The following is a 57,671-nucleotide window of genomic DNA, read 5'->3' as shown; positions in this document are numbered from 1 at the left end:
TCACCTAAACCAGTCTGTCCCACATGTTTCAGAATAGCATCGTCAGCCGAATTGTCATTCGATCGGTCATCACCCACGTCAGGAACGGTAAACGATGGATGCCATTGCCCATCATCAAACCGGTACTCATACACTCCTCCCGGCCCTAACGGGCCAAAACTCGTAAAGCGACGGGTAAATGCTGCAGCAAACACACGTCGCACCCCACTGATTGCCCCATCATCGTAGGCGAGACCATACACCGATCCGATCCCACTATTGACAGCTATCCGATGCTTTGTTCCGCCGGTCGTTGTCCCAATTGGCGCTAGCGCTTGTTTTACCCCGCTCAAGGTAACGCGCACGAGCGCCGGATCATTGGCGGAAACGGGTGCAAAGATGGTATCGGCAAAACAGGTGGTCGCCAACGAGAGATCGCCGTCTAAACAGGCTACCGCGCTAGCAAAATCAGCGTTGCCACTCTGGGCGCGCACTGGCGCCAACGGTGAAGGAGGTAAGAGAGAGCATAGCATAGCCATGATCAGCACGACTAACCAATGCCTATCCTGTGATGTATGGCTGGTAGGATGCATAACACCTCCGGCATTCGTTCTGAGCGCGCACTCACCCATGGCGACGCTCAAAGAGCGTCACCACGTGAGTGCTTGGCGAGGTACGAGAGAAAACTGCTTAACGCACGGCGAGGGGGATATAGACGGTATACGTTATGTCGGGTACGGTAAATGCTACCGGCTCAAGCTCCTGACCGTTGCCGGCGCGGTCAAAGAGCTTCAGATGAATCGCCGCTGCATCATTTGGGATAACACCCAATGATACGTTGAGTTGGAATGGCGAACTATTGGTTGCCAGCGCCCCATCATCTTCACCCTGCACCTCTTGCGCACCTAGCACGTGGTACACCGGCTGACCGATGGGAACGCCATACCGGTTAACGAATCGCCATTCAATCGCCCACGGTAACGGCGCATGCGCATCCATAAACTGACCCGAGATGGTAAGCTGGCTGCTCTGATCACCTCTTTCCACCCGAGTGATCGTCTGCGTCACCAGAGGCGGTGTTACATCACGTACAAACGGCAACTCTAGGTATCCTATATTGGATAACCCATCGTATGCGATGAAATAGAGCATCATTTCACCCTCTTTGGCGAGCAGTTGGTACGCATCATAGCGCGCTGACTGCTCAATTGAAATGATGGGGAGATCATACAACACCTCATCATCAATCGAGAACACGCCGAGACGTAGACCGGTGCAATCATTATTGTTAATCATTTGCACCATAATCGTATCTTGATTTGTGTAGCCAGTCATTGCATATTCCGGCCAGCGCACGTTGATAATCATATCCACGGCGCGATCGATCGTTAGCGGCGCGCTCAACAACGTGGTATTGCCATCGACATCACGCAGCTCAGCGTAGAATGTATGATGCTGGCACAACAAATTGCCCGTCTCAGGCGGACCCGGCACATACGCAAAGGCAAACCCTTGAAAAACCTCGAGTGGTTCCCACGCATTATCATCAACCGGTGGTTGATTCCAACTCCAGCGCAATTCGCGGGTGGTAAGCGGCAGTTGCCAGAAATCAACCAGCACTTGACCGATCCGATCAATGTAATTGCTCAATTGCAGTTGGGGCCGGCCTGATTGCGCAATGGCCGAGGGAATAAGCGCCAATCTCAACCAGACCACGCCAACGATCGCAACAAGAACGAGGCGACGACGATAGCTAAGTTGCATAGAAATCACTTCCTTCCGTTACCGCGTAAGCACATACCGCGCGACATCGCGGCCCAAGCTCATGCCCTGCATGCCATCCATAAACCAATGCACCCCGCCGATGATGCGTGAGCGGGTGGCATCAGCGGCACGCTCGACGAGCAGGTCTTTATGGTGCGGAAAGGCGACAATCAGCAGATTGGCTGCGGCCGAACTGAAAGCGGCATGGCCCGACGGGTACGAAGGGTGGGGCGGGGTGGGCAAGACCGGTTGCCACGCAGGTTCCACTGCTGCCATCCATTGCTCGGGACGCTGGAAGCCGTACAGGTATTTGTTGTACCAGCACGCCACGGCAGTGTCGTGCATGGCAACGCCGAGATGAGCAAGGAGCGACGCCGTCTGCATTTCATCGAGCTTGTTGACCAGTGCCATCGTGATCGCCGTCTCAAACCAGAGGCCGGGAGGGGTGACAGTACCCACATCGGCGTGCCAATACCACGCCAGTTCGCGATGTTCATCGGTCAACACCTGCTGTCCTGCCCGAAAGGCGGTGCGTTCGCGCTCCATCTCTTTACTGTCCCACGCTGGCGGCGGCGGCAACACAATGGCATCACCGGCAGGCAGGGAAATGGTCTTGACCGAGCCCCAATGCGGATCAAGCGGGAGTTGTTTCGTATTCCACCCACCACTAGCCGGCAAAGCAATCTCGCGTACCGCATCGCTGCCATCTTGCTGCGCCCACGCGACCACCTCGTGCCCCACCGCTTGCCCAATCTGGAAGCTGCGCGCGAGCTGCTCCGGCGGAACCGGATCGCGTAGCCATAGCCCATGCCAGCGCGACACGTAGACGTAACCCTCAATGATCTCGTTGTGTTGGGGATGGAGATAGCGCAATACCGGCCACATCGCACCAGCCAACAGCGCAGTATTATCAACCGGCTGCTCACGTGCGGATTCCTGCCCAATCTGTAACGCATCGTTGAGCGCGACCGATACGAGCATCAATTCACGGGCGGCCCGATTGGGCGGCAGTTCGTCGCGGGCTATGAACTTGAGCGTAGTCTTGAGCCATTCGACGGCAAATGTGTGTGCGGTATTCGTTGGCGGCGCCGGCGGCAAGTCGGCAAACTCTGCGTTTGCGGCGGCAGCCAATACCGCACTCGAATCGGTCACTAACCAGAGCCGTGACTGCAATGGGCTAACCAGCCGTCCACTCGCCACAGGGGCTTGGGTAGGCGCCGGCGCGGGCCGGGAGGGTTCGGGGGCGCTGGTCATCGGCGCAGTGCAAGCGGTCAGGACGAAGAGCAAGACGAACAGGTGGACGAATCGCATGCGACACCTCAGCGGTATAAAAAAGTGTGCTCATATATGAAACCGCGCGAGATACCAAAAGGATTCGCAGAAATTTCGAGCAATTTTTGAATGTCTCATCTTGCGGTGGACGAGCAGCATTTGGTGGCTCAGCGCAGATGGCGCTGCGCGCGCCAGAGGGTTGCCGTCTGCGCACTGTGCAACAGCGACATTGCCTATTGAGAAGACCCAAAAGCCCCTCGCTCAATTGATGAGCGAGGGGCTTATCAGCCTATACTCTTCGGCAAGGGTTACGAGGCGCTTTCCACGAGCGGCAACTGGCGCGCTTCACCGGCGAGCAACGTCTGCGCCGCTGTTGCCACAAAGCCATAGAAGAGTGGATGCGGCTTACCCGGACGGGACTGGAATTCGGGGTGGAACTGGCTGGCCACGTACCATGGATGGTCACGCAGTTCGATAATCTCAACCAGCCGCTTGTCGGGCGAGACGCCGCTGATCACTAGTCCAGCCGCCTCTAAGATAGCGCGATAGCGGTTATTGAACTCAAAGCGATGACGGTGGCGTTCTTCCACCCGATCACAGCCATACAGCGCATGGGCGCGCGTGCCCGGCACGAGATCGCAGGGATAGATACCCAGCCGCATCGTACCGCCTTTTTCGGTAATATCGCGCTGATCGGGCATCAGATCGATTACGGGATGGGCGGTCTGCGGGTTGAATTCGGTGCTGTTGACATCGTGGGTACCGAGCACGTGGCGAGCGAACGCGATAGTTGCGCACTGCATCCCCAAACACAAGCCAAGGTAGGGGATGCCATGCACCCGGGCATAATCAGCGGCGGCAATCTTGCCTTCGACCCCACGCTCGCCAAACCCACCCGGCACGAGAATACCGTAGACGCCTGACAGCAAACGGGCCGGCCCCTCGCGTTCGACATCTTCAGCGGACACCCAGCGAATATCTACGTCGATCGATTGCTCAAGCCCAGCGTGATGCAATGCCTCGACGACACTGATATAAGCATCGTGCAGCTCGACATACTTACCGACCAAGGCAATGGGCAAGCAGCGCTTTTCTTGGCGGATACGCGCAACCAGCGCGCGCCATTCTTCGAGATCGGGCGGCGTAGCCGGCAAACCCAGCCGCTCGACCAGATAATCGCCGAGACCCATATCTTCGAGCACCAGCGGCACTTCGTAGATTGAATCGACGGTGGGGACCGGGATCACCGCGCGTACATCAACATCGGCGAAGAAAGCGATCTTCTCGCGAATATCGTCGTCGATCGGGCGATCGGCCCGGCAGAGAATGACATCGGCACTAATACCCACATTGCGCAGCGCCATCACCGAATGCTGGGTCGGCTTGGTCTTTAACTCGCCAGTGCTGATATGGGGCAGCAACGTCACGTGAATGTAGAGAATATTGTCGCGTCCAACGTCCTTGCGCATTTGACGGATAGCTTCAAGGAAGGGCAGGCTTTCGATATCGCCAACAGTGCCGCCAATTTCGACAATAACCACATCGGCTTGGCTGCTGCGGGCCAACGCGCCGATGCGCGCCTTGATCTCATTGGTGATATGCGGAATCACCTGAATCGTACCACCCAGATAATCGCCGCGCCGCTCTTTGGCGATGACCGCCGAATAGATCTGGCCGGTAGTGACATTGCTCAACCGGCTCAGCTTGACATCAATAAAGCGCTCGTAGTGGCCGAGGTCAAGGTCGGTCTCAGCACCATCGGCCGTCACAAACACCTCACCGTGCTGGTACGGCGACATCGTGCCGGGATCGACGTTGAGGTAAGGGTCGAGCTTCATGACCGAAACGGTGAAGCCGCGGCTCTTAAGGAGGCGGCCAATCGAAGCTACGCCAATTCCTTTGCCAACCGAAGAGACCACCCCGCCAGTCACAAAAATGTACTTCGTCATAGAGGACTGCTCCCTGCATAAAGATTTGTGGGTCGGTCAACCTTCGGTTGAACCGACCCACGCTGGCGCTCGCTTGCACTGTGCCAAAGCGGATTGCATGCTACACAATCGCTGTTTACTGGATAATACGTACTATGATGAGCGGCATGTATCTGCCGCACGTTTACACTTCAATTTTTTAGTATACCACATGTAAGAAGCATGAATGGTCAACTATGAGCCGGGCACAGGATGACGATCCGGGTCTGCTCCTCATCGGTGGGCAGGGCATTCGCATTAATCACCAGCTTTTCTTCAGGGGTATATTCTTTCATCCCCATTTCGCTCACAAACTTTTCGAGCGGCGCGAGCGGCGGATTGAAATCGGTCTGCCCCATCACGTAATGCATCGGGATCACAAAACGCGGTTCGATCTGGCTGATGACATTGCTGGCCGTCGCCGGCCCGATCGTTTCGCCGCCGCCAACCGGCACAAACAACACATCAACATTCGAGCCAATCTCTTCGAGCTGGCTCGTGGTCAATTCGTGACCAAGATCGCCGAGATGGCAGAAGACCAGATCATCGAGATGGATGATATACACGGTATTGAAGCCGCGTTCAGCCCCTTTCACCGTGTCGTGGAAGGTGCGCACACCGGTAATCAGCACCCCGCCAATCTCATACTCGCCGGGGCCATCAACCACAAAGACGCGATCGCGCAACGGGCGCACCGCCGCCACATTATCGTGGTCAGGATGGTGATGGCTAACGGTGACGATCGTCGCGGTTGGCCGGCCTAAATCGAAACCGATCGAGCGGTGGTACGGATCGCACACGATGGTGCCATCGCGACCGCGCAAACGAAAACATGCATGACCAAGATATTGCACTTCAGCCATAATGAAATCCTTAAGCGTGTTATGCTATGGCGCCGAACAATGAATGGCGGCGCGCTCATTGTTAGTCATGGAAGCGGCATTTGCCAAACACAACGCCCGCTGCCATACCCACCATCATACCCGGCATGCGGGTGTCTGTCCAATAGCGTAGATAGCGTTTTGGGAAGGCGATCCGCCGTTGTCACCGCCATTGCCCTTCACCATCCTCACGCCTGCAAGCGAAAGAAGAGAGACTCTGCACTTCCTAATGGCCGAAACGGATGCTACCACAGCCAAATTCACCAGAAGACGCTATCCATAGGACAGGGTAGGACTGTTTGCCAAACGCCATCGCGACACGAGACGCTGCTACCTGCGAGCCGCTCGCACTCCGTTGCTACGCCGGTGCCGTGATTGGCGGTGCGGTTGCATTACCTGCTACTGCGGGCCACCCGCGCTCCGTTACGACGCAGGCGAATCGTCTGCCCATGCTCCGTTGCTACGCCTGCGGATCGTCGTGTTTGTGCCAGACAAAATCATACCTTGCGAAACAATCTTGACCCATGCTACCGTTACGACATTGATCATCAACCATCTTACCAATCTGGCCCATCCGCCCCCCGATGCAATTCACGCCAAAGGCGAGCAAGAATGGGCCGGATCAGATCGGCAGCAAATCCGCGACGCAACAGATAACCGCCGAACCGGCGTTGAAATGCAGCCCAATCGGCAACCTGCGCATAGCGCGGCAACACAGCGCGCGCAACCGCCTCGGCCCGTTCACGTTCGCTCATACCATCATCTTCCGCCGCCAACGCTTCATCAATAATCGCCGGCGCAATCCCCTTGTGGCGCAATTCGGCCCGCAAGGCGCGATCGCCGCGGGGGCGCAAGGCGCGCCGGTTAGCGACCCAACGACTGGCAAAATCGGCGTCATTCAGCAGACCCAATTCGTGCAGTCGGGCAATCACGCGCGCGCACGTCGCTTCATCAAATCCTTTGCGCTGCAAATACCGCTGTATTTCGGCAGTCGAACGCGGTCGTCGCTCAAGCTGCTGCAACGCTTTCTGCAACGCCTGATCGGTCTGCTCGCTGGCAACGAGGCGTTCCCACGCCGCCTCGTCAAGCTGCACGCCCACCGCCAAACGCTCGCGCACCAGCGTATTGAGGCTAATGCCCAGCGCAAACTCACCGTCAATGAAGACATTGACGCGCTGTGGATCGTTGCTTTGCTGGCGCAGAGCGGTGATTGTACCGGCAGGCATAGCACTCGCCTCAACACTACGCGCGGAGGAGTAGCTGGCGTTGGCTAACTGGCTCAGACCGTCATTCTTACTCTTTCACCCTGCGTCCCCTGGCGTTCAAGGGCGGACAGAACGCATGAGTGCAGATGTGATTGATGGGTTGCGATAAGCCGTTTCGCCCCAACCCCGCTCCCACTGGCACTCGAGGGCGAACAGACCATCTGATCCGGCACCCGACTCGGAAGGGCCGGGCTAGGATGACGAAGCCCGCTGCGCGGGCCGCTAACCGTCACCACTAGCCCCGCTCCCACTGGCGCGGGAGAGGGGGCTCAGCACTGGACTTGAAGGCATTGCACTGCGATCAACGGTCACAATCGACCACATGCTCTGCCAGTCCCTCAAGCTTGCAAGGCGCAGAGCAAGGTTACGTTATTGGATGCGCGATCGCTCGCGGCGACATCGTCTAGGACGCCTGCCGCACACGTTGCCCCCGGCGCACCCAAGAACCGGCGGCATGAGCCAACAACACTGGTGCTGCCAGCTTGCACCGGCAGCACCCGACAGCGCATCACGCAGGCGTCACTCCTCAAAGATACCGTCATCGTCACCGACATCGGCGCTAGGCGCAATCACCGACGGATTGGTCAACGCTTGCGCTTTGATCAAGCGTTCGATCTCGTCGGTCAGGGCCGGGTTGTTCTTGAGGAACTCACGCACATTTTCGCGCCCTTGGCCGAGCCGATCTTCGCCGAGATAGAACCACGCACCGCTCTTACGGATGATGCCTAACTCGGTGCCGATATCAATAATATTGCCTTCGCGCGAGATACCCTCGTTGGCCAGAATATCGAATTCGGCCTGCCGGAAGGGTGGCGCAACCTTGTTCTTGATCACCTTTACCCGCACGCGCGAACCGATCGCCTCTTGCCCTTGCTTGAGCGTCTCGATCCGCCGGATGTCAAGCCGCACCGAGGCGTAGAACTTGAGCGCCTGCCCGCCGGTGGTCGTTTCCGGCGAACCGAACATCACGCCGATCTTCATGCGCAACTGGTTAATAAAGATAACGACCGTGCGGCTCTTGCTGATCGCGCCGGACAACTTACGCAACGCTTGGCTCATCAGGCGGGCTTGCATGCCGGGCATCGAATCGCCCATATCGCCTTCGATTTCAGCTCGCGGCACCAAAGCGGCAACCGAGTCAATGACGATCACGTCGATCGCATTCGAGCGCACCAGCATTTCACAGATCTCAAGCGCCTGCTCACCAGTGTCGGGCTGGGATACCAGCAGGTCATTGGTATTGACACCGCACCGCGCCGCGTAGACGGGATCAAAGGCGTGTTCGGCGTCGATAAAGGCGCAGACGCCACCCATCTTCTGCGCTTCGGCGATGATGTGTTGGGCCAGCGTGGTTTTCCCGCTGCTCTCAGGGCCGAAAATCTCGATCACGCGCCCGCGTGGTACGCCGCCGATGCCTAGCGCAATGTCGAGGGCAATCGAACCGGTGGGAATGGCTTCGATGGCCAGCCGGTTTCCCACCTCGCCCATCTTCATGATGGAGCCTTTGCCAAACTTGCGATCGATCTGCGACATCGCCGCCGCGAGCGCTTTTTCTTTCTCCGGGGTGATTGCCATCGCGGGCGCTCCTCCATTATTCGTACCCACTCGTATGCTCCTCTTGCTACTCTACTCGATGGGGAGGGCGCTGTCAATGCCGTTGCCTGCCCCGTACATATGTGCTATAATAGCACAAGTGTACGACCATGACAAGAGGGGCGCATTATTTTTTCCTCCCTATTAGTATACCGCTGCAAACAGCGAAACGATGCGCAGATGGCGGGCCATTCGTTACAATCGTTCATTCCACCGGCCACCCACTGTGTGCGATGCGTAGCGGGCGACTGGCAAGCTGTACACCGCCACCAGCGCCCTCAGCAAGGGGGTTAGCAAGCAATCCCGGCGAGCATACGGAGCGGGCCGGGCTTGGCGTATAGGCCGCCTCGCCGCATTCACGCTGCCAAGATGCTGGCCGCGGCATAGATAATGAAACGCTCGCAGTTTTTTACGGTAATGCTTCAACGTACTTTTTTCGCTGAATCTGCCCCGCAACCATGGTATAGTGCAGATAGCTGTATCCACTGTCGCCAGAGGTGAAGACAATGGTAAAACGCATTCCGCCCGGCCCCGGCCAAGAATCGGTCTGGGACTATCCGCGCCCGCCACGACTCGAACCGACCTCGCGCCGGATCCGGGTGATCTTTGCCGGGATCACGCTGGTCGATAGCCAGCGCGCGATTCGGGTGATCGAAACCAGCCATCCGCCGGTCTACTATGTGCCACCCGCGGATGTGCAGATGGCATTCCTCCGCCCCAATCTGGCCCGGTCGTTCTGCGAATTCAAGGGCATCGCCACCTATTACGATGTGGTGGTTGGCGAGCGCAGCGCTGTACAAACGACATGGTCGTACCTTGACCCCACACCTGATTTCGCGCCCATCCGCGGGTATCTCGCCTTTTACGCAGGCCCGATGGATGCCTGCTATGTTGATGATGAACGGGTAACGCCCCAACCGGGCGGATTTTACGGCGGCTGGATTACCAGCGATATTGTCGGGCCGTTCAAAGGAGGCCCGGGCACATGGGCTTGGTAGGGGCTGTTTCACCCGCACACCCAGCCCCGCTCCTACTAGCGCGGGAGCGGGGAGCTGAGCGCCGAGCGGTGCGACATCGCACAGTGATCAAGAGGCATTGCGGCAGTAGCACTGCCGCAGGCCATAGAGGCGCTACTCTTCCCCCGCTAGGGGCCGCGCGGTGCGCCACAGGCGGTTCTGACCGGGGAGGCATTGCGGCAGTAGCACTGCCGCAGGCTATAGATTAGGTCTGTACCCCGTTCGTAGGAGGTAGCGCCCGTCAAGAGCCGCGTTTTGAAGAGAAAGGACGAACCGATGGATCAATCAGACGAGCGGCTGCACGTGTTGCAGATGGCCCGATCTGAGGTGCTGGCCGGGCGGATGAGCCGCCGCGCGTTTTTGCGCCTTGGGTTGGCGTTGGGTTTATCAGCCGGCGCAACGGCGCTAGCGGCCTGCGGCGGTACGGCGCCAGCGCCTGAACCCACCACCACCCTAGCTCCTGCCGGCAACAGCCCCAGCGGGAGGTTGCGCGTGGCGAGCGAAATTCCGGTGCAGCTTGACCCGGCCTTCGCTTCGTCAGACGCTGAAATCCTCATTCTGAACCACGTGTACGACTATCTGGTTGATATCGATGCCGGCAATAACGTGATTCCGCGCCTTGCCCGCGAATGGACGATCAGCGACGATGGTTTACGCTACCGGCTGACTCTCGCTAGCGGTGTCACCTTCCACGATGGCAGCCCGTTCACCGCCGCCGATGTGGTGTGGACATTCAATCGCTTGCGCGATGCGTCACTGCAATTGCCGACGGCTGACCTCTACGCCAATGTCGCCGATATTGCCGCCGACGGTGATACCGCCGTCGTCTTTACCCTATCCGCGCCTAATCCGTTCTTCCTCTATGACCTGTCTGATAATCACGCATTGATCCTCCGGGCCGGCACGGCGAATCCGGCTACCAGCTTTAACGGCACCGGCCCCTTTAAGGTAGTGGAATATCGCACCGAGAACCGGGTCGATCTGGCGGCCAATCCGGCCTATTTCCAAACCGGCAAGCCGGTGGTCGCCACCCTTGAGATCATCTTTTTCGCCGATCAGGCGGCGGCGGTTGATGCGCTGCGCGGCGGGCAAGTCGATCTGGTGCTGCGTATGCCAACGCCGCTGTTCCAAACCTTGCAACAAACAGCGGGGATCGTGGCGGTGCAGACGCCGACCAACGGCTTCGATCTAGTGCGGTTGCGCGCCGACCGGGAACCGGGCAATAAGCCTGAGGTGATCCGCGCCTTGAAATTGGCCACCGACCGCCAAGCGATCTTCCGTCAAGTGAAGGCCGGCTTGGGTGCAGGGGGCCGCGATAGCCCGATCGGGCCACTCTTCAGCGCCTACTACTCCGAAGAGACGCCGCTCCCGGCGCGCGATCCGGCAGCAGCGCGCGCGTTGCTGGCGAGTGCAGGCTATCCTGACGGGCTGAAACTCGATCTGCACTTACCCGATTCGGGCGATCGCCCCGATTTGGCGGTGGTGTTGAAAGAGCAGTGGGCAGAAGCCGGGATCGACATTAATGTGATCGTTGAGCCAGAAAGTGTCTACTACGGCGACAACGGCTGGCTAGAGGTCGATCTGGGCATCACTGGTTGGGGTTCGCGCCCGGTGCCGCAATTTTACCTCGATGTGATGCTGGTGAGCGGCGCGGTGTGGAACGAGAGCCATTTCAGCGACGCCGAATTTGACGCACTGGCCGCCACGGCCCGCACCACGCTCGATGAAACTGAGCGGGTGCGCGCGTACCGCGAAATACAGCGGATCTTGATCGAGCGCGGCCCGATTATCATTCCCTATTTCTTTGCCCAACTCAGCGCCCACCGCGAAGGGTTACGCGGGTATGTGGCAAAGGCGTTTCCGGGCCGCACCGATCTGGCGACGATTGCGGTATAAGATGGGCAAGAGCGAACGTACCTTGGTGTTTGTCGGCGTGCGAGAACCATGAATGTTCAGCGACTAGGCCGCGCTTTTTTCGCCGATCCGGCAACCGCGGCTGGCACGATCATTGTGACTGTTTTTCTGGCGCTGGCCCTGTTTGGGCCGTTGATCGCGCCGTATAGCCCGACTGCGCAAAATGCCGAACTCATCCGCCAACCGCCGTCGCTGAGCCATCCCTTTGGCACCGACCGGCTGGGCCGCGATCTGTTCAGCCGGATCGTTTCCGGTGCGCGCGATATTCTGGCGCTAGCCGGCGGCGGCACAGCCTTGGCGGTGATCTTAGGAGCGTTCATCGGGATCAGTGTTACGTATCTGGGAGGCTGGCAAGAAGAGATCGTCTTTCGCCTGTTCGACGGCTTGCTCGCGCTGCCGGCCCTCTTGCTGGCCTTAATCTTGCTTGGCGCCACCGGCCCTTCACGCGCGAACGTGTTGCTGGTGATGGTGGTGGTGTATACCCCGATCGTGGCCCGCGTGGTGCGGAGCGTGGTCTTGGCGCTGAAATCGCGCGGCTTTATCGAAGCGGCGCGGATGCGCAATGAACGTCTGGGGTACATTCTCTGGCGCGAGTTGTTGCCGCTGGTGGCGCCAACACTGGCGGTCGAAGCGGCGCTGCGCTTTTCCTATGCGATCTTTCTGGTCGCCTCGCTCGGTTTCCTTGGCGTCGGCGTGCAACCGCCAAGCCCCGACTGGGGTCTGATGGTGCTGGAAGCGCGTAATGAATTCGCGCTCGCGCCGTGGTCACTTTACGTCCCGGCAGCCGCGATTGCGTTACTGGTGATTGGGGTCAATCTGATGGCCGAAGGGGTGCGCCGGGCGATCAGCGACTCATGAGCGGTGGATCGGGTGCGCGGCGCAGAGCAAAGCTGAGCCGGCACGCAGATCGGCCCCCTTCAACCTGCATTGGGCAAGAGCAGTCATGGCAACTTCCGTCCTCTCGGTCGAGAACCTTTCAGTTGAATACCACACTGGCCGGCAACGGCTGCCGGTGTTGCGCGAGATTACGCTGAGCGTCGCCGCCGGCGAGACAGTAGGCATCGTCGGCGAGAGCGGCAGCGGCAAAAGCACCCTTGGCTTGGCGATCTTGCGCGCGCTGCCGGCGAATGGCCGGATCAGCGCCGGGAGGGTGCTACTCGACGGTATCGATCTCACCCAAACGCAAGGTGCATCCTTGCGCGCGCTCTGGGAGCGATCCCTGCGGTTGGTGCCGCAAAATCCGCTGGCGGCGCTCAACCCAACCCTGCGCATCGGCGAGCAACTGGTCGAAGCGATTGGCGGCAAGCGCCCTGTCGCTGAAGCGCAAGCCGCCGCGCTGTTGGCGCGCGTACACATCGCTGACCCGGTGCGGGTGATGCGCAGCTACCCCCACGAACTCAGCGGCGGCATGCAGCAGCGCGTGATGTTCGCGATGGCATTGCACGGCGCGCCGCGCCTTCTGGTGCTCGACGAACCGACCACGAGTCTCGATGTGACGACCGAAGCCGCGGTCATCGATTTGCTGGCCGATCTGATCGCCGAGCGGCAGCCGGTATCGCTCTTCATTTCACATAACCTTGGCCTTGTCGCCCGCATCGCCACCCGCACTGCCGTGCTCTACGCCGGCGAGCTGGTCGAAATCGCGCCTACCGACACTCTGTTCCAACAGCCGCGCCATCCCTACACCCAAGGATTGTTGCACAGTCTGCCGCACCCCGACCTGCGCTACGACAGCCATCCCTTGCAACCGATCGAAGGAACTATTCCGGCCCCCGGCGCGCTGCCGGACGGCTGCGTCTTTGCGCCGCGTTGCCCGCTGGCCGATGACCGTTGCCAGCGTGAACGACCGCCGTTACTGGCGATTGGGCCCGATCACGCCACCCGCTGCCATTACTGGTCACAGCTCACCTTCGACCTCGCGCCGCCGGCTCCGGCGACTGCTACCCCCGCACCGGACAAGGCGCCGTTGTTGACGACGCATCATCTCACCAAAACGATTGTGCAACGCCGGTCGCTCGTTGACGCCGTGCGCGACAAAACCGCGCCGGCGGTGCAGGCGTTGGCGGGAGTCGATCTCACCGTGCAGCGCAACCGCACGCTAGGGGTCGTCGGCGAGAGCGGCAGCGGCAAAACCACGCTGGCCCGCTGCCTCATTGGCTTGACCCCGCCGTCGGGAGGCACGATCGAATTGCTCGACATCCCGCTGGAGCCGCGCATCGAACAACGACCGCGCGAACAGGTGCGGCGCTTGCAGATGGTGCTGCAAAACCCGCAAGAGGCGCTCAACCCGGCCCTGACGATTGGCGAGGCGCTGATCAGGCCGCTGATCCGGCTGGGAGGTCTTGATGGCACAACGGCGGCCAAGCGAGTGCCTGATCTCTTGCGACTGGTGAACTTGCCACCCGACTATGCCAACCGCCGTCCGCACCAACTGAGCGGCGGCGAGAAACAGCGGGTGGCGATAGCCCGCGCGCTGGCGGCCACGCCCGATCTGCTCGTGCTTGATGAAGCGGTCTCGGCGCTTGATGTCTCAGTGCAGGCAGCGGTATTGAACGTGCTGGCCAGCATCAAAGAGCGCACCGGCATCACCTATGTGTTCATCACGCACGATCTCGCAGTGGTGAGCTACTTGGCCGACGATGTCATGGTGATGTACCGCGGCGAGATCGTCGAAGAAGGCCCGGTGGCGTCAGTCCTCAACCCGCCGCTGCATCCATACACTGAAGCCTTGCTGGCGGCAACCAACCCGCGCGGTATACGCCTCCGCGAAGCCGAGGCTACGATAGCAGCGCCAGCCACTGGATGCCCGTTTCAGCCGCGCTGCCCGCGCGTGCTCGGCGATATATGCCGCACAGAGAAACCACCGTGGCGAGAAGCCGGCGATGGCCATCGCCTGCGCTGCCATATTCCACTGGAGGAACTGCGCGCTGCGCAGATGGGTGGGTGACGGGAGAGGAATAGCCACAAAAAGACGCAAAAGCCACAAACCATATCTGATTGGAGCGCTGCATGGCGTTGGCCCTTACCTCCGGCCCACTCCCACCTCGCGGTAGGAGCGAGAGGAATAGCCACAAAAAGACGCAAAAGCCACAAACCATATCTGATTGGAGCGCTGGCGTTGGTCCCCTCCCCGCCTCCCCCCAGTGGGGGGAGGGGCAAGTTCCCTCCCCCCACTGGGGGGAGGGCTAAGGCAGGGGCAAGATAGACTTACCGCAGAGAACGCCGAGGATGATTACCATCCCACATATCTTTGCGCCCTCTGCGTCCTTTGCGTCGTTGCGTTAAAAATCTCTGTGCCTTTGCTCCCTCTGCGCCTTGGCATTATCCCTCTTCCCCCCGGTCGTATAATAAACATAGCAGTGCTCTTTTGACAGATAAAGGACGGGGCGATGCAAGACTTTTTTGAATTCAGCCTTGGCGCGCGCGTGCTCTACCAGATCGGGCTGGCTGCCGAACTGGGGCAAGTGATTAGCAATGCGCTGCCGCAGCGCCGCGCGTTCATCGTGGCCGACAAAGGGGTGGTGCAAGCCGGTTTGCTCGAACCGATCAAGGCCGGCATTGCCCCCGTTGAGATTGTTGGCGTGTTTGATGATGTGCCAGCCAATTCATCGGTGGCGAAAGTGGCGGAAGCCGCCGAGCGAGCCCGCGCCGCCGGCGCCGACCTGCTGATTGCCGTTGGCGGCGGCAGCCCGATCGATACCGCGAAAGGCGTTCGCATCGTGCTCACACTGGGAGGATCGATCCCGGATTATGAAGGCTACAACGTGATCGAGACACTGCTCACGCCGCTGGTCGCCATCCCCACCACCGCCGGCACCGGCAGCGAAGTGACCCCGATCGCGGTGATACTCGACGAAGCGGAACACCGCAAGATTAGTATCGTCAGCCGTTATGTCACCCCTGATTTGGCTATTCTTGACCCAATGATGACCCGTACCTTGCCGCCGCGCCTGACCGCGGCCACCGGTATGGATGCATTGTCACACGCGATTGAGACCTACGTCTCGACTGAAAACAACCCCTTCAGTGATAGTCTGGCGCTGGCGGCGATCGATATGATCGCCACCCACCTGCGCGACGCGGTGCATGACGGCGAGAACCTTGAAGCGCGCAGCCAGTTGCTGATTGCCGCAGCCATGGCCGGCATCGCCTGCGGCAACAGCTTGTTTGGCGTTGTCCATGCCCTCTCGCATGCGGTGGGTGGCAAGTTCCCGGTGCATCACGGCACCGCCAACGCTATCTTCCTACCGCCGGCGATGCGCTTCAACAGCGAAGTCGCGCCCGAACGCTATGTGCGGATTGCGCGCGCGATGGGGGTCAACGTGGGAGGGCGCAGTAATGCCGAGGTGATCGCCGATGGCATTGCCGCTGTTCATACCTTGACCGCCGACTGCGGCTTGCCCACCCGGCTGCGCAATGTTGGCGTGCCGCGCGAGGCGTTGCCCGAATTGGCCGAGCTGGCCGCTGTCGAGCCGGCGATCTTCAACAACCCGCGTCCGGCGACGCCGGAAGAGTTGTTGGCAATGCTGGAAGAGGTCTGGTGAGCAGCTATCGAGTGCGGCAGTCAAACTGCCGCACTCGTCATGCGGCCATTGCAAGAGCGTATGACCCCTGCTTGAGCATGTGCTCCACAAGACCAGGAACATGGGACATTGATTGGCGCAGGTAGCGCGGGGCATCGCCTCGTGCAAGCACGTACCGCGAACATCCGCCCTTACTGCTCACACCACCGGTTCAGTATCAGGTGCAGCCGCCATCTGCCCGCGCTCGGCCCAGCGCATCAACCCCAACGCGCCGAGTGCCAGCGCGGCAAAACCGATCGCCAGCGGCGTCACGGTGCCGTTGTAGGCCTGCCCAATGATCGCGCCAAGCGGAATGGCGACAAAGGTTGAGAGCGAGCCAACCATCGCCGAACCAATGCCGGCAACATGGCCGAGCGGCTCCATCGCCATTGCGTTCATATTGCCAAAGAGAATGCCAAGGCAGAAGAAGCACGGCACGAAGTAGGCCATCAAGAACCACAACGGCGGCTGGCCGCCGGTCGCCAGCGCCACCCCCACGAAGACGAGCGTCACCCCCACAAAGACCAGCAGCGCGATGTTCAACAACGGTCGCATACCATAACGCATGACCAGCCAGCCATTGGTGAATGAAGCGAACCCAATGGCGAGCGCATTGATCGCGAAAAATAACGGGAAGAGCGGGCCGAGCCCATATTGAAGCTGAAAGATCTGTTGCGCCGAGCTGAGATAGCTCTGCAAGACGGCGGCTACCACGCCGGCCATGAGTGTATAGCCGAGGGCAATGCGGTGGCTGAGCACTTCGCGGAAGGCAAGCCCAATGCGCGTTACTGACAATGGCGCGCGCCGTCTGACGGGCAGGGTTTCGGGTTGGCGCAACCCGAACCAGATCAACGCCACCATCCCCAACAGTAACAGGACGATAAAGATCGCCCGCCACGCCACCACGAGCAAAATCGCCTGCCCCAGCGCCGGCGCAACAATCGGCACAATGATAAACACGGCCATGATAAACGACATCACCCGCGCCATCGCCCTCCCGGCAAACCGATCGCGGATCAACGCCATCGACACGCCGCGCGGCCCGGCCACCCCCAACCCTTGCAGCAACCGTCCGGCCAGCATCATCGGAAAGTTAACGGCCACAATCGCGAGCAGCGACCCGGCAAAAAAGAGAGCAAACCCGAGGTAGATGGCCGGCTTGCGCCCGATGCTATCCGAGAGTGGCCCGTAGAGCAGTTGGCCGATCGCCAACCCCAAAAAGACCATCGTCACCACCAACTGGTTGGCATTCTCGTGCTGGACGCCGAGATCGGCGCCGATCTGGGCCAGCGCCGGCAGCATCACATCGATCGACAGCGCCACCAGCGAGGTCATCAGCGCCATCATAGCCACAAATTCGCCCATGCGCGGGCCGGGTTGGCTAGATTCGGTTGGCATAGACACCTGTGCAGTATAATGTCTGGTCGTTATGGCGTGCGGCAGTTGCCCTGCCGCCGGCCACGCCGGTTTCGCCACCTCATTATCGCCGTTTTCAAGACTTTTGACAAATCAATCATCGTAACAAAAGGATCGCTATGCCACCGATCACCATCACCCGCGCCCAACCCGCCGAAGCCACTACGTTGCAACAGATCGCGATTGCAGCCAAGAGCCATTGGGGCTATCCCAGCCATCTCATCGAGGCATGGGCGGCGACGCCGATCATCACCGCAGCGGCGATCGAGCGTGACGTGGTGTTTGTGGCCCGGTCGGAAACAACCCTGATCGGCTGGGGCCGGCTGTTGGTCGAGCAGACGCCAGCCGTTCTTGAAGACCTATGGGTGACACCGGCATGGATTGGGTACGGCGTTGGTAGGCTACTCTTGCGCTACGCCATCGCTATATGCCGCGAGCGCGGCAGCACGCAGATCGAGCTGGACGCTGATCCCAATGCGCTCGGTTTCTACCTCCGTATGGGTGGCGTAGTAATTGGCGAGCGCATCTCGGAGTGGAACCGGCCCGTGCCGCGGGTGCGGTTCAATGTCTAGCGTTCGCGTGATGGTGACGTATCGGTAGCGCCAGCAAGAACAGCTTAACCCCGCCGGAGCGGTTGCCGCTTGAGATACGTACCCGAACGCCAGAGCCATTCCACCGGCCCGTACCGGAATCGCCGCAGCCACCAGTGGCTGATGGGGATTTGGAGCGCGTAGATCACTATGGTGAGCGCGATGCCGGCGGCTGTGCCAACTTTGCCAAAGAGCGCCAAGCTGTAACCGTAGAAGATCGCGATGCAGATGATAGATTGCAGCAAATAGTTCGAGAGCGCCATCTGGCCTAGCGCGCGAGCACGTGTAACCGTTGTCCCCACGCTGGCTGCAACGCCAACAAGCAGATGGCTGCGACATAGGCGAGCATCAGCAGCGGCGCGCCAATGCCGTGCCCGATGGTCGCGATCAGCAAGGGGGATGAGAATGTCGCCGGGCCAAATCAAAAACGCATGGATGATGCCAATCACCAGCAAGATCAACAGACGGCGGGCATACAACCCTACAAAATGCCCGCCCCGGTCTTCGATCCGCTCCATTTGCAGCACCATCCCCATCCCGAAGAGCATAGAAAAAAGCGCATAGAATTTACCTTCACCCAAAAAGTGGATCAACCACAACGCCACGCGGTCGTACCATGGCGTACCGGCAGGAACGGGAAAGAGGAGGCTCTGAAACGGGGCGCTAAAGATGGTCATGTTGACCAACAAGATGGTTCAGCCGGCTGTACCGGCATCGGGGGCACGTCCACCGTAGCAGCCATACGCCCTCCCTTATTCAGAACTGGCTAGCGCAGCGAGGCAGCGTTGACGAGGAGCGGGAAGGAACTGAATTGGCGGCACCCCTGCCAATCGCGACAGCAAGCGGCCCTAACCCCATCTTAGCCGATCCACTGCAAGCCCGCCGTTGCAATCCGGCGACCTGACGGCAGACTCGACCCCAGGGTGCGAGCGGCGCTACTCGTGGGCCAGCACCGCTGCCAACACGGGCCGGGTATGGCGCAGCGGGGCCGGATCGGCGCGCAACCGGCGCAGATCGGCGATGGTGTCAATGTCGTACCACGGATCGATGAGGGCCGTGCGCAGACCCAATCGCTCGGCGACGGCGAGCGTATCGCGCAGTACGGTGGGGGTACTCATAGGTACTTCGGTGAACAAGGCTGGGGCGGGCCGGCGCAACCCGACCAAATAGTAGCCGCCATCTTCCGCCGGACCCAATACCAGATCAGCGCCGCTGGCCAGCGCAGCGACGGCTTGGGTGATATGGGCCGGCGGCAAGCTAGGGCTGTCGCTGCCGATCACTAGCACTGCCGGCGCGCCTTCACCCAGCACCGCATTGGTCACCGCAGCCAATCGCTCGCCGAGATCGGCGCCGGTTTGCGGACGGCGGGCGCTAGCAGGGGCCAGCGCCGCGAAATAATCACCCGCATCAGCCGGCGCATAAGCGATCAGTGGCTGCACACCGGGCGCCGCGCGCACCAGCTCGACCAGATCACGCAGAAACGCGGCATAGAGCGCCGCGGCCTGCGCCGGAGTTAACGGCGGGCAAAGGCGCGTCTTGACCCGGCCCGCTTCGGGACGGCGGGCCATCATCACGAGGACGGGCAGCGCGCTCACGGCACGCCGATCGCCCCTGTTCAGGTGGAACCGGCGGCGGCGGTGCATGCGTAACAATGGGCAGCAGTGCGAATATCGCGATCGATCAGATCAGTCAGCCTCACATCTACAATCGTTTGCGGCAGCGCCAGATCGAGCATCTGGTTGAAATCGCAATCGTAAAGCCGGCCATCCCACCCAACCGAAAGCGTGGTGCGACACATCAACCCAGCCACCGTCGCCGGATTGAACGACTGCACCAGCAACTGGATATAGTCATCGAGCTGGCCGCTCTCGTGCAGATAGGCCAGATAGCGGCTGATCGGCATATTGGTCAAGGTATAGAGCTGGTTGAACGCAATTCCATACTGCTCGGCCAGCACGGTACGCCAGCGCGCTTCAAGGGTCTCTTGGGGTTCAGGCAGATGCGGCTCGGTCGGATTAGCGATCACATTGAGCACCAAGCCACTACCGGGATGACCATAGCCCAACGCATTCAATTCGCGCAGGGTGGCGAGTGACGGGTCAAAGACGCCAGCGCCACGTTGGCCATCGGTACCGGCGGGATCGGGAGCGGGCAACGAGGCGATGATCTCAACCTGCTGTTCGGCGAAAAAGCGGGGCAAGTAGCGATAGTTAGGCAACTGGGCAATCGTCAGGTTACAGCGATCGATCACGTGGCAACCCAAGGCGCGCGCCCGCCGCACAATCTCGGCGAAGGCGGGGTGCATCTCTGGCGCGCCGCCGGTAATATCGAGCACCGGAGTCTGCCAGCGGGCGAGCAAATCAAGACAAGCAGCGACGATCTCTGGCGGCATGACCTCGGTGCGATCGGGGCCAGCATCAACGTGGCAATGGCGGCAGGTCTGGTTACAGCGCCGCCCGACATTAATCTGCAACACCTCCACCCGCGGCCCAGCGCGCAACGGCCCTAGCCCATACGCGGCCAACGTGTCCGCGAACGGCAGCGCCGGCACGTTGGCCAGCATCTGCTGTTGGGCCAGTGGATCAGCCAGCGGGTGGCCTTGCCGGCGTAAGGTTGGAATCAGGCGGATAGCTGCCATTCTTGTTTTCCTTTGAATATTGGTAGTATAGCATGTTAGCTAATGAGTTTGGCCACGAATTGGCATGGAATTGCCACTGTGACAAACGAGGAGCGGCTGTCATTGCGAGGGAGTGGCGGCACCCAGCAGCGCTAGGTGGCGCCCGACCGAAGCAATCTCCCCCTTCAGCGGCAAGAAGCCGCTCCCGTGCTCGTGGGGGAGTGCGTCGCTCCGCTCGCCAGGACAACCGGGGTGCGGCGATTGCGTTCGCATCGATCACGATCATGCTTGCGAGCAAACGTATTTTGTAATCCGCGCTACAATGACAAGGCGGCGAGAGGAATTTGAAGGTAGGGCGATGGCACAATAATCAGTCGTTGGCAGTGATTATTGCGCTAGTAACGCATTTGCGGCAATAAAGAGATGTCCGCCGGGGTGTAGCAGCCTGAGTGCAAGTTGGCCCCACTCGGTACAATAAGCAGCCAGTCGCCGGCGATCATCCTCGGTCAGTGCAGTAAATCGCGGCAACGGTGCGCGGGTATGGCCGTCAAACGATGGTGGGATGCGCCAAACCCCTTCCTGACCGCGTTCCCGTTTAGCCAATTGATCCGGATCAAATTCGCGTACGCCATAAGGTGGATCGGTCACAATTGCATGGACGCTTTCGGCAGGTGCGGCGCGCATCCACGTGAAGCAATCGGCATGGGAGACAACTGCGTCGCCAATGCGAACATACTTACGGTCTTGAACGGGTGCGTATGCGTGTGGATCGATCATCGACGGCCTCGTTAGAGCACTCTACCTAATTATTAACATGGAGAACATTTGTTTGTCAATAAGACGTATCACTTGTACCACACCCCTCAGCCGGCTAGTGAGCACTTCCACCTCACCCTGTCCCGCGGACGAAGATATTCGGCCATGGCCGGAAGCGGGTGAAAAAGAGTTCGCGCCGTTCTTGACCGTTGGCGCCGGTGATGATGCGGTAGATCGAGATGTCACGCCCGTTGCGGGCAACGTCGGTTTGACGCAGGGTGCCACGCGGCAAGGTGGGGTCATCGACGTAGACCGGCTGGCTCGGCGCGCGCACTTCGTTGGCGATGATTGGCCCTTCGATGCGCACATCACGGTTGGGGCGGGTACCGTACAGTTGCACCACCAACACGTGCGCTTGTTCGTCAATGCTGGTTTGCATCAACAGCCAGCGCCCAGTGTCGTTGACGAACTTCAGGTCTTGCACGCCGGTGAAGATGGCGGCGTCTAGCCCTTGACCGTCACCGTTGGGGCCAAGGCCAAACCGGTCGTACCAACTGATGTAAAACGAGTGGGCATGCCGTTCGGTAATGGGCAGGCCGGCCCAGAAGGCAGCGCGGAAGACGGTGGTGCTGACTTGGCAGACGCCGCCGCCCCATTCGAGCTGGGTGCGGTTGCCAATGATGGCATAGCCCTCAACGAAGCCATTTTCGGCGTTGACCTCGCCGAGTTGGCGGTTGAACGAAAACTCTTCGCCGGGAGCGATGAGGACGCCGTTCATACGGGCGGCTCCGGCGCGAATGTTGGTGATGCGGTATGGCGCCGAACCAACGAAGCTGCTGCGCCCTTCGGCAACCAATTCGACGATGCCGAGACTATCGAGGGTGGCAGCCGTGATCTGCGGCTCGATCCGGTCAACCGGCAACGCGAGGGTGCGGGTGATCGGGTCGGGTTGCATCAGCAGCTCAGCGATAGCGGTGACGGCCTCGGCCTGCCGCAAGCGCCGGCCCGGCTGGCCCTCGGCGACAATCCGCACCCGGCCATCGCTGAAGCGCAGGCGCGGTTCGGCGGTACCAGTATCAATGCTCTGCGCCAGACCCTCGACAGCGCGCGTGAGCCGCTCGGTATCGGGTTGAATAACTAACTGACCATCAACCGGCTTCACCTGCAACAGTTCGGCCAACCGTTCAGGCGGCCACACGATCCGCTGATCCTCGCCAACCAGTTCGATCGGGCTGCGCAGCAACTGTACCGCCATCTGTTGGGCCACCACCAGATCGGTATCGTCGATCAGCGGCGCGAGCTGGCGGGTGCGCACCAGCACCGTCTGCGGGCGGAGTTGTTGCACGGCCAGCAACACATCGTTAGCCGTGGCATCGACTAACAATTGCGTACCGGGGTGGCTGGGTTGGCCGATCACGCGCGCATCGGCCAAACTGAGCACCGCGTCAGCCGGCAGTTGCTCAATCTGGGGCGCAATGCCGAGCAGGTACCGCTGCGTTTGGCCGAGATCAACCGCCAATCGTGGCCTGAGGTCGATTCCCTCGCGCCAGAGCAGCCACAGATCGCGGGCGCGGGTCAAGGGATCGCCGCTGCGGCCCAAAGCGAAGGCGTCGTTCACCAGCCGTTCGACATCGAACGCTATCCCTAACTCCGGCAACGTTGGCTGCCAGACTCGATCGCGGAAGGTGAGTGTGACCGGTTGCTGTTCAAAGGCGCGGTAGCGCTGGCGCAGTTCGATGATCAGATCGGCGCGGCTGCGCCCGCCGATCGGCTCGCCGTTGAGCGAAACGCCGGGCACGATCGTATTGGGATAGACCAGATCAACCGCATAGACAGCGCCCACCGGCGCAGCTACGACTAAGAGCAACACAAATGCTAGCCACACCCATACCGGTGCACGCCGGCGGCGCCGGCGCAGGGGCCGGCGCGTCCGTGGCCGGCGCGGCTCATCGGGAGGCAGCTCATCACCGGGAAGCGGCTCGCGTTGCGCCGCCCGCCGGCGGTAGATAGGGCCGTATTCTTGATAGTAGCGATTACTCGGCATAGCAATGCAGCGAACCTGTCATAGACACCTCTCGCATTGTACAAAACCTCGCCGGTTACGACAAGTTGACAAGTTGAACGGGTTGTTGTATATTTTCAGCGGGCCTCTAGCTCAATTGGCAGAGCAGTTGACTCTTAATCAATCGGTTGTGGGTTCGAGTCCCACGGGGCCCACCATTACACCACCGGCGCAAGCGCCGGTGGTGTTTGCTTTAGCGCGCTGCCCACCACGCTGCGGTTTCAGCAAAGAGACGATCGGCGGGGGCCAATGCCGCTGCCCGCTTCAGATCATCACCGATCGCCGGGTCAGCCGGATCGGCCAAAAACCTGCCCCAAGCTTGGATGAAATAGATCGCGGCCCAGTCAGGCGACACCGCCAACGCCCGTTCCGTTTCGCTGCGCAGATACGTGCTCAGTTCTAACTGCCAGCCATCAGCCACCGTACCGGTGATCAACGGCGATGCAAGATTGAAAATATCGCTTGGCGCATAGCTGCGCATCAGATCAACCGCACCGGCATAATCGCCATAGAAGACATGGTTGATCAACGGATAGGCGCTGGTTGCCATTGCGTCGCGCTGCGCATCGTAGATCAACTGGATCAGGCGCTGGTTCCAGCGCAGCGAGCCGGCTGCGGTTGGCAGATCGGCTGCGCCAGCCTGCGCCACTGCTGCGTTAATCGCAGCCAACGCCTCTGCCCACAGACCGGCTTGGGCACACGCGACCGCCTGCTGGTTGAGATCAGCAAACGGTGCATTCTGATCGGTAGTGAGGTCGCTAATCGCTAGCGCAACCAGCTTGTCGTTTTGCCATGTGTAGACCTGATAAAAGGGGTAATGCACGCCACAGGCATAGCAAAAGACGTAGGGATCGGAGCGATCCAGCACCACTTCATTCACACCATCGCCGTTCAAGTCTTCGATCCGGCCCACGCCGGGGCTCGGCGAAGAGGCGACCAATGCGAGCTGCAACGCTTGACCGACGAAGCGAAACAGATAATAACCACCGCTATGCGCCCCCATCCCGCCCTCGATCTGAATCCACATCTCGCCGGGGACAATCGTGACCTGCTGCACATCGCCGAGATAATCGATTTCGGCATCGGGATTGGCGAGCGTCGCGCGGTCGAGTTCGCGCCAGCTTTCGCCGGACTCCTCGGAGAGCGCGATCACATGCGGGACGAGCGGGTTCAGGTCAAAATTACGCATCCCGCTGCTGTATATCACCCACAGGCGGCGACCATCGGTGGTGCGCAACGGCTGCGCCGCGAACTGTGCAAAAGCGTTCGCCGGCAATGATGCCCGCATCGCCGCAAACACCTCGCGCAGCGGATCGGCGGCGGCTTCGGTAGGAGCGGCCTGCGGCAGATCATACCGCTCGCCGGGCCGGCACTCACTACGGAAGAAGGCCCACTCTTCGCACACGGTTTCATCGCTAAACCGGCACACCCCAATCTGGCCGCCCTCGGTAGATTGAATCTCAAGCTGGCCACCCTGCTCAATACAGTAGGTTGAGGCAGGATTCGCGAGACCGGCGACCGGAGTAGCAGTAGGCGGACGGAGCGGCGACGGTTGCACAGCCGTGGCGGCTGGGGTAGGTGATACAGTGGCAGGTTGGGTGCATCCGGCGATAAACACACTCAGCGCGATCACGAGGCTGAAGAGGGCCCGTTTCAGAAGCGATGATGAACGCATACAACACCTTTGGATACGGTTGGTTAGAGTACGCTAGCAGCATTATAGCTGACACGTCGCTGGATAGGGGTTAACGAGCCGTGCCGGAGAAGCAATGATCACACAATCATGGCTAGATTGGAGGAACAACGTAGGGCTTGATACATTCAAAACATCAACATCTTATACATAAAATTTAACCACAACCTCTTGATTATTTTTCTAGATAATGATATATTTTTATTGCTATTCAAATACAAAAAGGGATCACAAACTCTACAATCACACTTTACACATCCCACTCGCAACCAACCCCAAAGTCACCGGCAAGACGCTTATCAACAGTTTTCCATTCTGAACGAACCGGCCATCGTTGCCCAGTCATCATTCAGCCAAATAGGAGGGAGTATGACATGGCTGCGACCGAGGATTGCACGGCTAGCTTTGCCGCTGGCAATCGCCATCGTACTGACAGGATGTTCCGCTTCGACACCGGTCGTTGAGCAACCAACCCGCCCAGCGCCCCACGAAAACCAATCCGCCAGCGCACCTATCCACCCACCCACTGCTAGCGCAGCGACTGCGCCAACGGAACCGCCGGCAGCCAATAATGTCACCGCTGCACCCGGCGCCTATTTGATCAATCAGCGTGCGCGCAGTAAGAGTTCCTCGCCTTTTGAAGCGGTTCTTTATCGGGCTACCCTTGCCAACAACGGACTATCGCTGCGCTTTGGCGTGCAAAATATGGGTGATGAACCGCGTTATCTTGGGATGGGTCTAACGGCCAAAGAACTACGTCTCGTTGATAGCGCCGGCAACGAATATCACCCAACAGCCGTGAGCGCCAATCTAGAACAGTTCAGTCTCAAGGATGGCTATTTGCCCGGACAAGCCAACGTAGGTGAAGTGACCTTTCCCATTCCAACTGCGGGTGGGCCGTTTACCCTGCAAGCACCGGCATTTGAGCCCATCACCTTTATGCTCGATCGGTTGGCATCTGCGGCGGAGCTCACCGTACCCAATGGCGAATACCCGCTCGACGTGGCGTTGTACAGCAGCCACGCGGCGCTTGTTCCGCTGCGCTTGCAGATCGAGCGGATTACGGTCACCAGTGAGGAGATCGTGTTTGCCGTTGCGTTCGCCAATACTGGCCGGCGGCCACTAGGGATCAGCAGCGATCTGAATGGTAATGACAGCCGGATGTTGGACGCCGAGGGGGTCGTCTATAAACCGTTGCGAATGAGCGATTCGTTGCGCGACGGCATCACCCCCGCCGGCGGTCTCATGCCGGGGCAACGCTATCGCGGCGAAATCGCGTTCGCGCGACCGCAACCGATCGAGCAGATCCGCTTCTTTTTTCCACGCTATACCACGGCCACGCTCACCTTCAACGAACGCGGCTTGGCGAGCACCGCCGTCACCTCGGCCACCGGCGGCGCGCCGCCGCCAATGGCAACGCCAACCGTTGAGGAACAGGCGCTGCAAACGTTGGAAAAGCTGTTAAACCGGCAGGCGCAGGCGGTGATGGCGGGAGATCTGGCCGGCTACCTGAACACCTTCGCGAGCGATGTGCAACCAGCGCAAGCAGCCATCTTCGAGCGGAGCCGGCAACTGCCGCTGGCCGATTACCGGTTGGCGCTAGCGCCGAATACCTTTTTTGTGGAATCGGAATGGGAACGCGGCGAGAAGCCGCTGGTAACGGTCAACATTTCATACCGCTGGCGCGGGTTGCCGGCGGAAAATGTCTTCCAGCATACCCTCACCTACTGGTTCAGCCGGCAAGATGACCGCTGGGTGGTGAGCAGATACGCAGTTGACCGTCCAGCGCCCTTCTGGTGGCTTGATGACGTACAGGTCGCTGAGAGCGAACACTTCCTGATCTTCTACCGGCCAGCCGCCGCCGATCTCGCCAATACCGTCGCCGCCGAATGCGCACAGGTCTACGCCGAATTGCAAGCTGCCGGACTCAGGCTTGACTCACGGTTTGCCGTCTACGTCATGGTTGATCCGGATGATTTTCGTGAGCAAACCGGGCAAGGCGCACGCACACTGGGGTTAGCCATCTGGAACTACTTCCTGCTGGATGAGAGGGTGCAAACGCAGGGTTGGGCCTTCTATCTTAACGGGGACAGCCTCACTGAACGCGATGCCGTTGATAACCCCTTTGGCCGGAAAGCCACCATTAAGCACGAAATGGTTCATCTGGCGCTCGCCCGCGAGACGATGCCGTTTACTCCGGCTTGGCTCATCGAAGGCACAGCTATGTACTTCGCCGGCCAATACCGGCCTGAGCTACGCCAATACCTCATCAGGGAAGGCGAGCCCGATCAGATCAGCCTTGCGCAACTAACGGCTGCCGATCAACTCGGTCAATTCGACTTTATCGGTGGTAGCGCCGGCCCCGAATATCTCTTTTCCGCCGCAGTCGTCCAATATTTAATCGACACCTACGGCAGTGAGCGATTCTGGGACTTTTATCGCTCATTTACCCACGTCCCAGCCGAACGGCTGCGGCAAGCGCTGCCGCTCTTCTCGGTTATGGGTAGCGGGTTAGGCGCTTTCCGCAGCGAAATCGTCCCAGAAATGCTCAACGCAGTGTACGGACTGAATCTGGCTGAACTAGAAGCAGCGGTGAAAGCCGGCCTGCAACAGTAACACCGCATCGGCTATAATACCCGCGCGCCTCAGCCGGCACCGAGCTGGCGGTATTCGCGGCGGGCAGGTATGAATGAAGTTATCGAACTCGACATTGACAGCATCGCGCAAGGCGGCGACGGTGTTGGCCGGCTCGGCGAGCTGGTGGTGTTTGTCAGCGGAGCGTTACCGGGAGAGCGGGTGCGCGCGCTGGTGCGCGAGCGCCATCCGCGCTTTCTGCGCGCAACGGTAAGCGAGGTGTTGCACGCTGCACCGGATCGGTTGGCGCCGCTGATCAGCCCCGGCGATCACGTGCCATGGCAACACATTGCGTATCCAGCCCAAGTGCGCTATAAAGCGGCCATTGTCGCCGAACAGATCAGTAAATTTCTGCCCGGCGTTGCTGTGCCGATCCAGCCGGTGATTGCAGCGCCGCAGCCGTGGGGTTATCGCAACAGCGCCCGCCTGCACGCCGCTGGCGCAGCGTTAGGCTACCACGCCGCCGGCGCCAAGACGGTGGTTGATCGGGCCGATGATCCGCTCTTATTGCCGGCCCTGCGCGCGACGCTGGCCGGGTTGCGCCAACTGCCCTTTGCCGGCCTCATCAATGAGGTACTCTTACGGGCTAGCGCGACGTATGGCTACGCCACCGCGCGGATTGATCCCGCCCCCGGCGCTGATCGCACCGCGTTGGCCCGGTTGGCCGCAGCGTGGATGGCCGTCACGCCGGTGTTAGCCGGTGTCACGCTTGGCGACGAACCGCTGGCGGGGGCTGATGCAATCTATGATGAACTAAGCGGGGTGGTCTTCCGGCTCAGCCTCAGCAGCTTCTTTCAGGTCAATCATGCACAGGCCGAGCGCATGGTCGAGGTGGTGCGCGCGGCGTTAGCGCCGCACGGCGGACGCTTGCTCGACGCCTACAGTGGCGTGGGGAGTTTTGCCTTGCCGTTAGCAGATGACTACGACGAAGTTGTGGCAGTTGAAGCTTACGAACTAGCAGTAGAGGATGGCCGTCAGAGCGCCACCGCTAATCAGATAACAAATGTGCAATGTATTGCCGGTGCTGCCGAGCGAGTGGTAGGACACCTGCCCGGCCCATTTCAAGCCGCGATCCTCGACCCGCCGCGGCGCGGGTGTCATCCAGCCCTGATTGAGGCGGTGATTGCCCATGCCCCGGAACGGATCGTCTACATTTCGTGCCATCCCGGCCTGATCGGGCGCGATCTGGCCCCATTAGTGACTACTGGTTATCATCTCATTCTGGTGCAGCCGATCGATCTCTTCCCGCAAACCCCGCATATCGAGACGATCATTGTGCTTCATCGCGCATAATCCACGAAGACTAGTAGAATGTATTACCAAGACATGGTGTTTTCATAAGATTGCGATATACTACAAGATTTTCATCTAAGACATCCAAACCATTTTAGCAGTCTTTCATTACAAAACCGTCTTATCAACAATAGATGTATAGTTAATTTCTTAGTAAAGCAACCGCTTTTTAACGAAATACAGACTGTGTCAAGTTGCAAATATGCAAACATTCCTGCATTCAAATCACCAAGAGATATTATCCTCACCATCAAAACCACGTCACCCGCAATAAGGGAGCAGCGCGCGCAATTGCTACAATACGGCAAGAGAGTCATGATATACTACAGTCATGCTTTCTAGGCGGAAATCGATTAGTACCGTCTACACCAACAGCAAACACCGTGAATCGACTCGTTGCGAAAATCTGTTTATTAGGCGAGTTCTCCGTTGGCAAGACGAGCCTGATACGCCGCTTTGTCGAAGGCATTTTCGATGAGCGGTACCTGAGCACATTGGGCGTGAAGATCAGCCGTCACACGCTACAGGTCGAACAGCTTGAGATGGATCTGATCATTTGGGACACCACCGGCGGCGAGCGGTTCGATCAAATCGTGCAGAACTATTATCGCGGCTCAGCCGGAGCGCTGCTCGTCTGTGATTTGACCCGCCCTGACACGTTACCAGTATTGAGTGAATATGCCGCCACATTTCACCGCGCCAGCCCCGACACACCATTAGTCATCGCAGCCAACAAAGCCGATTTAACCGCCCAACGGCACATTGCCGGCGAAGAGATTGCCGCAGTAGCGACAACGCTCTCGTCTGAGTGGCTCTGCACCAGTGCGCGAACCGGCGAGGGAGTTCACGAGGCATTCCAAATCTTGGGGCGCCGGATTAAACAACAAAAGGGGCGAATATGATGAATGAAGCAAATGGGATTAACACACCTGAAGAGGCCGAAGAGCTCGAACGGGTTCGGCAGATTATTCTGGGCACGAGCACGCGCCAGCCGCGCCAAGCCGAAGTCGATCGGTTGCGTGATATCATCTTCGGGCCGCAGATGGAGGAATATGCGCGCGCATTTAGCGACCTGCGCCGCCAAATCGAACACCTCAACGATGATGTGCGCCAACTGCAAGACCGGCTGAGCGAGGTTGAGAAGACGATGCTGCGCCGGTTTGATGCGCTTGATGTCGAGACGCGCCGGCTGAATGACGAACTACGGCGCGAGGTCGAGCGGGCGCGGGCGCGTGAGTCGATCTTGCAGCAGGTTTCGGCGCAAGTGCGCCAGCACGAAGCGGCGTTGAACGGGTTGGGCGACGGGGTGAGCGAGCTGCGGCGGGTGCAGAGCCACCACGACCTTGAGATTCGTTCGGGCCGCGCGAACCTAGCCGAGACCCGCGATTTGCTTGAGCAGCGCACCCAAACCTTGCGCCGCGAATTGCGCAGCGCCGAAGACACGCTCCGCACCGAGCTGCGTCGCATCGCCGACCGGCTCGATAATCAGAAGACCGATCGCAAGGCGTTGGCCAGTATGTTGATCGAAATCGCAACCCGGTTGGAAACTGGCAGTCCGGTGGCTGGCTTGCTCGAAGGCCTCTCTTCGGCGAAGGATGAATAATAGGCGATTATGGCTACCGAACCGCAGACGCATCGGGAGATCGAAGAGCTGCGGCGTGTGTTGTTGAAGCCGGAAGCGCTGGTCGATAAGATCAGTCCGGTGATCGCTGACATCTTGGCCGAGCAGATCCATACGTCGAAAGACGAGATTGCCCGTGCACTGGCGCCAGCGATCGGCGAAGCCATTCGCCAGCAGGTCTACAAGGCGCGCGAAGATATTATTGACGCGCTCTATCCGGTGATTGGCGCGATGATCGCGCGCGCCGCCACTGAAGCGATTCGCGATTTAGCCGCTCAGATTGACACCCGTATCCGCACCGGCCCTATGCTGATGCTCGATCCCGGCTACTGGCAGGCGCGCGCGCAAGGTGTTTCGGCTGGCGAGTACGCACTGCGCAGCCAGCTCCCCTTTTCGGTGCAGGAAGTCTTCCTGATCCAGCGCGATTCTGGGTTGCTGATCTGCCATATTGCCGCTTCCGACACGCCGGCGAGCGACCGTGATTTAGTGAGCGGGATGCTGACGGCGATTCGCGATTTTGCCCGCGATGCACTCGGCGAGGGCGATGAACTTGGCGCGATTAGCTATGAGTCGCACCAGATTGTGATTGCTAGCGGCAGCGCCGCATACCTCGCAGCAGTGATCACCGGCGTTGAACCAAGCGGGTTTCGCGAACAGTTGCGTCAAACGCTGGTCGCGATCCACGAAGGGCGCTACGACCGGCTCCGCGCGTTTTCCGGCGATGATGATAGTTTGGTGACCGAAGCTGAGGCGATAATTTGCCAACAAATCCCCTTAGCGACTGTCCAATTGGTCAAACCCAAACCGACCAATTCCTTCGTCCAGCGCGCTATTATCGCTTTGCTGCTTTTGATTGCGCTGTCACCGATCTTTTTCTGCGGCTGGTGGGTGATCAGCGTGGAAGCGCGGATGGCGGCCTTGTTTGCGCCAACGGCCACCCCAACCGCCACCCCAACGCCAACGGCCGCCCCAACTGCTACCCCGACGCCAACGGCCACCCCAACCGCTACCCCGACACCAACGGCCATCCCAACCACCACCCCGACGCCAACGGCCACCCCAACGCCAACCATCACGCCGACGCCGACAGCTACGCCTATTCCCTACGATGGCGTAATGACGGGGAATGTCTATCTCTACAGCTTCCCTGATGAAGCTAGCGAGCGTAGCCCGATTGTCGCGCCGCGCAATGCGCCGGTGGTTGTCTTAGCCCAATCTGGCGATTGGTATCAGGTGCGCGTCGATTTGCGGATTGATCAACGTTCAGTGCAACTGATTGGATGGGTGCCATCGCAGTGGGTAGGCTTGGTGCGTCCGATTCCGCCCGCAATCGTGACACCCTTCCCGCGACCATAACTGTTGCTCTGGCTCGTGACGAGACGGCAAGCCTGCAAAATAGGCAACGATACACTACAATAATGAGCGCTGAGATCACGTTTTATCCGGTAGACTCCATACACAATGCGGTATCTGACATCTAAGCAGGAGCGGAGCGTAGACGAGTATGAATTTGACGGTTGAACAACAGGTGCTGATCGAAACTGGCAGTGCCTACCTGATTGTCGATCCAGAGTTGCGCGTTCAGGGAGCCGGCGGCCTATTAGCGCTCGTCGGTGGCGAACCACCGATCGGCGTTCACCTGATCGAGCTGCTGCCAGAACTGTTCGGCAACGAGCAGGCGCTGGCCGAGATTCTCAGCGGCGATCGCGACCGGCTGAGCCTGCCGTTGATCAACCGTCCATTGCCCGATGGTTCGGTGCTCTATCTCGATCTACTGACGGTACCGCTGATGGATGAGCGGGGCAAAATTACCGGCCTCATCCAGATCATTACCGATACAACCCACCGTAGCGTTTCAGAACGGCTGCTTACCCAACGTCGCAACGAATTGCAATTGCTCAAAGACCGCATCCAGCGCCAGAATGTTGAGCTGGCTCGCATCAACGCCGGCTTGCTGCGCGTCACCAAATTGAAAGACGAGTTTTTGGCCAGCATGAGCCACGAGGTGCGCACGCCGCTCACCGCAATCCTCGGTCTCGTTGACGTGCTGCGCGCGCAGTTGGTCGGCCCATTGAGCGATGAGCAAATGGGTGCGATGAATGGCATCAAGCAAGGCGGTCAGCATCTGCTGTCGTTGATTAACGATTATCTCGATATTGCCAAAATCGAGGCTGGACGGCTGGAATTAGATATCGGCCCCGTATCGGTGCAGGATGTCTGCTATTCGCTGCGTCCGATGGTGGCCGATATGGCCCGGCGGGCCAAACTCGAACTGATCTACGATCTGGATCCCTCGGTGCAAGTGATCTTGGCTGATGCGCGCCGCTTGCGCCAGATCTTGATCAATCTGCTCTCGAATGCGATCAAGTTTTCTCCTTCCGGCGGCAAAGTGGGGCTGGAGGTGCGCGGAGAGCCGGAACGAGGTGCGGTGCGTTTTACGGTTTGGGATACCGGGATTGGCATCGCCGCCGAAGATGCCGCGCGCTTGTTTGAACCGTTCCGGCAGATAGAACACGAGCGCCAACAAGAAGTGACCGGCAGCGGCCTCGGTTTGGCGCTGGTCTCGAAGCTAACACGCTTGCACGGCGGCAGCGTGAGCCTTGAAAGCGAAGTCGGCGTTGGCAGCCGGTTCAACGTGCTGCTGCCGTGGGAACCGGACGAGCAGCAGCGCTTGCTCGAATGGGTTGCCGATGAGCGCCAGAAGGAGCACGAAGCCGATGTACCGACCGATTTGCCATCCGCCTCGCCGCGCGCCGGTGATCGGCCCTTGCTGATGGTTGAAGACGACGTAGCCAGCGCATCGCTCTTTGCCCAGTACTTGACGCGCTGCGGCTACCGGGTCGTTCATGTCGAGTCGGGCGAAGAGGCGTTAGCTTACGTGCAGGGCGAACTGCCGTGTCTGGTACTGCTTGATGTGCGGATGCGCACGATGGATGGCCTCGAAGTGATGCGCCATCTCCGCGCTGACGTAGCCACCCGCAACCTCCCGATTCTGGTGTTGACGGCGTTGGCGATGCCGGGTGACCGCGAACGTTGTTTGGCCGCCGGCGCTGATGATTATCTGGCGAAGCCGGTGCGGCTCCGCCAACTGGCCGAGCGAATTGGGGCGCTGCTTGAGCAGAAAGGGTAAACCCCCTCTCGCCCGTTGGCGCGGGAGATAGGGAGTGGGGAATAGGGAATGGGGAGAATGAAGGATACTCACTACCTTCCTCATCCCCAATTTCAACCCTTTGCGTCCTTTGCGCTGAAGGTCTTTGCGCCTTTGCTCACTTTGCGTCTGAACGGTAGACCCGCCTCCCCGCTAGCGTGGGAGATAGGGTGAAGAGAGGCAGAAACGTTGTTGATCAACCAATAAGTATGTTACAATATTAGAGAATCGTGAATGACCCTGATCCACAGCTTCGCGTCTCAGCGTTAACCTGCATGCTCCAAGCACACGAACTGCGTCTCGCCAGTGAGATATTACCCTTTCTGCGCGATCCGACGGCGGTGATCGCGCGTGATTTCACGGCGCAGGCGACGCTGTTGCGCTTGCCGGCAGGAGCGACCATCTTTGCCGAAGGGGATGCGTGTAGCGCATTTGCGGTGCTGGCCGGCGGTCAGGTGCGCGTGTTTAAGATTGGCGAAACCGGGCGTGAAATCACCCTCTACCGCTTTGGCCGCGGCGAGAGCTGCATTCTCACTACCAGTTGCGTGCTCAGCCAGCGCAACTTCCCGGCAATTGCCACCATCGAGCACGATGCCACCGCTTTTGTGGTGGGGCAAACTACCTTCCGCGATTGGATCGATCGCTACAGCCCATGGCGCGACTACGTGTTTAAATTGCTCTCGCAGCGGCTGGCTACCGTGATGGCAATTGTGGAAGAGATCGCCTTCCGCCGGGTTGATGTGCGGTTAGCCGAGTTTTTGCTGCGCCACGCCCAAGGCGATCCACCGACCATCAGCGCCACCCACCAGCAGATCGCCGCCGAACTGGGCACATCGCGCGAAGTGGTGAGCCGAATTTTGGCCGACTTTAGCGACGATGGCTTGATCAACAGCGGGCGCGGCCAGATTGTGGTGCGTAACCCCGCCGGCCTGCGCCGGCGCGGTGAGCTGCGGTTAGGCGCGTGAGGGGCGTCTGCCTTATGATATGATGTGCAGCCGGTTTCCGGCTCTGAGTATGGAGTGCGGCAGTCAAACTGCCGCACTCCATACCTCCAACAAGACTGGAAAGAGCCTTTCTATCCTTTCTATGCGCCAACCGGCTATCATCACGTTTCTGGCTGCCGTCTTTTTTGGCGGCGCGATGAGCGGGTTGGTGTTGACCAGCGCGCTGACGCCTGATTCTCACCTCTTGCGCTGGTTTGACTTGGGCGCGTTGCCGCTGGTTTTCGTCACCGGGGCTTTTCGCTGGCTAGTGATTGCATTTGGTCGCGGGATCGTGCATACATTCCGCCAGCGCAAACTACCCGCCTTTGCCGGCGATCAGGCCATCCCGCCGGGAGCGACAGCCTTTGTGTTTACCTCAACCGGGATCATGGCGCTAGTTGGGGTGCTGGTCGCAATGGCGCCCAACCGGTTCGGTTTTTGGCCAACTCTCGTGCTTTGCATCGGTACGGGAGCCGGCTACGGTCTCCTTTGCCAGTATTTGGCCCATCGCGGCTATCTGCCGGTGTACGATCTGGAGTCAGAGCGCTAGCGCGGCGCACACAAGAAGAGAACGTTTATGAACCAACCACCACCGGAACCAATCGCCCAACAAGCGTATGACCTGCTGGCCGAAGCATACGCCGCCCAAGTGGCGACCAAACTGCACAACGCCTACTATGAACGTCCGGCAACCCTCTCGCTGTTGCCTGATGTGCAAGGCAAGCGCGTGCTCGATGCCGGTTGCGGGCCGGGTATCTACAGCGAACTGCTGCTCGACCGCGGCGCCGAGGTAGTGGCGCTTGACGCGAACGCCACGATGATACGGCTTGCGCAACAGCGGCTGTAAGGCCGGGCGCAGGTGTTACAGGCCGATCTTGGCCAACCGCTCACGTTTCTGCCAGACGAGTCATTTGATCTGGTCATCAACCCGCTTGTGCTTGATTATGTCGCAGACTGGGAGCAAACCTTCGCCGAATTTCACCGCATCTTGCGGTGCGGCGGCCATTTCATCTTCTCGATGAACATCCGCAGACGAAATTCGACCAGCACCGCGCCGCCAGTAACTACTTTGCAATCGAGCAGGTAGCGTACGAATGGGGTAGCTTTGGCATCACGGTGCAGATGCCCTCATACCGCCGCCCGCTCAGCGCCGTGATCAACCCGCTGATTGGGGCCAGTTTCAGGCTTGAGCACATGCTCGAACCGTTGCCCACCGCTGAATTTGCCGAAAAAGACCCCAAACACTACGCCGAACTGATGCGTGAGCCGGGATTCCTCTGCATACGCGCGGTAAAGGGGTGATGTTACGCTATCGATTTCCTCCCGCCGCCTGCCGGGCAGCGCGGGTGAAGGGATGATCCGGCCCCAGCCCGGCGATATAGATCGCAATGGCGCGCGCCATGTAATCACGCGCCGCCGCTTGATCGCCAAGCGCGGCGGACACCTGCCCTATGCGCAGCAAGCTACGGGCCGTAGAGGGATGGCGTTCGCCTAATCGCAGTTGATGGCAGCGCAACGCCTCGATCGCCAACAAACGCGCTTGCGATAGCCGCCCAGTGGTCAGATAGAGCATCCCGATATGGCTGAGGCTATTTGCTGTATCAGGGTGCAGTGCCCCAAAGATACGCCGCCTGATCTGCCATGCGGCGCGGAGACAGCGGTACGCCGCCGCGTTATCGCTCAACGACAAGCGCAGCAGACCTAGCCGGTTGAGGTCGCTTGCCACATCCCAGTGTTCAGGCCCGACCATCCGGCGGTGAATATCGAGCGCCTCGGCCAATTGGCGCTGCGCCTGTGCCGTATCACCCATATCGAGCGCCAAGATGCCGAGATTGCTGAGCACATTGGCGGTATACGGATGTTCACGGCCAACCGCGGCCTTGATCATCGCTAAAGCGGCCTCTAGCTCGACCAAGGTCTGCGCATACCGGCCCTGACAATAGTACACTCGCCCAATATAGTTGCGGGTCATCCCGATATAACTTGAAGTCGCATAGATTTCTTGTCGAATAGCCAGCACCCGGCGCAGACATTCCAGCGCCAGATCGTACTCGGCGCGCACCCGGTGGAGATAGCCCAAATTGTTGATCGCCAGCGCTGCAATGCACGGTTCGGCTGCGGTTGCGCGTCCCAGATCGCTACGGCGCGTTGGGCGTAAGGCAACGCCGCGTCAAACTCACCAACACACCAAGCAAAAAACTCAGATGGGTATACAGTTCGGCGGCTTGCGGACTCTCAGGGCCGAACACACGGCTCCGGATCGCCAGCGCCTGTTCGTAATAGCGGTGGGCAGCCGGATCATCACACATGCGCTGGGCGCCTTCACCGGCATACAACAAACTCGTTGCCGTATCGGGATGATCCGGCCCTAGCCAACGTAAGCGGATCGCCAACGCCTGCTCATGATAGTGATATGCGCGAGGATAATCGCCAATCGAGCAACAAGGCTTGGTAGTGCAAATTGGCGCTGGCCGGCAGCGAATCGGGGCCAAAGAGACGCTGGCGCAGCTCGAGCGAACGCTGATTATAGGAGAGTTCGGCATCGCATTGTTCAATCTCGCCCAAATGGCGGCTCAGCTCGAAGGCCAACGCCGCAGCCAGCGCATCACCGTACTGCAGAGCGGTCTGCGTCACCACCTACAGATGGATTTGCAGCCGCAGCAAGGCCGACACATCGCAAGCGTCGTTCTGATACAATCAAGGCTCTATCACGACGAGGACTCGCATCACACCCCATTGGAGGTCTCCCATGCCCATTCACGTCTGTTTAGCGGGCGCGACCGGTTGGGCCGGTTCGGCGCTGGCCCGCGCCATTGCCACGACCGATGATATTGTGTTGACCGCCGCAGTGGCCCGGCGCGCCGCCGGCCAGCGGTTGGGTGCGGTGTTGGGCGAGCCGCGGCTCGATTGTCTGGTCTACGCCACCGCCGCCGAGGCGCTGGCCCAGCCGTACGATGTCTTCTTTGAGTACACCAGGCCTGATACGGCCAAAGCCAATGTGCTGGCGGCGCTACGCCATGGCTGCCACGTGGTCATCGGCACGTCGGGCTTGAGCGACAACGATTACGCTGAGATTGCGGCGGCAGCGCAGGCGGCTGGGAGAGGGGTGCTGGCGGTGGGCAATTTTGCTCTCACCGCAGTGTTGTTGCAGAAGTTTGCCGAGGTTGCCGCCCGCTACATCGCGCAGTGGGAGATCATCGACTATGCTCGCGATACCAAGCCCGACGCGCCGAGCGGCACGGCCCGCGAGCTGGCCGCGCGACTAGGCCACATCCGCGCCGCTGAGCTGACGGTGCCGCTTGAGACGACGAAAGGCGTACCGGCAGCGCGCGGCGCGCGTCTCAACGGGATGCAGGTGCATTCGGTGCGCTTGCCGGGGTATACCATCGCGCTTGAAGTGGTGTTTGGCATGCCTGACCAGCGTCTGACCATTCGCCACGACGCCGGTGCCAGCGCCGAGCCTTACGTAGCCGGCGCGCTGCTGGCCATCCGCCGGGTGAGCGGGTTGGTTAGCCTGCACCGCGGGTTGGATAGCGTGTTAGAGGTGGGATAAGTGATCGTGCTGCTACGTGATATACACCCTGTCCCGGTAGTGGGGCGGGGTGTTGATGTTACCGCAAAGAAATGCAGAGGATTACGTTTGGGAAAACTGTAGTGAAGCGATCTCCTTCAAGCGCGAAAAGCAGGCCAATGTAGACTAGCAACAGCTATACGTATGGAAACCTTGGTCGTACTAATAGTGAATGCTTGAAACGGATGAAACTCTTGATTAATATGCTAAAATAGATATTAATTTCGCGTCTATAAACCTTGTAACTATGAACTTCCTCGACGCCGCGTATCACGTGTTACAAGCAGCCGGTGAACCGCTCCACTACACCGAGATTGCCCGGCGCGCGCTTGAGCGTAATTTGATTGATACCGAAGGGCAAACGCCTGAAGCGACAATGGGGGCGCGCCTCTACGTCGATACCCAGACGCCCGATTCACGGTTTCGCCGGGTAGGCCGGGGCGTGTTTGCGCTCGCCACCCCGGTGCAGCAACCAATCGCCCGCCAGATCAACGAATTGAACCAAGCGGTGCGCGCGCAATTGCGTGACCGTTTACAAACGATGCCGCCTGACCGTTTCGAGGCGCTGATCGGCGAATTGCTGATTGCCTTAGGATTTGCCGAAGACACGATCCAAGTCACCAATTATCGCAAAGACGGCGGGATCGATGTGCGCGGCGTGCTCAAGGCCGGCGCTATTGCTGAAGTCAAAGTGGCCGTGCAAGTCAAGAGGTGGAAAAACAATGTACAGGCGCCAACCGTGCAGGCGTTGCGCGGTTCGTTGGCGGTCGACGAGCAGGGGGTTATCATTACCACTAGCGACTTCGCCGCCGGCGCAAAGCGAGAAGCGCAGGCTTCAGCTAAAGCGCGGATTAGTCTGGTGAATGGAGAGCAACTGCTCGATTTGCTGATCCAGCATCAGCTCGGTGTCAAGACCGAGACGCTCACCATCTTATCGCTCGATAAGGAATGGTGGGACGATATTGCCGGCATAGAGAGCAATGGCGCCAAGCAGCCGGTGCCATCAACCACGAAACCTGTGCCGCCACCGTCGCCACCTCCGAATCCTGTACCGCCGTTGCCAATGTTACACGGCGGCAAGGTGGCCCGGATGTTAATCGAAGCGGCTGAGCGCGCTATCCGCGAGGGCCGGATTGACGCGCACACCCGGATCGAAACCGGGCACGCGCGCTATTTAGTCAATACAGAGCCAATGCATAAAAATGGCCGTGAATTCTTCAGCCCGCGCCAGCTATCAAATGGCCTGTACATCGAAACCCATGCCAGCAAAGATTACGCCAGAAGACAAGTTCAATTATTGAACAAATGGAAGGGACAGTAGGGGCAGAGCAGCGCTCTGCCCCTACCTCCCCTACGTCACCGCCGGACGATGGTCGCGGTATTTGAGATAACGTTGCTCGGTCACAGCTTGCGCCATGCGCTCGACCGCGGTATGGATGTCGCGAAAGCTGGTGTAGATCGGGGCAATGCCAAGCCGGATATTATCGGGGGCGCGGAAGTCGGGCAATACCCCCAACTCGTTGATCAGCGCGAGATCGATGCCCAACCCCTCCGGGTGGCCGAGTGAGATGTGCGATCCGCGCCGGGCCGGATCACGCGGCGAGTTGAGGGTATACCCCAGCGGGGCTAGCCGCTGGTGCCACAACTCGATCAGATATTCCGTCTGCGCAATCGATTTGGCCCGCAGCCGGTCGATCCCGGCGGCCAGTAACAAGTCTACCCCCGGCTCAACCAGCGCCAGCGACACCACCGGCGGCGTACCGGTGAGAAAGCGGCGCAATCCGGGGGCCGGTTCGTAATCGAGATCGAAGTTAAACAGGTTGCGCTGCCCCATCCAGCCGGCAATCGGGTTGACCAGTTGCGTTTGCAGATCACGCCGGATGTAGAGAAATGCCGGCGCCCCCGGCCCGCCGTTGAGATACTTGTAGCAACAGCCAATCGCTAGATCCGCCCCGCTCTCGGTGAGGTTGATCGGGACAGCGCCCACCGAATGGCTCACATCCCACAGCACCAACGCCCCCACTGCGTGGACAGCGGCGGTCAGGGCCTGCATATCGTAGAGAAAACCGCTCTTGAAGGCAACGTGCGAGAGGGTGAGCAAGGCGGTGTTGTGATCGAGCAGGCCGAGGATCGTCTCAACCGGGCCGTGGATGCCGTCGCTCGAATAGGCCATGGCGATTTCGTGTCGTCCGCCGAGCAGATCAGCCACTCCCTGCAAGATATAGAGGTCAGAGGGGAAGTTGAGGTCATCGCTAATGATCCGTTCGCGTCCGGGTCGAGCGTGTAAGGCGGCGATCACCAGTTTGAACAGATTGACCGACGTGCTGTCAGCAACGATCACCTCATCCGGTTCAGCGCCGATCAGACGCGCAATCTTCGCCCCGATCCGTTCTGGCAGATCAAACCATCCCTCATTCCAACCGCGGATCAGGCGTGTGCCCCATTGCCGGCGCACCAGATCGTCAGCCAGATCCGCCGTTGCGCGCGGCAACCTTCCGAGCGAATTGCCATCGAGGTAGATCAGATCGGGTTCGTCATTGACGAACGCCTGCCGCAACCCGGCCAGATCATCAGCGGCATCGAGCTGATCGGCATAGGCGGCATCGAGCGGGATAGTCATCGTCGTTCCTTTCTGGCGCGGTTAGGCCACACCGGAGAGTAGGGCGCTTGCCAATGGCGCTCTGTTGGATGCGCTTGGCGCTTGGACAATGCATACCTGCCCTTACCCTAACCAACCTATGCGTTGTTCACGGCGCCACCGTCGGGAAGAGGGTTGGCACCGGAATGCGGATCGGGTCGAGCAATAGCGGCGGGGTTGGCGTTGTCACCGGCGTTGGCACAGCGTCACTGACCGGCACATTCAGCACTTGGCTAACCAGCACGATCAGCACGAGACTAGCGATAATCAGCGCCACCAATTGCGGTTGCAGACGGAATTGGCGGGTCAGGTCTTGCAGCCGCTTGATCGGCGCGCCGACACTCGTGCCGGTCGGCGCAAACCGTGGCCGCGGCGCAGTGGTAGTCTGGCGCAGCGGGCGCACCGCTTCCGGCGGCGCCGGCGCGATCGGCGGTTCGCCGGGGCGGAAGAGCTGCTCGCCACCGGAGGCGAGGTAGAGCTGAGGCGCGCCCCACGGCTCTTGCGCATTCGCCAAAGCCGCCCGGCCCGCCGTCAGCGCAATATCAACCGGTTCACCAGCAGCCAGCACCTGATAACATGCCGCACTCCAGCGCGCCTGCGCTGCGGCGCTTAGATCGGGCAGCGCCGCCACGGCCCGGCCATCAGCTTCGTGGAGAGCGGCGGCAAAGAGCGCGCAAGCCTCCGGCGGCGCACCGGCAACCGTTAGCAGTCGCAACTCATCAATGCTCACCAACAACTCAGCCAGCTCACCGGCGCTCACGGCCCGCCCCAGCCGGAGACGCGGCGCTTGGCGCGGCGGCTGCTCAAACTCGCCAATCACGTGCAAGAGATGGCGCGGCTCGGCGGCCAGCTCGGCCACAATCTCATCAGCGGTCGCATCGCGCAACCGGTCAACCACCAACTTCCCAGCGCGCACCGGCTCGATCAGCGCCTCTCCCAACGCATCGGCGACCGCCTCGGAACCACGAGTAACCGCGATCAACATCCGCAGCGGCCCACCGACCCGGCGTGGTGGCAGCGGGCGCAGCGCGCGGGGACTGATCCGCACCAGCGGGTAGTCATCACGGATAGCCGGCTGCCACTGCTGCTCACCGTTACTCAACGCCAGCCACTCCCACGGCAACGCCGCCAATTCAGGGGCAGCCACCTCCAGCCGCAACTGCATCCGCGCCCCGTGCTCGGCGACTTCCCGCGCCGTCTCGATCAACAGCCGCCGGATGGGCGCCGGCAACAGCCATTCACCCAACTCAGTCGCAGATTCAGCCGGCGGCTTCACCAACACCAGCGGCGGCATCGTCGCCTCGGCGCTGCGCCCGCCGCACATTGCCCGCAACGGATACCCCTGCGGCGTGCGCGCTCCGATCACAATGTGAAATGGGATGACAACCTCTTGCATGCTGATACGTTGGATATGGGCGGCAGTTTGTCTTGAATATAACACGCTTGATCACGGCTGTCTACTGTGGGAGGGGGTAAAACGATGGTATGTAGGCAGGAATTGTGTAGCAAGAATCATGCTTTCTGGGCTGACACAATATACTCGTACAGTTCCTTCTTTGAGGTGCGTTTGCGTAGTAGAGTTATGTCTATTTGACTAAAACCGGCTGCTTGCAGCATCGAGGCCAGAATCTGTTCGGTAGGCACCAGCACATCGTAAAACGTCGAATTGCCAACCATGTAAAAGATACGTGCATGTGGTCGCGTGACGTGATACAGTTCCGCGATGTGCTGCTGCATATCAACAAAATACTTCGCAACATAGCGTGCTAACAGATCGCTATGTTGGGCAATCCGTTGGATCAACTCAGCACAATGCGGGTATACGACACCGTGATCATCCGGTATTGGTCAGCGCCCGATATAACTAGTGGCAATCCCCCACGTACCGCCGATGGCTTGTCAATCGAGTTCGCCGGCATCGCGCCCGTTGTTCAGATAACCGAGCCAGTACATATAGGGACGCAACTCGCGAATATAGCTCATCCGGTTAGGATACGGCGGCGAGGTGATGACCAGTGAAGCGGTAAAAACCTCACCCCGGCACCGCAGCCAGCGCGGCCACCGCCCTACCTCTTGCCCCCCTCTGCGCCCTCCGCGCCCTCGGCGGTAAACGTTCACCACAGCAACACCGAGGACACAAGAGATGTTGTCCCGCGCCCCCGGTGGTCAGCAACGCATCACCGCCCCATCGCGTAGAACTCATCGTTCGGGCGCAGCGCGCTCATATTCGCCAGCCGGTTGCTCATGGCAAAGAAGGCCGCGATCGCACCGATCTCCCAAATGTCGTCTTGGGTCAGGCCATGCGCATAGAGCGGTTGCCAGTCATCTTCGCTGATCCGCGCCGAGTCAACCGCGACTTTCAGCGCATAGTCAAGCATGGCACGCTGGCGGGGGGTGATTTCGGCCCGCCGGTAGTTGGTGGCGACCTGCTCGGCCAGCCGCGGGTGTTTGCTGCGGATGCGCAAAATCGCGCCGTGGGCAATCACGCAATAGAGACAGTCGTTAGCCGCCGACGTCGCGACGACGATCATCTCTTTTTCGGCTTTGCTGAGATTTGAAGGTTTGTCCATCAACGCATCATGGTAGGCGAAAAAGGCGCGAAACTCGTCAGGGCGGTGGGCCAGCAAGAGAAAGACATTCGGGATGAAGCCGCTCTTTTCGGCCACCTGTTCGATCCGCGCGCGGATGTCGGGCGGCAGATCGGCGATCCGGTCAACGACCGGAAACCGGCTGATCGGGCGTTCGGCGTTGATCATGGGGATGCTCCTTATGAGTGACGGGTGATCTTAAGCTGTATTATACAAAATGAGGAATGATTTCGATATATCTGAGATCATATTCACTGCACACGCAGCAGCATAGATATCGCTTGCGTATGAAGTACGGCAGTCAAACTGCCGCACTCCATAGACTTACCCCCAACCGCCTTCCTCCACCACCTGCTTCGGTCGCGCCGCGAGGTGCTCTGGCCCATAGCGGCGCACAATGACGATGAACGCAAGGATAACGGCAGCGGTCGTGACCACCGCGACCACCGCTTCGCCGCCAGCCACGACGGCATTGTACGTGCTATGCCAGAGCGCCGTTGCCAAGATGCTGCCGCCGGTGCTGTTGTAGAGCTCCGCTAGCACCATCGCGCCGGCGACGATCCCGACCACAAAGGTGACAACGGTGAGCAGCGAACGTTCATAGTTGTAGAAGAAGGCTGGCGCGTGCCAACCGGCCCACAGCAACCCCCACGATCAGGGCAGCGTCGCGGGCGCTGTAACGGGCATGCAAGCGCGGGAGGGTAAACCCGCGCCAGCGGTCTCTTCACCAATCCCGAAGGTGAGAATCCAGACGGACCACCCCGCCAGCCAACCTCATTGCGGCAGTTCAGTCACGTAGCCAAAGCCCGCCACGGACTGCCACGCGCCGTCGATCAGACGGCGCGCGATCAGTACCATCCCAAAGACCGCCACCGGACTGAACGCCGCCAGCCACCAACTCCAGCCGATCCGCCAGCGCACCACCCGGCCTGCCAACTCGCGTACCCCGGCAAGGCCAGCTCAACGCGCCGATCCCGGCCGTTGTGAAAAATCCATCAAAAAAACTGCCAACTCGCGCACCCCGGCAAGGCCAGCTCAACAGCGTGACGATGAACGCCGCCGCTAGCGGGCCATACGCACCGAGCAGGCACAACCACGCCGGCACGCCGCTGATGATCCCTTGGCCTTGCAAGGCCAGCGGCGGCGGGATTGCTCAGTGGTCGGTTCGAACGTCACCAAATACCAGCGATCCTTGTAGGCGATGAATTGCTCGCGGCTGAGTTCAACTCCCAGCATTTGGACAAACCGGCGAAACGTTGGTTTGCTTCCACAAATCCATACGCCTCAGCCAATTCAGCGTCATCAGTTACTCGCCGCGCCCGACAGCGCTCAACACCATCAGCGGTCTGGATCGCCACGCGCGCATCGGCGAGGATATTATAGCCCCCCGTCGCTTTATACCTTCGCTGCGGGCCGGGCGGCCCGCACCCCACAATGCGTCACGGTGCGCGGGCAGCTTGCCCGCAACCGTGGCACTTGGCGGGCTAGGCAGCAGGCCTCACTCCAACCCCCCCCGCTAGGTTGCGGATCGAACAGACCATCCGAATCGAGCATAACCGTTGATCGCTGTGCAATGCCTCAACGCCCGGCTCTCCGCTCCCCTCTCCCACTGGTGTGGGAGAGGGGCTGGGGGTGAGGGTACACCAGCGCATCCCAAAACCATTAACCACATCTACGCTCATAGGTTCTGTTCGACCTAAATGCCGAGGAGTGGCGCCATAAGGCGATTGGGAGATGCTGACGAACTCCTACGCCGCCACGAACCCCTCATCGGGCGGCAGGTCAGGTTGTTGCGCGGCTGCGAGCGCCAACTCATGGCAGCGTTCGTTATCTGGCACGCCACTGTGGCCCGACACACGCACAAATGTCACCTGATGGCGTTCGCACAAGGCCAACAGCTCGGCCCACAGATCGGCATTCTTGACCGGCTCGCTCTCGTTGCGCATCCAATTGTTTGCCTGCCAGCGCCGCACCCATCTCTTCTGCATCGCTTGCACGACATACTCCGAGTCGCTGCGGATAGTGACCGCTATGGGCCGTTTGAGCGCGCGCAGGCCGGCGATACACGCCATGATCTCCATGCGGTTGTTGGTCGTGTGGCGAAACCCGCCGGACAGCTCCTTGTAGTGGCTGTTGTAGCGCAACACCACCCCGTACCCGCCCGGCCCCGGATTGCCAATCGCGCTGCCGTCGGTGTACATCACGACTGTCCCCGCTGGCGTATCGGTTGGTGAGACTGGCGTCTCCGCTTCCGCGGGGAGCAACGCTTGCGCTTGGGCGCGTTCTGCCGGCGGTAGCGTAGCGACCCACTCGCGAGCGGCTACCAATGTGGCAAAACGCTTGTACAACGCATTGGGAAACCCGTCCACCTGCGCTTGTGCGCCGTTTGCGCCTTGCCATTGCTGGTAGAGGCCCGGTTGGCGGCCACGCACGACGAGGTAGTATTGCTGCTTCTGGCTCATAGCGCGTCTCACCGTAACACTTGCCGATTACCGCTTACTATACCAGCTCTTAACGATACTTGGTGCGAACATCGCACCGCGATGGCAACGCTTGACAGAGCAGCGCATGATCTAGAGCTGCACTCACCACTCTCCACCGCGCAATGATCTCAGGGAGACAGGTAAAGATCTTGTCCGCAACCCTTGACTTTGTTTGCAACCTTGGGTATAGTACCAGTGTCGGTACTCGCACATTATACAGCCGATCAGGCATGAAGGAGGTGATGCCCATGAGTAGTAAGCGTATGGGTGTCACCGCTGGTGAGGCCCGCTAGGCTTTACCGAAGCGGTGACCCCCTTCTCCGAAACGTATTCCCCGCCATAATGGCGGGGAATACTATTTGTAGCGGCATACTGTCAGTGCGGTATCAGTCCGGCGATCACCCGCCTTTTCGGGCGCCGTAAGCCAAGCGCGTCTGCTATAATGAAGGATAGCATCGAAGCCGGCAGCCGGTACGTAACCCCGGTCGCCGGCGGCACAACCCGCAAGCGCCGATTGGCTGCGCTACGGGCGGTGAGGAAGCAGGTATGAGCAATTCCCAGTCTGTCGCATCGTTACGCCGCCGGCAAACCAGCTCCGCCGGCGAGCCAACCGCAAAAGAACGTGAATACCTTGAGGTGATTTACTACCTCGCGGCGCGCAACGAGCCGGTGATTGCGGCCCGGTTGGCCCGTTGGATGAAAGTGCAGCCGCCAACCGTCACCCATATTGTGGCGCGCCTGCTCGAAAAAGGCTTTATCGAGCGCAATGCCCACGGCGAGATTTCGCTCACTCCCAGTGGGTTGCAATTGGCCGAGGCGATGGTGCGCCGTCACCGAATCCTTGAGCGATTCCTCGTTGATGTGATGGGATTGCCATGGCATCTGATTCACGAAGAGGCCGTCCGGCTCGAACATGCGCTCTCGCCGGTGATGGAAGAGCGGATTATGGCGCTGGTTGGGCAGGCGACAACCTGCCCGCACGGTAATCCGATCCCCGGCCAACACGAGGTCTACGCCGGCAATACCCGGCTCGATACGGCCCAGCCGGGGCAGTCGTTCACCATCCGCCGCATCGCGGAAGAAGCCGAAGAAGAGACGCCGATCGTCGCCTTTCTCGAAGCTAATGGCTTAGTGCCGGGCGCTGCGTTTGCCATCACCGATAAGGTTCCCGCAATCGGCGTCACCCTCCAGCGGCCGGGGTTGTCGATTACTGTGCCCACGCATATCGCTGAGTTGATTTGGGGCGATCTTGCTAGTGAGGAGTAGGTGCCGGTAGGTTTGGAGCACAGCTATGGCGCGGATCACAGTCACAGTTCAAGGTGAGCAGCGCACGTTCCCGATTACCGAGCGCGGCCTGACGATTGGCCGCCAGCTCGATAATGAGATTGTGCTGAACCATGCGATCGTGTCGCGCAAGCATGCACGGGTTGAGTTGCGCGGGCGGCGGGCGTGGGTGATAGACCTCAACAGCCGCAATGGGGTGACGGTCAATCGCCTGCGGGTGAAGGAAGAGCAACTGAACGACGGTGATGTGATCGGGGTCGGCCCCTTCGAGCTGCTCTACGAAGATCGCGCTGCCCAGAGCGTGGTGCTCGATGATAACCGCTATTTTCCGGTCGCCTCAGAGTCGCAAGCGGTTGCTGCGCACGAATTGCAGTTGCAACCCGCCGATCTGCAAGCGTTTTACCAACTGAGCATGCGGGTCAATCAGGCGCTCGATTACCGCGAACTGCTCGATTTAGTGATGGAGGAGATTATCCGGCTGGTGCCGGCGCAGCGCGGTTTCTTGCTGCTGCGCAAGGGCGACGAGCTGGTGCCGCGCGTGATTTTGCCTCCCGGCACCGGCGATGTAGCGATTGCCGGCAGCATTGTGCGCAAAGCGATCGATCGCGGCGAAGCGGTGCTCACCCACGATGCCCGCATGGAGTTTGCCGGTTCCAAGAGTATTATCGCTGCTAATATCCGTTCGGCCATCTGCGCGCCATTGTTGACGCAGGGTGGCGCCATCGGGGTGATTTTGCTCGACTCGCCCGGTCGCGAGCAGTTTACTACCCGTGACCGCGATATGGTGGTGGCGATTGCTAATTTGGCGGCGGTGGCGATCGAACGCGCCCGCCTCACCGAAGAGCTGCGGGTGCAGGGGCAGGTGCGGCAAAATCTCGAACGCTTCCTCTCGCCCAATGTGGCGCAGGCGCTCTCGCGCTATGTCGCCCAGCACGGGAAGCTCTGGGAAGCGCAGGAACAACTGGTGACGGTGCTCTTCGCCGATGTGAAGGGCTTTACCGCCCTCTCCGAACGGCTGTCGCCGCGTGAGGTGCAAGATTTGCTCAACGAGTATTTGCACGAAATGACCGAGGTCATCTTCCGTTACAATGGCACGGTCGATAAATACATCGGCGATGGCATTATGGCCATCTTCGGCGCACCGCGCCTGCCTGACGAGCCGTTCGACGAGCAACATGCCCTGCGCGCAGTGTCAGCCGCGGTGGAGATGCAGCAAGCTCAACAGCGGCTGGTCAGCCGGCTTGATCCCGATAAGGCGTTTACAATCCGCATCGGCGTGAATACCGGCCCGGCCTATACCGGTTTCTTCGGCACGCGCCACCGGCTTGAATACACTGCCATCGGCGATACCGTGAATACCGCTTCCCGCCTCGAATCGGCTGCCGAGCCGGGCACCGTGTTTATCGGCGAAGATACGGCCCGTTTGGTGAGCGATCAGTTCGAACTGCAAGAGATGGGTGAGTTGCAATTGAAGGGTAAGCAGCAACGGGTGCGCGCGTATAAGGTGCTCGGCCCGCGCGCCAAACCCGGCGGGCAGGCGACGATTGCCTATGTGGGGCCGTAAGGACTGGGTGGATTTGGCTTAGAAAGACGTTGTATGCCAATTGTTGTTGGTATTCGGTTTAAAGATAGCGGCAAAATCTACTACTTCGACCCGCGCGATCTCGAACTCCATACCGGTGATCCGGTGATTGTTGAGACGGTGCGCGGCCTTGAGTTGGCAAGGGTGGCGTTTGAACGGCGCGAAGTGAGCGATGACGCTATCGTCGGCGAATTGAAGCCAGTGGTGCGGCGCGCTGAAGAGGTCGACTTGGCCCGTATGACCGAGTTGCAACAGTACCACGCCGAGGCGCTGACCCGTTGCGCCGAAAAGGTGCAAGAGCATGGCTTGCCGATGAAGTTGGTAAAGGCCGAATACTCTTTCGATGGCTCCCGCCTAACCTTTTACTTTACCGCCGATCAGCGGGTCGATTTTCGCCAATTGGTGCGCGATTTGGCCCGTACCTTCAAAACACGCATCGAGCTGCGCCAGATTGGGCCGCGCGATGAGGCGAAGATGCTGGGTGGCATTGGCCCCTGTGGCCGGATTCTCTGCTGCGCCTCTTTCCTGCCCGATTACGCCCGTGTCTCGATCAAGATGGCTAAAGACCAAGACCTGCCGCTGAATCCGAGTAAGATTAGCGGGGTTTGCGGGCGACTGCTCTGTTGTCTCTCATACGAACACGAGCAGTATCTGGAGATGCGCAGCCAGTTACCCAAACGCGGCACGTGGGTGATGACGCCCGATGGGCCGGGTGAGGTGGTCGGCCAGCACGTGCTCAAGCAGCAAGTGTTGGTGCAATTGGCCAGTAGCGGGATGATCGAGACCTACGATATACCGCAGATTACTTTGGCTACCGAACAGGTGGCGGCACTGGCGCGCGCACGCGCGGCTGAGGGCATTACGCCGGCGCGTCCGGCTAAGCCCGATCGCGGCGAACGCCGGATGCTGCGCGATGAGGTTGATGCTTTTGAGTGGAACGATGATCTTCGTCTGTTGGAAGACGATGAGCCGTCGTTCTCGCTACCTGCGCCAGTGTTACCGCCCACAGTAGAATCAAGTCGTGACGCAGAGCAGCAACCGGCGCCAAAGTCGCGGGCGCGCCGTCGAGACGGGAATACTGCCAACGATACACCGGCTGCCCCAGCCAAGTCGCCGGGGAAAACTCCGCCCGCCGCCGCTGCCAAGTCGCCGGGGAAAACTCCGCCCGCCGCCGCTAAACCCTCGCCGCAAGTGCCGGCAGGCACTCCGGGAAGCGATACCGGCAAACGACGACGGCGACGGCGCAATACCGGAAAATAGCACGCATGCCCCACGGTGCTACTCGTGTCACTGACTGTTCCTCACCGCCTTGCAATGGGCAGTCGGTTTGTTGCGTGTCCAATTGCAGATAACGAGGGAAGGGATGGAGATCTTTCAGGTTGATGAGCACATTTGGGCGATCGATCACGATCTGCTTGGCTTGCCCGGCGTGGGTGTAACCTACGTCGTGCGGGGCGAAGAGATTGCGCTGGTCGAGACCGGGACGGCACTAACTGCGCCGAAGACGTTGGCCGGCCTTGATGCGCTGGGGATTCCGCGTGAAGCGGTGCGACACATTCTCTGCACTCATATCCACATGGATCACTGCGGCGGCTCTGGCCATCTCGCTGCTGCGTTGCCCAATGCCACGGTCTACATTAATAGCAGCGTGGCTGAGCATCTGGCGAATCCAACCAAACTGATGTCCAGTGTGCGCCGGGCCGTCGGTGAAGAGGCATGGCCGCTGCACGGCGAGTTGCTGCCGATCCCTGCCGAGCGGATTCATCCGGCTGAAACCTTGCGGCTCGATCTGGACCGCGATGTAGTGCTCGAAGCCATCGCTACTCCCGGTCACTCGCCCGACCATCTCTCGTACCGCGATCTGAAGAGCGGCGGTCTGTTTATCGGCGATGCGGCTGGGTTGGTGATGGAACGCTGGGGGCTTGTGTTCCCGGTCACGCCGGTGCCGACGTATAACCTCGAAACCCATCAGGCGACCATCGCTAAACTGCGCGCGCTGAACCTGCCACGTATCTACGTGACGCACTACGGCCCGCACGACGATGTTGATTATCAACTGAACTATGCTGCCGAACGGTTGGCCGAACTCTTTGATCTGGTTCATCGGGCGTTGGCCGATGGCGATCCTGACGTTGATGCGCTGGCGGCACGCTGGGTACCCTACCCCGACGATGGCCCGGCAGGGGTGGTGGCGCGCAGTTGGTCGCGTATGAGCGTAGCCGGTATGATCCGCTACGAACTCAAACGCCGCCAAGCACCCACCTCATAGCACGGTCGTGTAGCGTCGATGCTGGTTAGGCGGCGCACTGCGGTGCGCCGCTTTCGTATGGTATACTGCAACAAAACTACGCGCCGGTATCAACCATGGTCACTGACCTGCTTGCCAACCTCAACCCGCAACAACAACGCGCCGTGACTACCGTCACGGGGCCGGTGTTGGTGTTGGCCGGGCCGGGCAGCGGCAAGACGCGCGTGTTAACCCACCGCATTGCCTATCTGATCACGGAAGCTGGTATTGATCCGCTGCACATTTTGGCTGTCACCTTCACCAACAAAGCCGCGCGCGAAATGCGTGAGCGGCTGGTAGGCTTGTTGGGCGAGGCTGTCGCCACTGACCTGACCGTCGGCACCTTCCACGCGATCTGTGCCCGCTGGCTGCGGCGCGATATCATCCATCTTGGCCGCGAGCGCGATTTTGTTATTTACGATAGCGACGACCAAGAACGATTGATGAAGCGGGTGTTGCGCGAACTCAACCTCAACGAAAAGCAGAACCCGCCGCGCGCTATCCTCGGCGCGATTTCGCAGGCCAAAAACGAACTGGTTGGCCCGGAAGAGTTTGCTCGCCATACCCGCAGCTATTTCGATGAGGTTGTTGCCCGTTGCTACGCCCGCTATCAAGCCCTCTTGCGCGAGAGCAATGCGCTCGACTTCGACGATCTGCTTGGCGAGACGGTGCGGCTGTTCCACGAGCATCCGGCGGTGCTCGCCCATTATCAGAAGCGTTACCGCTTTTTGATGGTCGATGAGTATCAAGACACCAACCACGCCCAATATCTGCTGGTGCGCGCGTTGGCCGAACGCGAACGCAATCTGTTCGTGGTCGGCGATGAAGCGCAGAGCATCTATGCGTGGCGCGGGGCTGATATTCGCAACATTTTGCAGTTCGAGCGCGATTATCCCGATGCCACGGTGATTATGCTCGAACAAAACTATCGCAGTACGCAGGCGATCCTCGATGCGGCGCAGGCGCTGATCAACGCTAGTCCGCAGCGCAAATATGCGAAACGGCTGTGGACGACCAACGGCAAAGGCGAGCAGGTTATTCTCTACGAAGCGGCCAATGATGAAGATGAGGCGTCGTTTGTGGTGGGCGAAATCCTGCGCCTGATCGCCGAAGGCGCGGCGCGGCCCGGCGATTGTGCGATTATGTACCGCACCAATGCCCAGTCGCGTTTGGTGGAAGAGGCGCTGGTGCAGGCCCATCTGCCGTATCACGTCGTAGGCGGGGTGCGCTTCTACGAGCGCAAAGAGGTCAAAGATGTGCTGGCCTACTTGCGCTTGGCTGCCAATCCCTACGATAGCGTCAGCTTGCAGCGCGTGATCAACTGGCCGGGCCGCGGCATCGGCGATCGCACCGTCAGCGAGTTGATCGTCTGGGCGCGGCAGTTGGGGGCGCCGCTCTATCAGGCGCTCAACGAATTGGCCGGCGATGCTGCCGACCATCCCTTTGCCGCACGCGCCCGCAGCGCCTTGTTAGAGTTCTATACCCTCATGACCGATCTCAACCGGTTGCGCGAGGTGATGGCGCTAGGCGATCTGATCGACTACGTGCTGGCGCGAGTTGAGGTGCAGGCGGCGCTAAAACGCGAGTACGACGCCGACGAGGCCGACGATCGCTGGCGCAACGTGCAAGAGTTGCGCAATGCCGCGTTAGCCTACGCCAATCTGCCGGTCGAGAATCAGTTGGCGGCATTTCTGGAAGACGTCGCCCTCATCGCCGATGTCGATTCGCTCGACCGCAATAATGATGTGGTCACGTGCATCACTTTGCATCAGGCGAAGGGGTTGGAATTCCCCTACGTCTTTGTACTCGGTATCGAAGAGGGTTTGTTGCCGCACAGCCGCTCGCAAACCGACCGCGACTCGCTCGAAGAAGAGCGGCGGTTGCTATACGTTGGCATGACGCGGGCCCAACGCCGGTTGTACCTCTGCCATGCGGCGCAACGGGCGTTGTTTGGCCGGGTGACAGTAAGTTCCCGTTCGCGGTTTCTGGCCGATATTCCGCCGGCGCTCTTCAAACCGCTGCGGCGGCGCGGCTACCGGGCGATTCCAGCGCCGCAGCCGGTAATGTTCAATGAGCGCTCGTTCAATCAGCCGCCGGCACGCCGTGAGAGCGGGCGTAGCGCACCATTACCGGCCTCACTCAAGGCCGTCTTTTTCCCCGGCCAACGGGTGCGCCATGCGACCTTTGGCGAAGGGATTGTGGTTAGCAGCCGGCTGATCGAAGGCGACGAAGAAGTGATGGTACGCTTTTCCGATCGCGAGCGACGCTTGTTAGCCAGCTTTGCTCGTCTCGAACCAATTACGGACGGATCAGCTCGCTGACCGGGCGCTGCTGCAATTCACTGACCAGAAATTCGCGCAAGGCGCGGGCAGCCGGTGAAGCGGTACGATCACTGCGCCAGACCAAACCTAGCGAGCGGGTCAGACTCTGATCGTGAATTGTGAGGCTCACCACGTTATGGAAACCGGCTACGGCGAGCGCCGGTACCAACGCAATTCCTAAACCGGCAGCTACAAACCGCACCAGCGTCTCGGTTTCACCCCCCTCCATCACCGTCTGCGGCGTAAAGCCAGCTTCGCGGCACGCCTTGAGCGTCGCCTCACGCAACTCATAACTCGCCGGCGACAAGATCCAGCGTTCATTGCGGAGTTCGGCCATCGTTACTTCACTTCTCCCCGCTAACGGGTGCGTTGGGCTAACAATCAACACCAACGGCTCATTCAACAAGGGCTTCACCGTCAACAACTCATCGCTGACTGGCAAAGCGACGACAGCCAAATCGGTCAAGCCAGCCTCAAGCAAGTCGAGCAGCGACTGGATGCCGGCCTCGTGCAGGCGGAGGGTAATGCCGGGGTAGCGTTGGTGGAACGCAGCCAACAGCGGCGGGAGCAGATGCGCACCGACGGTCGGTGGTGCGCCGATCGATACCCGGCCAGCCTTTAGCCCGACCCGTTCGGCCATGGCCGCGCGCGCTTCTTCAACCTGGGCCAAGATCGCGCGCGCGTATGGCAACAGCGCCTCACCGGCTTCAGTCAGGCGCAGGCTGCGTCCCACCCGATCGAACAGCGTAATGCCAAGCTCGCGTTCAAGCTGGCTAATCTGCTTGCTGAGCGCCGGCTGCGCAATATGCAATTCGGCTGCGGCGCGGGTGACGTGTGAGTGGCGAGCAACCGCCTCAAAATACCGTAAATGGCGAAGTTCCATGCTTGTGCCCTTCTGTTCGGCGCTGAACTCTGTATGGTATGATACCAAACACCAGTATCAATGGCACACGTTGCGTCACTGCGCGGCAACGTCTATAATGCTGACCAGCAGATTCGCGCCGGCGGCGCCGGCATCGCAGGAGAATCAGCCGTGGCAGGCGAAGAAGTGCAACAGCAGATCACCGCAGCTATCCAAACGTACCGCGAAGAGATCGATCGCACCCGCCGTGAGATCAATGAGGTTGAGTCGTTGCTGCGGCAAGGGATGACCGAAGTTGACAAGCTCTCGTTGCGCGAAACCTCGATCGCTAATCGCGTGCGCGATCTTGATGTCAATCTCGAACGCTACGAAAAGACTGATATCAAGACCTTCTACACCTCGCTGATTGAAGTGCAAATGCGCTTGCAAACCATGCGCGCGCAGGTCGAGCAGTTGCAGACCCGGCGCGAGACGTTGCGCAACCGCCAAAGCCTCTTGAGCGAATTTGTCGAATTGCTTGAACAGGCAGCCGCACAGTTGGAACGCAGCGCCAAAGTGGCAGATCTGCCCTTCGACCCGCAGACGATGATCGCCAACATCATCCAATCGCAAGAGAGCGAGCGGTTGCGTATTTCGCTGCAAATGCACGACGGCCCGGCACAGGCAATGAGCAACCTTGTCTTGCGGGCCGAAATCTGCCAGCGCCTGCTCGACCGCGATCTCGATCAAGCCCGTGCTGAATTGGTGGCGCTGAAGAATGCGGTCAACAACACCCTGCAAGAGACGCGCAAGTTCATCTTCGACCTGCGACCAATGACGCTTGATGATCTTGGTCTGGTGCCGACTTTACGTCGGTATGTGGCCCAAGTTTCCGAAAAACACAAAATCGATGTCAGTTTAATGGTGCAAAACTTCGATCAACGCTTACCCGGCCACTATGAAGTAACGATCTTCCGCTTCATCCAAGAAGCGATCAACAACGTCGTGCGCCATTCCGGCGCCACCCAAGCGCGGGTGATGCTCGACAATAGCGACAACACGCTCCAAATTCTGATTGAAGACAATGGCAGCGGCTTTGCCGTGCAAGACGCGATTGCCAGCGCCGGAACGCGCAAGAATATGGGTTTGGCCAACATGCGCCAGCAGATCGAGGTCTTGCTGCAAGGCGAGTTCGGCATCGAGAGCGCGATCGGGCGCGGCACCCGGGTAGCGGCGACTATCCCATTGCCATAACCGGTACAGAACGTTTCCACACGTAGTATGAAGCGATTACCGCCTCTTTCGCTCACGACGATTTGGCTGCTCTTACCCATCACGCTCGTTGTCTGGTCGACATTACTCGATCCTTTGCGACGGCTTGATGTCTGGTGGCATTTGAAGGTCGGCGAACTGATTCTGACGAGTGGCCACATTCCTGCGACCGATATCTTCTCATTCACAGAGTATGGAAAAGCGTTTGCGCATCCGAATTGGTTAGCGGAAGTGCTGTTTTATGGGCTGTGGCGGATTGGCGAGTTAGAATTGCTCGTCTTGTTTAATGCGGTGGTCATCTCAACCGCATTTTTAATTGTCTACCGTACTGCGTATTTGCCCACAATCCCACCGCGTGCAGTGGCAGCAATCATGCTGGTAGTTGCATTCTCGTTTGCCCTGTACAGTAATCTCCGCACCCAAATCTTTTCGTTTGGATTGCTGGCGCTTTTTTTGTTTATCTTATGGAACTATCGCGCACAGCGACACACGGCGCTGATTTGGCTCCTCCCCGTCCTTATGGCAGTGTGGGTCAATGTGCATGGCGCCTTCATTATTGGCCTGATCACGCTCGTCATCGTTCTGGTGAGTGAAAGTGTACGGTACCGGTTAGATCGTTCTCGTGCCAGCACGAGCGCACTGCTGCCGTTATCTGCGTTATACCGGTTAGCAATGGTGGTTGGCTTAACACTCGTCGCTACACTTATCAACCCATACGGGGTGGATATCTACCGGTATGTGCAACAAGTTGGCGCTGATCCGTCGTCGCAAATCTTTGTTATCGAATGGCAAACGCCGCGCATAACAAACATTGAGCATGTTTTATCCTTCTTTCTGCCGTTTTTTAGCGCGATTCTGATTTTTATCTATAGCCAGCGCCGGTTGGATCTGGCAGAATTAGGGATTTTTTTATTTTTCTCTGCCTTTGGGCTAACCTCGGCCCGCAATGGGATCTGGTTTGTGATTGCGGTTATGCCAATCGCTGCGTGGCATCTCCCGAATATTCCTGCCCTAGCGACGCTATTGCAAGCCCGACAGCCAGAAGCGGGCGCAACCCGGCCCTCGTGGTTGGCCAATGCGATCAATTGGTTGCTACTGATTGCCCTTGGGGCAACCACTGTCTTGTTTAGCCCTTGGGTACGGCCACATGTGGGCATTACCGCCTTGCGACCGTCGCTAATCGATCCCGCCATTCCGGTAGCAGCGTTTGAATATATTGAGCAGGCCGGTATAACCGGGCGCATGTTTCATCATCAAGATTTTGGTGATTATTTGATTTGGCGTCTTTGGCCGCAACAATATACTTTTATTGATGGCCGCGTGCATTTGTTTTCATATCAGATTGTAAACGATTATCTGCAAACGTTAAATGGGACAAATTGGGAAGCGATCATGGATAAATATGGCATCGCATATATTTTTTTGCCCAAGCCAGTTCAAACAGATGAAGCTGATCTACCGATCTTACACGAGCTGCGGCACTCATCACAATGGACGCTTATGTATGAAGATGACAAGAGCGTTATCTACAAAAAAGTAGCAAATAATTAAAACATACTACTATTAGTAGTAGATGATCTTCTTGTTAACTCCAATATCACAAAACTTTCATCTCAATTTGGTACAACAGTCCCGGCACAAAGCAGTACTTTCACACGCTAGTACTGTCTCGATTTAGTACTCTCTGACTATTGGCTTTTCGGCAAGCAAGCATTATACTAGCAAGCGTGGAGACGTACTCCACCGTATAGTTTAACCGCACTAGTTTTTGGAGGAAC

The 57,671-nt window shown here is 59.5% G+C and carries 50 protein-coding genes, 1 tRNA gene and 1 pseudogene (1 of these 52 running past the window's edge); 26 read left to right on the top strand and 26 right to left on the bottom strand.

Translation table 11 applies throughout. The features are described 5' to 3' along the window. The 7 genes from U9R61_RS17705 to recA form a co-directional block, all read right to left on the bottom strand. Positions 1 to 512, bottom strand: partial view of an SdrD B-like domain-containing protein gene (locus U9R61_RS17705; RefSeq protein WP_322490137.1) — the 5' portion only. The gene continues 3,958 nt to the left of window position 1, outside the view; 512 of the gene's 4,470 nt are visible here — the first part of the coding sequence; the start codon lies at positions 510 to 512; the stop codon falls past the left edge of the window. Between the two features lie 157 nt (positions 513 to 669). Then, the gene (locus U9R61_RS17700; RefSeq protein WP_322490136.1) at positions 670 to 1,743 is read right to left on the bottom strand and encodes a hypothetical protein; all 1,074 of its coding nucleotides are present in this window, start codon (positions 1,741 to 1,743) and stop codon (positions 670 to 672) included. An 18-nt stretch (positions 1,744 to 1,761) separates the two neighbouring features. Then, complete coding sequence (locus U9R61_RS17695) at positions 1,762 to 3,054, bottom strand: vanadium-dependent haloperoxidase (protein WP_322490135.1); 1,293 nt, start codon at positions 3,052 to 3,054, stop codon at positions 1,762 to 1,764. Between the two features lie 269 nt (positions 3,055 to 3,323). Continuing rightward, positions 3,324 to 4,964 carry a CTP synthase gene (locus U9R61_RS17690; RefSeq protein WP_322490134.1) on the bottom strand — a complete coding sequence of 547 codons (1,641 nt, stop codon included), beginning with the start codon at positions 4,962 to 4,964 and terminating at the stop codon, positions 3,324 to 3,326. Positions 4,965 to 5,173: 209 nt separating this feature from the next. Beyond that, positions 5,174 to 5,845, bottom strand: a complete 672-nt coding sequence (locus U9R61_RS17685) for an MBL fold metallo-hydrolase (RefSeq protein ID WP_322490133.1) — start codon at positions 5,843 to 5,845, stop codon at positions 5,174 to 5,176. Positions 5,846 to 6,420: 575 nt separating this feature from the next. Beyond that, positions 6,421 to 7,089 carry a regulatory protein RecX gene (locus tag U9R61_RS17680; RefSeq protein ID WP_322490132.1) on the bottom strand — a complete coding sequence of 223 codons (669 nt, stop codon included), beginning with the start codon at positions 7,087 to 7,089 and terminating at the stop codon, positions 6,421 to 6,423. A 558-nt stretch (positions 7,090 to 7,647) separates the two neighbouring features. Further along, positions 7,648 to 8,703, bottom strand: coding sequence for a recombinase RecA (gene recA / locus U9R61_RS17675; protein WP_298402904.1), 1,056 nt, complete (start codon positions 8,701 to 8,703; stop codon positions 7,648 to 7,650). Positions 8,704 to 9,227: 524 nt separating this feature from the next. Between recA and U9R61_RS17670 the strand changes: the two genes are divergently transcribed. The 5 genes from U9R61_RS17670 to U9R61_RS17650 all read left to right on the top strand — a co-directional run bounded on the left by U9R61_RS17670 (position 9,228) and on the right by U9R61_RS17650 (position 16,195). Then, entirely contained in the window at positions 9,228 to 9,719 is a 492-nt protein-coding gene (locus tag U9R61_RS17670) for a DUF427 domain-containing protein (RefSeq protein WP_322490131.1), read from the top strand. 294 nt (positions 9,720 to 10,013) lie between these two features. Beyond that, the gene (locus tag U9R61_RS17665) at positions 10,014 to 11,633 is read left to right on the top strand and encodes an ABC transporter substrate-binding protein (protein ID WP_322490130.1); all 1,620 of its coding nucleotides are present in this window, start codon (positions 10,014 to 10,016) and stop codon (positions 11,631 to 11,633) included. Positions 11,634 to 11,681: 48 nt separating this feature from the next. Further along, positions 11,682 to 12,509, top strand: a complete 828-nt coding sequence (locus U9R61_RS17660) for an ABC transporter permease (protein WP_322490129.1) — start codon at positions 11,682 to 11,684, stop codon at positions 12,507 to 12,509. Between the two features lie 85 nt (positions 12,510 to 12,594). After that, a complete protein-coding gene (locus tag U9R61_RS17655; protein ID WP_322490128.1) occupies positions 12,595 to 14,598 on the top strand; it encodes a dipeptide ABC transporter ATP-binding protein in 2,004 nt (667 codons plus the stop codon). A 442-nt stretch (positions 14,599 to 15,040) separates the two neighbouring features. Next, positions 15,041 to 16,195, top strand: a complete 1,155-nt coding sequence (locus U9R61_RS17650; protein WP_322490127.1) for an iron-containing alcohol dehydrogenase — start codon at positions 15,041 to 15,043, stop codon at positions 16,193 to 16,195. A gap of 177 nt (positions 16,196 to 16,372) precedes the next feature. Here the strand turns inward: U9R61_RS17650 and U9R61_RS17645 are convergent, their stop codons facing one another. Further along, positions 16,373 to 17,611: a multidrug effflux MFS transporter gene (locus U9R61_RS17645; RefSeq protein WP_322490126.1), complete on the bottom strand. Its 1,239-nt coding sequence runs from the start codon at positions 17,609 to 17,611 to the stop codon at positions 16,373 to 16,375. A 137-nt stretch (positions 17,612 to 17,748) separates the two neighbouring features. On the opposite strand from U9R61_RS17645, the gene U9R61_RS17640 reads away from it, so the two are divergent. Beyond that, complete coding sequence (locus tag U9R61_RS17640) at positions 17,749 to 18,201, top strand: GNAT family N-acetyltransferase (protein WP_322490125.1); 453 nt, start codon at positions 17,749 to 17,751, stop codon at positions 18,199 to 18,201. Positions 18,202 to 18,245: 44 nt separating this feature from the next. On the opposite strand, the gene U9R61_RS17635 is transcribed toward U9R61_RS17640, so the two are convergent. From U9R61_RS17635 to U9R61_RS17615, 5 genes are all read right to left on the bottom strand, one after another. Then, a complete protein-coding gene (locus tag U9R61_RS17635; protein ID WP_322490124.1) occupies positions 18,246 to 18,896 on the bottom strand; it encodes a DUF418 domain-containing protein in 651 nt (216 codons plus the stop codon). A gap of 258 nt (positions 18,897 to 19,154) precedes the next feature. Continuing rightward, positions 19,155 to 19,814: a TIGR04282 family arsenosugar biosynthesis glycosyltransferase gene (locus tag U9R61_RS17630; RefSeq protein WP_322490123.1), complete on the bottom strand. Its 660-nt coding sequence runs from the start codon at positions 19,812 to 19,814 to the stop codon at positions 19,155 to 19,157. 20 nt (positions 19,815 to 19,834) lie between these two features. Beyond that, on the bottom strand, positions 19,835 to 20,857 hold the full coding sequence (arsS, locus tag U9R61_RS17625; protein ID WP_322490122.1) for an arsenosugar biosynthesis radical SAM (seleno)protein ArsS: 1,023 nt from the start codon (positions 20,855 to 20,857) through the stop codon (positions 19,835 to 19,837). Between the two features lie 366 nt (positions 20,858 to 21,223). Further along, positions 21,224 to 21,613 (bottom strand): hypothetical protein, encoded by a 390-nt coding sequence (locus tag U9R61_RS17620; RefSeq protein WP_322490121.1) that lies wholly within the window; start codon positions 21,611 to 21,613, stop codon positions 21,224 to 21,226. Positions 21,614 to 21,725: 112 nt separating this feature from the next. Further along, on the bottom strand, positions 21,726 to 23,636 hold the full coding sequence (locus tag U9R61_RS17615) for a VanW family protein (protein ID WP_322490120.1): 1,911 nt from the start codon (positions 23,634 to 23,636) through the stop codon (positions 21,726 to 21,728). Positions 23,637 to 23,736: 100 nt separating this feature from the next. Here U9R61_RS17615 and U9R61_RS17610 point away from each other — a divergent pair. After that, a tRNA-Lys gene (locus U9R61_RS17610) sits at positions 23,737 to 23,812 on the top strand. A 35-nt stretch (positions 23,813 to 23,847) separates the two neighbouring features. Here the strand turns inward: U9R61_RS17610 and U9R61_RS17605 are convergent. Continuing rightward, positions 23,848 to 25,329 carry a DUF333 domain-containing protein gene (locus U9R61_RS17605; protein ID WP_322490119.1) on the bottom strand — a complete coding sequence of 494 codons (1,482 nt, stop codon included), beginning with the start codon at positions 25,327 to 25,329 and terminating at the stop codon, positions 23,848 to 23,850. Between the two features lie 387 nt (positions 25,330 to 25,716). On the opposite strand from U9R61_RS17605, the gene U9R61_RS17600 reads away from it, so the two are divergent. The 10 genes and pseudogenes from U9R61_RS17600 (at position 25,717) to U9R61_RS17555 (ending at position 36,328) form a co-directional block, all read left to right on the top strand. Then, positions 25,717 to 27,963, top strand: coding sequence for a hypothetical protein (locus U9R61_RS17600; protein WP_322490118.1), 2,247 nt, complete (start codon positions 25,717 to 25,719; stop codon positions 27,961 to 27,963). Positions 27,964 to 28,032: 69 nt separating this feature from the next. Continuing rightward, positions 28,033 to 29,274, top strand: coding sequence for a class I SAM-dependent RNA methyltransferase (locus U9R61_RS17595; RefSeq protein WP_322490117.1), 1,242 nt, complete (start codon positions 28,033 to 28,035; stop codon positions 29,272 to 29,274). Between the two features lie 383 nt (positions 29,275 to 29,657). Further along, entirely contained in the window at positions 29,658 to 30,176 is a 519-nt protein-coding gene (locus U9R61_RS17590) for a Rab family GTPase (RefSeq protein ID WP_322490116.1), read from the top strand. Continuing rightward, positions 30,173 to 30,877, top strand: coding sequence for a hypothetical protein (locus U9R61_RS17585; RefSeq protein WP_322490115.1), 705 nt, complete (start codon positions 30,173 to 30,175; stop codon positions 30,875 to 30,877). Before U9R61_RS17590 ends, U9R61_RS17585 begins: the two co-directional genes overlap by 4 nt. Positions 30,878 to 30,886: 9 nt before the next feature. Then, a complete protein-coding gene (locus tag U9R61_RS17580) occupies positions 30,887 to 32,251 on the top strand; it encodes an SH3 domain-containing protein (protein ID WP_322490114.1) in 1,365 nt (454 codons plus the stop codon). Between the two features lie 148 nt (positions 32,252 to 32,399). Then, positions 32,400 to 34,025 (top strand): hybrid sensor histidine kinase/response regulator, encoded by a 1,626-nt coding sequence (locus U9R61_RS17575; RefSeq protein WP_322490113.1) that lies wholly within the window; start codon positions 32,400 to 32,402, stop codon positions 34,023 to 34,025. A 293-nt stretch (positions 34,026 to 34,318) separates the two neighbouring features. Then, on the top strand, positions 34,319 to 35,008 hold the full coding sequence (locus tag U9R61_RS17570; protein WP_322490112.1) for a Crp/Fnr family transcriptional regulator: 690 nt from the start codon (positions 34,319 to 34,321) through the stop codon (positions 35,006 to 35,008). Between the two features lie 121 nt (positions 35,009 to 35,129). Next, entirely contained in the window at positions 35,130 to 35,576 is a 447-nt protein-coding gene (locus U9R61_RS17565) for a hypothetical protein (RefSeq protein ID WP_322490111.1), read from the top strand. A 27-nt stretch (positions 35,577 to 35,603) separates the two neighbouring features. After that, positions 35,604 to 36,113: pseudogene (locus U9R61_RS17560) on the top strand (class I SAM-dependent methyltransferase). Next, on the top strand, positions 36,020 to 36,328 hold the full coding sequence (locus U9R61_RS17555; protein WP_322490191.1) for a hypothetical protein: 309 nt from the start codon (positions 36,020 to 36,022) through the stop codon (positions 36,326 to 36,328). Before U9R61_RS17560 ends, U9R61_RS17555 begins: the two are co-directional and overlap by 94 nt. A gap of 7 nt (positions 36,329 to 36,335) precedes the next feature. On the opposite strand, the gene U9R61_RS17550 is transcribed toward U9R61_RS17555, so the two are convergent. Genes U9R61_RS17550 through U9R61_RS17540 form a run of 3 tightly spaced genes read right to left on the bottom strand, consistent with a single transcriptional unit; the run spans position 36,336 to position 37,660 of the window. Next, positions 36,336 to 37,115: a tetratricopeptide repeat protein gene (locus U9R61_RS17550; protein ID WP_322490190.1), complete on the bottom strand. Its 780-nt coding sequence runs from the start codon at positions 37,113 to 37,115 to the stop codon at positions 36,336 to 36,338. A 49-nt stretch (positions 37,116 to 37,164) separates the two neighbouring features. Further along, complete coding sequence (locus U9R61_RS17545; protein ID WP_322490110.1) at positions 37,165 to 37,518, bottom strand: tetratricopeptide repeat protein; 354 nt, start codon at positions 37,516 to 37,518, stop codon at positions 37,165 to 37,167. Continuing rightward, positions 37,427 to 37,660: a hypothetical protein gene (locus U9R61_RS17540; RefSeq protein WP_322490109.1), complete on the bottom strand. Its 234-nt coding sequence runs from the start codon at positions 37,658 to 37,660 to the stop codon at positions 37,427 to 37,429. Before U9R61_RS17540 ends, U9R61_RS17545 begins: the two co-directional genes overlap by 92 nt. Before the next feature lie 115 nt (positions 37,661 to 37,775). On the opposite strand from U9R61_RS17540, the gene dapB reads away from it, so the two are divergent. Both dapB and U9R61_RS17530 read left to right on the top strand, forming a co-directional pair. Then, positions 37,776 to 38,579 (top strand): 4-hydroxy-tetrahydrodipicolinate reductase, encoded by an 804-nt coding sequence (dapB, locus tag U9R61_RS17535; RefSeq protein ID WP_322490108.1) that lies wholly within the window; start codon positions 37,776 to 37,778, stop codon positions 38,577 to 38,579. Positions 38,580 to 38,844: 265 nt separating this feature from the next. Then, the gene (locus U9R61_RS17530) at positions 38,845 to 39,918 is read left to right on the top strand and encodes a restriction endonuclease (RefSeq protein WP_322490107.1); all 1,074 of its coding nucleotides are present in this window, start codon (positions 38,845 to 38,847) and stop codon (positions 39,916 to 39,918) included. A 30-nt stretch (positions 39,919 to 39,948) separates the two neighbouring features. Here U9R61_RS17530 and kynU read toward each other — a convergent pair whose 3' ends face one another. From kynU to rnhA, 8 genes are all read right to left on the bottom strand, one after another. Continuing rightward, positions 39,949 to 41,217, bottom strand: a complete 1,269-nt coding sequence (gene kynU, locus U9R61_RS17525) for a kynureninase (RefSeq protein ID WP_322490106.1) — start codon at positions 41,215 to 41,217, stop codon at positions 39,949 to 39,951. A gap of 127 nt (positions 41,218 to 41,344) precedes the next feature. Next, entirely contained in the window at positions 41,345 to 42,631 is a 1,287-nt protein-coding gene (locus U9R61_RS17520; RefSeq protein ID WP_322490105.1) for a polysaccharide deacetylase, read from the bottom strand. Positions 42,632 to 42,747: 116 nt separating this feature from the next. Continuing rightward, positions 42,748 to 43,038 (bottom strand): hypothetical protein, encoded by a 291-nt coding sequence (locus U9R61_RS17515; protein WP_322490104.1) that lies wholly within the window; start codon positions 43,036 to 43,038, stop codon positions 42,748 to 42,750. A 96-nt stretch (positions 43,039 to 43,134) separates the two neighbouring features. Then, on the bottom strand, positions 43,135 to 43,356 hold the full coding sequence (locus U9R61_RS17510) for a hypothetical protein (RefSeq protein ID WP_322490103.1): 222 nt from the start codon (positions 43,354 to 43,356) through the stop codon (positions 43,135 to 43,137). 56 nt (positions 43,357 to 43,412) lie between these two features. Beyond that, positions 43,413 to 43,991 (bottom strand): peroxidase-related enzyme, encoded by a 579-nt coding sequence (locus U9R61_RS17505; protein WP_322490102.1) that lies wholly within the window; start codon positions 43,989 to 43,991, stop codon positions 43,413 to 43,415. A 156-nt stretch (positions 43,992 to 44,147) separates the two neighbouring features. After that, positions 44,148 to 44,468: a hypothetical protein gene (locus tag U9R61_RS17500; RefSeq protein ID WP_322490101.1), complete on the bottom strand. Its 321-nt coding sequence runs from the start codon at positions 44,466 to 44,468 to the stop codon at positions 44,148 to 44,150. Between the two features lie 129 nt (positions 44,469 to 44,597). Further along, complete coding sequence (locus U9R61_RS17495; RefSeq protein WP_322490100.1) at positions 44,598 to 44,759, bottom strand: hypothetical protein; 162 nt, start codon at positions 44,757 to 44,759, stop codon at positions 44,598 to 44,600. A gap of 812 nt (positions 44,760 to 45,571) precedes the next feature. Beyond that, positions 45,572 to 46,285 carry a ribonuclease HI gene (rnhA, locus tag U9R61_RS17490; RefSeq protein ID WP_322490099.1) on the bottom strand — a complete coding sequence of 238 codons (714 nt, stop codon included), beginning with the start codon at positions 46,283 to 46,285 and terminating at the stop codon, positions 45,572 to 45,574. 567 nt (positions 46,286 to 46,852) lie between these two features. On the opposite strand from rnhA, the gene U9R61_RS17485 reads away from it, so the two are divergent. From U9R61_RS17485 to U9R61_RS17465, 5 genes are all read left to right on the top strand, one after another. Beyond that, on the top strand, positions 46,853 to 47,572 hold the full coding sequence (locus tag U9R61_RS17485; protein WP_322490098.1) for a metal-dependent transcriptional regulator: 720 nt from the start codon (positions 46,853 to 46,855) through the stop codon (positions 47,570 to 47,572). 25 nt (positions 47,573 to 47,597) lie between these two features. Next, complete coding sequence (locus tag U9R61_RS17480) at positions 47,598 to 49,154, top strand: adenylate/guanylate cyclase domain-containing protein (RefSeq protein WP_322490097.1); 1,557 nt, start codon at positions 47,598 to 47,600, stop codon at positions 49,152 to 49,154. 33 nt (positions 49,155 to 49,187) lie between these two features. Further along, positions 49,188 to 50,432: a regulatory iron-sulfur-containing complex subunit RicT gene (ricT, locus tag U9R61_RS17475; RefSeq protein WP_322490096.1), complete on the top strand. Its 1,245-nt coding sequence runs from the start codon at positions 49,188 to 49,190 to the stop codon at positions 50,430 to 50,432. A gap of 103 nt (positions 50,433 to 50,535) precedes the next feature. Beyond that, positions 50,536 to 51,441, top strand: coding sequence for an MBL fold metallo-hydrolase (locus U9R61_RS17470; protein ID WP_322490095.1), 906 nt, complete (start codon positions 50,536 to 50,538; stop codon positions 51,439 to 51,441). A 95-nt stretch (positions 51,442 to 51,536) separates the two neighbouring features. Beyond that, positions 51,537 to 53,780 carry an ATP-dependent helicase gene (locus tag U9R61_RS17465; protein WP_322490094.1) on the top strand — a complete coding sequence of 748 codons (2,244 nt, stop codon included), beginning with the start codon at positions 51,537 to 51,539 and terminating at the stop codon, positions 53,778 to 53,780. Here the strand turns inward: U9R61_RS17465 and U9R61_RS17460 are convergent. Further along, positions 53,758 to 54,663, bottom strand: coding sequence for a LysR family transcriptional regulator (locus tag U9R61_RS17460; RefSeq protein ID WP_322490093.1), 906 nt, complete (start codon positions 54,661 to 54,663; stop codon positions 53,758 to 53,760). The genes U9R61_RS17465 and U9R61_RS17460 overlap by 23 nt on opposite strands. Positions 54,664 to 54,813: 150 nt before the next feature. On the opposite strand from U9R61_RS17460, the gene U9R61_RS17455 reads away from it, so the two are divergent. Together U9R61_RS17455 and U9R61_RS17450 are read left to right on the top strand one after the other, a co-directional pair. Beyond that, positions 54,814 to 55,875 (top strand): histidine kinase, encoded by a 1,062-nt coding sequence (locus U9R61_RS17455; RefSeq protein WP_416208869.1) that lies wholly within the window; start codon positions 54,814 to 54,816, stop codon positions 55,873 to 55,875. A gap of 27 nt (positions 55,876 to 55,902) precedes the next feature. Then, positions 55,903 to 57,444, top strand: coding sequence for a hypothetical protein (locus U9R61_RS17450; RefSeq protein ID WP_322490091.1), 1,542 nt, complete (start codon positions 55,903 to 55,905; stop codon positions 57,442 to 57,444). The last annotated feature ends 227 nt before the right edge of the window (positions 57,445 to 57,671 follow it).

It is taken from the genome of Chloroflexus sp. (assembly GCF_034431535.1).
Taxonomy (GTDB): domain Bacteria; phylum Chloroflexota; class Chloroflexia; order Chloroflexales; family Chloroflexaceae; genus Chloroflexus.
The sequence above is the reverse complement of the archived record's forward strand: the minus strand, read 5'-3'. Positions and strand labels throughout refer to the sequence as shown.

Excerpts from the sequence above, each read along its gene's own strand:
- U9R61_RS17695 (WP_322490135.1), bottom strand. The coding sequence starts at position 3,054 with ATGCGATTCGTCCACCTGTTCGTCTTGCTCTTCGTCCTGACCGCTTGC.
- U9R61_RS17620 (WP_322490121.1), bottom strand. The coding sequence starts at position 21,613 with ATGATCGATCCACACGCATACGCACCCGTTCAAGACCGTAAGTATGTT.
- U9R61_RS17465 (WP_322490094.1), top strand. The coding sequence starts at position 51,537 with ATGGTCACTGACCTGCTTGCCAACCTCAACCCGCAACAACAACGCGCC.
- U9R61_RS17595 (WP_322490117.1), top strand. The coding sequence starts at position 28,033 with ATGAATGAAGTTATCGAACTCGACATTGACAGCATCGCGCAAGGCGGC.
- U9R61_RS17530 (WP_322490107.1), top strand. The coding sequence starts at position 38,845 with ATGAACTTCCTCGACGCCGCGTATCACGTGTTACAAGCAGCCGGTGAA.
- U9R61_RS17700 (WP_322490136.1), bottom strand. The coding sequence starts at position 1,743 with ATGCAACTTAGCTATCGTCGTCGCCTCGTTCTTGTTGCGATCGTTGGC.
- U9R61_RS17615 (WP_322490120.1), bottom strand. The coding sequence starts at position 23,636 with ATGCCGAGTAATCGCTACTATCAAGAATACGGCCCTATCTACCGCCGG.
- U9R61_RS17655 (WP_322490128.1), top strand. The coding sequence starts at position 12,595 with ATGGCAACTTCCGTCCTCTCGGTCGAGAACCTTTCAGTTGAATACCAC.
- U9R61_RS17635 (WP_322490124.1), bottom strand. The coding sequence starts at position 18,896 with ATGACCATCTTTAGCGCCCCGTTTCAGAGCCTCCTCTTTCCCGTTCCT.
- U9R61_RS17585 (WP_322490115.1), top strand. The coding sequence starts at position 30,173 with ATGATGAATGAAGCAAATGGGATTAACACACCTGAAGAGGCCGAAGAG.
- recA (WP_298402904.1), bottom strand. The coding sequence starts at position 8,703 with ATGGCAATCACCCCGGAGAAAGAAAAAGCGCTCGCGGCGGCGATGTCG.
- rnhA (WP_322490099.1), bottom strand. The coding sequence starts at position 46,285 with ATGAGCCAGAAGCAGCAATACTACCTCGTCGTGCGTGGCCGCCAACCG.
- U9R61_RS17485 (WP_322490098.1), top strand. The coding sequence starts at position 46,853 with ATGAGCAATTCCCAGTCTGTCGCATCGTTACGCCGCCGGCAAACCAGC.
- U9R61_RS17505 (WP_322490102.1), bottom strand. The coding sequence starts at position 43,991 with ATGATCAACGCCGAACGCCCGATCAGCCGGTTTCCGGTCGTTGACCGG.
- U9R61_RS17600 (WP_322490118.1), top strand. The coding sequence starts at position 25,717 with ATGACATGGCTGCGACCGAGGATTGCACGGCTAGCTTTGCCGCTGGCA.
- U9R61_RS17580 (WP_322490114.1), top strand. The coding sequence starts at position 30,887 with ATGGCTACCGAACCGCAGACGCATCGGGAGATCGAAGAGCTGCGGCGT.
- U9R61_RS17565 (WP_322490111.1), top strand. The coding sequence starts at position 35,130 with ATGCGCCAACCGGCTATCATCACGTTTCTGGCTGCCGTCTTTTTTGGC.
- U9R61_RS17660 (WP_322490129.1), top strand. The coding sequence starts at position 11,682 with ATGAATGTTCAGCGACTAGGCCGCGCTTTTTTCGCCGATCCGGCAACC.
- U9R61_RS17680 (WP_322490132.1), bottom strand. The coding sequence starts at position 7,089 with ATGCCTGCCGGTACAATCACCGCTCTGCGCCAGCAAAGCAACGATCCA.
- U9R61_RS17690 (WP_322490134.1), bottom strand. The coding sequence starts at position 4,964 with ATGACGAAGTACATTTTTGTGACTGGCGGGGTGGTCTCTTCGGTTGGC.
- U9R61_RS17605 (WP_322490119.1), bottom strand. The coding sequence starts at position 25,329 with ATGCGTTCATCATCGCTTCTGAAACGGGCCCTCTTCAGCCTCGTGATC.
- dapB (WP_322490108.1), top strand. The coding sequence starts at position 37,776 with ATGCCCATTCACGTCTGTTTAGCGGGCGCGACCGGTTGGGCCGGTTCG.
- U9R61_RS17460 (WP_322490093.1), bottom strand. The coding sequence starts at position 54,663 with ATGGAACTTCGCCATTTACGGTATTTTGAGGCGGTTGCTCGCCACTCA.
- U9R61_RS17670 (WP_322490131.1), top strand. The coding sequence starts at position 9,228 with ATGGTAAAACGCATTCCGCCCGGCCCCGGCCAAGAATCGGTCTGGGAC.
- U9R61_RS17665 (WP_322490130.1), top strand. The coding sequence starts at position 10,014 with ATGGATCAATCAGACGAGCGGCTGCACGTGTTGCAGATGGCCCGATCT.
- U9R61_RS17470 (WP_322490095.1), top strand. The coding sequence starts at position 50,536 with ATGGAGATCTTTCAGGTTGATGAGCACATTTGGGCGATCGATCACGAT.
- U9R61_RS17685 (WP_322490133.1), bottom strand. The coding sequence starts at position 5,845 with ATGGCTGAAGTGCAATATCTTGGTCATGCATGTTTTCGTTTGCGCGGT.
- U9R61_RS17640 (WP_322490125.1), top strand. The coding sequence starts at position 17,749 with ATGCCACCGATCACCATCACCCGCGCCCAACCCGCCGAAGCCACTACG.
- arsS (WP_322490122.1), bottom strand. The coding sequence starts at position 20,857 with ATGGCAGCTATCCGCCTGATTCCAACCTTACGCCGGCAAGGCCACCCG.
- U9R61_RS17570 (WP_322490112.1), top strand. The coding sequence starts at position 34,319 with ATGCTCCAAGCACACGAACTGCGTCTCGCCAGTGAGATATTACCCTTT.
- ricT (WP_322490096.1), top strand. The coding sequence starts at position 49,188 with ATGCCAATTGTTGTTGGTATTCGGTTTAAAGATAGCGGCAAAATCTAC.
- U9R61_RS17520 (WP_322490105.1), bottom strand. The coding sequence starts at position 42,631 with ATGCAAGAGGTTGTCATCCCATTTCACATTGTGATCGGAGCGCGCACG.
- U9R61_RS17480 (WP_322490097.1), top strand. The coding sequence starts at position 47,598 with ATGGCGCGGATCACAGTCACAGTTCAAGGTGAGCAGCGCACGTTCCCG.
- U9R61_RS17645 (WP_322490126.1), bottom strand. The coding sequence starts at position 17,611 with ATGCCAACCGAATCTAGCCAACCCGGCCCGCGCATGGGCGAATTTGTG.
- U9R61_RS17650 (WP_322490127.1), top strand. The coding sequence starts at position 15,041 with ATGCAAGACTTTTTTGAATTCAGCCTTGGCGCGCGCGTGCTCTACCAG.
- U9R61_RS17450 (WP_322490091.1), top strand. The coding sequence starts at position 55,903 with ATGAAGCGATTACCGCCTCTTTCGCTCACGACGATTTGGCTGCTCTTA.
- kynU (WP_322490106.1), bottom strand. The coding sequence starts at position 41,217 with ATGACTATCCCGCTCGATGCCGCCTATGCCGATCAGCTCGATGCCGCT.
- U9R61_RS17575 (WP_322490113.1), top strand. The coding sequence starts at position 32,400 with ATGAATTTGACGGTTGAACAACAGGTGCTGATCGAAACTGGCAGTGCC.